Origin of the sequence: Marinobacter oulmenensis (assembly GCF_014201735.1) — a bacterium.
Taxonomy (GTDB): domain Bacteria; phylum Pseudomonadota; class Gammaproteobacteria; order Pseudomonadales; family Oleiphilaceae; genus Marinobacter; species Marinobacter oulmenensis.
Genome location: NZ_JACHFE010000001.1, coordinates 457272 through 514071, shown reverse-complemented (window position 1 = coordinate 514071; position 56800 = coordinate 457272). Strand labels below are relative to the sequence as shown.

At 60.1% G+C, this 56800-nt stretch carries 57 protein-coding genes and 1 tRNA gene (1 of these 58 running past the window's edge); 31 read left to right on the top strand and 27 right to left on the bottom strand.

Going from position 1 to position 56800, the window contains the following annotated elements:
• From HNR38_RS02370 to fabB, 3 genes are all read left to right on the top strand, one after another.
• Positions 1-721: the 3' portion of an NnrS family protein gene (locus HNR38_RS02370; protein ID WP_183699371.1), read on the top strand. Its footprint begins 464 nt before the window's first position; 721 of the gene's 1185 nt are visible here — the last part of the coding sequence; its start codon lies beyond the left edge, outside the window; it ends in the stop codon at positions 719-721.
• A gap of 114 nt (positions 722-835) precedes the next feature.
• Positions 836-1345 carry a bifunctional 3-hydroxydecanoyl-ACP dehydratase/trans-2-decenoyl-ACP isomerase gene (gene fabA / locus HNR38_RS02365; RefSeq protein ID WP_183699369.1) on the top strand — a complete coding sequence of 170 codons (510 nt, stop codon included), beginning with the start codon at positions 836-838 and terminating at the stop codon, positions 1343-1345.
• 11 nt (positions 1346-1356) lie between these two features.
• The gene (fabB, locus tag HNR38_RS02360; protein ID WP_183699367.1) at positions 1357-2568 is read left to right on the top strand and encodes a beta-ketoacyl-ACP synthase I; all 1212 of its coding nucleotides are present in this window, start codon (positions 1357-1359) and stop codon (positions 2566-2568) included.
• Here fabB and HNR38_RS02355 read toward each other — a convergent pair.
• The gene (locus HNR38_RS02355; RefSeq protein ID WP_183699365.1) at positions 2555-2911 is read right to left on the bottom strand and encodes a helix-turn-helix transcriptional regulator; all 357 of its coding nucleotides are present in this window, start codon (positions 2909-2911) and stop codon (positions 2555-2557) included. The genes fabB and HNR38_RS02355 overlap by 14 nt on opposite strands.
• 195 nt (positions 2912-3106) lie before the next feature.
• Here HNR38_RS02355 and trhP point away from each other — a divergent pair, with 195 nt between their 5' ends.
• The 8 genes from trhP (at position 3107) to HNR38_RS02315 (ending at position 11070) form a co-directional block, all read left to right on the top strand.
• Positions 3107-4426, top strand: coding sequence for a prephenate-dependent tRNA uridine(34) hydroxylase TrhP (gene trhP / locus HNR38_RS02350; protein ID WP_183699362.1), 1320 nt, complete (start codon positions 3107-3109; stop codon positions 4424-4426).
• 361 nt (positions 4427-4787) lie between these two features.
• Complete coding sequence (gene sufB / locus HNR38_RS02345; RefSeq protein WP_183699360.1) at positions 4788-6236, top strand: Fe-S cluster assembly protein SufB; 1449 nt, start codon at positions 4788-4790, stop codon at positions 6234-6236.
• Between the two features lie 66 nt (positions 6237-6302).
• Positions 6303-7064 (top strand): Fe-S cluster assembly ATPase SufC, encoded by a 762-nt coding sequence (gene sufC, locus HNR38_RS02340; protein WP_183699358.1) that lies wholly within the window; start codon positions 6303-6305, stop codon positions 7062-7064.
• A 15-nt stretch (positions 7065-7079) separates the two neighbouring features.
• The gene (sufD, locus tag HNR38_RS02335; protein ID WP_183699356.1) at positions 7080-8369 is read left to right on the top strand and encodes a Fe-S cluster assembly protein SufD; all 1290 of its coding nucleotides are present in this window, start codon (positions 7080-7082) and stop codon (positions 8367-8369) included.
• A 5-nt stretch (positions 8370-8374) separates the two neighbouring features.
• The gene (locus HNR38_RS02330; RefSeq protein WP_183699354.1) at positions 8375-9628 is read left to right on the top strand and encodes an aminotransferase class V-fold PLP-dependent enzyme; all 1254 of its coding nucleotides are present in this window, start codon (positions 8375-8377) and stop codon (positions 9626-9628) included.
• 12 nt (positions 9629-9640) lie between these two features.
• Positions 9641-9997: a HesB/IscA family protein gene (locus HNR38_RS02325; protein WP_183699352.1), complete on the top strand. Its 357-nt coding sequence runs from the start codon at positions 9641-9643 to the stop codon at positions 9995-9997.
• A gap of 27 nt (positions 9998-10024) precedes the next feature.
• The gene (gene sufT / locus HNR38_RS02320) at positions 10025-10567 is read left to right on the top strand and encodes a putative Fe-S cluster assembly protein SufT (protein WP_183699722.1); all 543 of its coding nucleotides are present in this window, start codon (positions 10025-10027) and stop codon (positions 10565-10567) included.
• A 44-nt stretch (positions 10568-10611) separates the two neighbouring features.
• A complete protein-coding gene (locus HNR38_RS02315; RefSeq protein ID WP_183699350.1) occupies positions 10612-11070 on the top strand; it encodes a SufE family protein in 459 nt (152 codons plus the stop codon).
• On the opposite strand, the gene HNR38_RS02310 is transcribed toward HNR38_RS02315, so the two are convergent.
• On the bottom strand, positions 11071-12264 hold the full coding sequence (locus tag HNR38_RS02310; RefSeq protein WP_183699348.1) for a flagellar assembly protein T N-terminal domain-containing protein: 1194 nt from the start codon (positions 12262-12264) through the stop codon (positions 11071-11073). It abuts the gene before it with no gap.
• A gap of 34 nt (positions 12265-12298) precedes the next feature.
• A complete protein-coding gene (locus HNR38_RS02305; protein ID WP_183699346.1) occupies positions 12299-12838 on the bottom strand; it encodes an LPP20 family lipoprotein in 540 nt (179 codons plus the stop codon).
• 230 nt (positions 12839-13068) lie between these two features.
• Between HNR38_RS02305 and HNR38_RS02300 the strand changes: the two genes are divergently transcribed.
• The 4 genes from HNR38_RS02300 to trmL all read left to right on the top strand — a co-directional run bounded on the left by HNR38_RS02300 (position 13069) and on the right by trmL (position 16687).
• On the top strand, positions 13069-14181 hold the full coding sequence (locus HNR38_RS02300; protein WP_183699344.1) for a tRNA nucleotidyltransferase/poly(A) polymerase-related protein: 1113 nt from the start codon (positions 13069-13071) through the stop codon (positions 14179-14181).
• 17 nt (positions 14182-14198) lie between these two features.
• Complete coding sequence (locus tag HNR38_RS02295) at positions 14199-14939, top strand: pteridine reductase (protein WP_183699342.1); 741 nt, start codon at positions 14199-14201, stop codon at positions 14937-14939.
• Positions 14940-15038: 99 nt separating this feature from the next.
• Positions 15039-16217 (top strand): acetyl-CoA C-acetyltransferase, encoded by a 1179-nt coding sequence (locus tag HNR38_RS02290; RefSeq protein ID WP_183699340.1) that lies wholly within the window; start codon positions 15039-15041, stop codon positions 16215-16217.
• A 5-nt stretch (positions 16218-16222) separates the two neighbouring features.
• Positions 16223-16687: a tRNA (uridine(34)/cytosine(34)/5-carboxymethylaminomethyluridine(34)-2'-O)-methyltransferase TrmL gene (gene trmL, locus HNR38_RS02285; protein ID WP_183699338.1), complete on the top strand. Its 465-nt coding sequence runs from the start codon at positions 16223-16225 to the stop codon at positions 16685-16687.
• A gap of 67 nt (positions 16688-16754) precedes the next feature.
• On the opposite strand, the gene secB is transcribed toward trmL, so the two are convergent.
• Both secB and HNR38_RS02275 read right to left on the bottom strand, forming a co-directional pair.
• On the bottom strand, positions 16755-17252 hold the full coding sequence (secB, locus tag HNR38_RS02280; RefSeq protein ID WP_183699336.1) for a protein-export chaperone SecB: 498 nt from the start codon (positions 17250-17252) through the stop codon (positions 16755-16757).
• Positions 17253-17383: 131 nt separating this feature from the next.
• The gene (locus tag HNR38_RS02275; protein WP_183699334.1) at positions 17384-17800 is read right to left on the bottom strand and encodes a rhodanese-like domain-containing protein; all 417 of its coding nucleotides are present in this window, start codon (positions 17798-17800) and stop codon (positions 17384-17386) included.
• Positions 17801-17975: 175 nt separating this feature from the next.
• Between HNR38_RS02275 and gpmI the strand changes: the two genes are divergently transcribed.
• The 4 genes from gpmI (at position 17976) to HNR38_RS02255 (ending at position 23052) form a co-directional block, all read left to right on the top strand.
• The gene (gpmI, locus tag HNR38_RS02270) at positions 17976-19523 is read left to right on the top strand and encodes a 2,3-bisphosphoglycerate-independent phosphoglycerate mutase (protein ID WP_221275616.1); all 1548 of its coding nucleotides are present in this window, start codon (positions 17976-17978) and stop codon (positions 19521-19523) included.
• 17 nt (positions 19524-19540) lie between these two features.
• On the top strand, positions 19541-20683 hold the full coding sequence (locus HNR38_RS02265) for a murein hydrolase activator EnvC family protein (protein ID WP_183699720.1): 1143 nt from the start codon (positions 19541-19543) through the stop codon (positions 20681-20683).
• Positions 20684-20818: 135 nt separating this feature from the next.
• Positions 20819-22219, top strand: a complete 1401-nt coding sequence (locus HNR38_RS02260; protein WP_183699332.1) for a S41 family peptidase — start codon at positions 20819-20821, stop codon at positions 22217-22219.
• Entirely contained in the window at positions 22216-23052 is an 837-nt protein-coding gene (locus HNR38_RS02255; protein WP_183699330.1) for a divergent polysaccharide deacetylase family protein, read from the top strand. Before HNR38_RS02260 ends, HNR38_RS02255 begins: the two co-directional genes overlap by 4 nt.
• Before the next feature lie 11 nt (positions 23053-23063).
• Here HNR38_RS02255 and hisF read toward each other — a convergent pair whose 3' ends face one another.
• From hisF to HNR38_RS02230, 5 genes are all read right to left on the bottom strand, one after another.
• Positions 23064-23837: an imidazole glycerol phosphate synthase subunit HisF gene (hisF, locus tag HNR38_RS02250; RefSeq protein WP_183699327.1), complete on the bottom strand. Its 774-nt coding sequence runs from the start codon at positions 23835-23837 to the stop codon at positions 23064-23066.
• Between the two features lie 9 nt (positions 23838-23846).
• On the bottom strand, positions 23847-24584 hold the full coding sequence (hisA, locus tag HNR38_RS02245) for a 1-(5-phosphoribosyl)-5-[(5-phosphoribosylamino)methylideneamino]imidazole-4-carboxamide isomerase (protein ID WP_183699325.1): 738 nt from the start codon (positions 24582-24584) through the stop codon (positions 23847-23849).
• A gap of 209 nt (positions 24585-24793) precedes the next feature.
• Positions 24794-25435, bottom strand: coding sequence for an imidazole glycerol phosphate synthase subunit HisH (gene hisH / locus HNR38_RS02240; protein ID WP_183699323.1), 642 nt, complete (start codon positions 25433-25435; stop codon positions 24794-24796).
• A gap of 30 nt (positions 25436-25465) precedes the next feature.
• A complete protein-coding gene (gene hisB / locus HNR38_RS02235) occupies positions 25466-26059 on the bottom strand; it encodes an imidazoleglycerol-phosphate dehydratase HisB (protein ID WP_183699321.1) in 594 nt (197 codons plus the stop codon).
• 102 nt (positions 26060-26161) lie between these two features.
• Positions 26162-26623: an SRPBCC family protein gene (locus HNR38_RS02230; protein ID WP_183699319.1), complete on the bottom strand. Its 462-nt coding sequence runs from the start codon at positions 26621-26623 to the stop codon at positions 26162-26164.
• 191 nt (positions 26624-26814) lie between these two features.
• On the opposite strand from HNR38_RS02230, the gene HNR38_RS02225 reads away from it, so the two are divergent.
• From HNR38_RS02225 to HNR38_RS02200, 6 genes are all read left to right on the top strand, one after another.
• On the top strand, positions 26815-28995 hold the full coding sequence (locus tag HNR38_RS02225; RefSeq protein WP_183699317.1) for an AsmA family protein: 2181 nt from the start codon (positions 26815-26817) through the stop codon (positions 28993-28995).
• Positions 28995-30059, top strand: a complete 1065-nt coding sequence (mutY, locus tag HNR38_RS02220; RefSeq protein ID WP_183699315.1) for an A/G-specific adenine glycosylase — start codon at positions 28995-28997, stop codon at positions 30057-30059. The genes HNR38_RS02225 and mutY overlap by 1 nt, the downstream gene beginning before the upstream one ends.
• A 63-nt stretch (positions 30060-30122) precedes the next feature.
• On the top strand, positions 30123-30395 hold the full coding sequence (locus HNR38_RS02215) for an oxidative damage protection protein (protein WP_183699313.1): 273 nt from the start codon (positions 30123-30125) through the stop codon (positions 30393-30395).
• Between the two features lie 119 nt (positions 30396-30514).
• Positions 30515-30590: transfer RNA gene (locus HNR38_RS02210), tRNA-Phe, on the top strand.
• A gap of 611 nt (positions 30591-31201) precedes the next feature.
• The gene (locus HNR38_RS02205) at positions 31202-31519 is read left to right on the top strand and encodes a hypothetical protein (protein WP_183699312.1); all 318 of its coding nucleotides are present in this window, start codon (positions 31202-31204) and stop codon (positions 31517-31519) included.
• Between the two features lie 49 nt (positions 31520-31568).
• Positions 31569-32942, top strand: a complete 1374-nt coding sequence (locus HNR38_RS02200; RefSeq protein WP_183699310.1) for a hypothetical protein — start codon at positions 31569-31571, stop codon at positions 32940-32942.
• Between the two features lie 237 nt (positions 32943-33179).
• Here the strand turns inward: HNR38_RS02200 and HNR38_RS02195 are convergent, their stop codons facing one another.
• From HNR38_RS02195 to dctP, 9 genes are all read right to left on the bottom strand, one after another.
• A complete protein-coding gene (locus HNR38_RS02195; protein ID WP_183699308.1) occupies positions 33180-33785 on the bottom strand; it encodes a DUF2726 domain-containing protein in 606 nt (201 codons plus the stop codon).
• 692 nt (positions 33786-34477) lie between these two features.
• Positions 34478-34738: a hypothetical protein gene (locus HNR38_RS02190; RefSeq protein WP_183699306.1), complete on the bottom strand. Its 261-nt coding sequence runs from the start codon at positions 34736-34738 to the stop codon at positions 34478-34480.
• Positions 34739-34996: 258 nt separating this feature from the next.
• Entirely contained in the window at positions 34997-35203 is a 207-nt protein-coding gene (locus tag HNR38_RS02185; RefSeq protein WP_183699304.1) for a cold-shock protein, read from the bottom strand.
• A gap of 231 nt (positions 35204-35434) precedes the next feature.
• Entirely contained in the window at positions 35435-36340 is a 906-nt protein-coding gene (locus tag HNR38_RS02180) for a hydroxymethylglutaryl-CoA lyase (RefSeq protein ID WP_183699302.1), read from the bottom strand.
• A 40-nt stretch (positions 36341-36380) separates the two neighbouring features.
• The gene (locus tag HNR38_RS02175; protein WP_246362276.1) at positions 36381-37400 is read right to left on the bottom strand and encodes an SMP-30/gluconolactonase/LRE family protein; all 1020 of its coding nucleotides are present in this window, start codon (positions 37398-37400) and stop codon (positions 36381-36383) included.
• A gap of 68 nt (positions 37401-37468) precedes the next feature.
• Positions 37469-38737, bottom strand: coding sequence for a hydroxymethylglutaryl-CoA reductase, degradative (locus HNR38_RS02170; protein WP_183699300.1), 1269 nt, complete (start codon positions 38735-38737; stop codon positions 37469-37471).
• 19 nt (positions 38738-38756) lie between these two features.
• The gene (locus HNR38_RS02165) at positions 38757-40079 is read right to left on the bottom strand and encodes a TRAP transporter large permease (protein ID WP_183699298.1); all 1323 of its coding nucleotides are present in this window, start codon (positions 40077-40079) and stop codon (positions 38757-38759) included.
• Positions 40076-40588, bottom strand: a complete 513-nt coding sequence (locus tag HNR38_RS02160) for a TRAP transporter small permease subunit (protein WP_183699296.1) — start codon at positions 40586-40588, stop codon at positions 40076-40078. Before HNR38_RS02160 ends, HNR38_RS02165 begins: the two co-directional genes overlap by 4 nt.
• 70 nt (positions 40589-40658) lie before the next feature.
• Positions 40659-41717 (bottom strand): TRAP transporter substrate-binding protein DctP, encoded by a 1059-nt coding sequence (gene dctP, locus HNR38_RS02155; RefSeq protein ID WP_183699294.1) that lies wholly within the window; start codon positions 41715-41717, stop codon positions 40659-40661.
• A 280-nt stretch (positions 41718-41997) separates the two neighbouring features.
• Here dctP and HNR38_RS02150 point away from each other — a divergent pair, with 280 nt between their 5' ends.
• The gene (locus HNR38_RS02150) at positions 41998-43380 is read left to right on the top strand and encodes an aminotransferase-like domain-containing protein (protein WP_183699292.1); all 1383 of its coding nucleotides are present in this window, start codon (positions 41998-42000) and stop codon (positions 43378-43380) included.
• Here the strand turns inward: HNR38_RS02150 and cfa are convergent.
• Positions 43377-44546: a cyclopropane fatty acyl phospholipid synthase gene (cfa, locus tag HNR38_RS02145; protein ID WP_221275614.1), complete on the bottom strand. Its 1170-nt coding sequence runs from the start codon at positions 44544-44546 to the stop codon at positions 43377-43379. The genes HNR38_RS02150 and cfa overlap by 4 nt on opposite strands.
• 175 nt (positions 44547-44721) lie before the next feature.
• The gene (locus HNR38_RS02140; RefSeq protein ID WP_183699291.1) at positions 44722-45465 is read right to left on the bottom strand and encodes a ParA family protein; all 744 of its coding nucleotides are present in this window, start codon (positions 45463-45465) and stop codon (positions 44722-44724) included.
• Positions 45466-45646: 181 nt separating this feature from the next.
• On the opposite strand from HNR38_RS02140, the gene rhtB reads away from it, so the two are divergent.
• Entirely contained in the window at positions 45647-46267 is a 621-nt protein-coding gene (gene rhtB, locus HNR38_RS02135; RefSeq protein WP_183699288.1) for a homoserine/homoserine lactone efflux protein, read from the top strand.
• Positions 46268-46270: 3 nt separating this feature from the next.
• Here the strand turns inward: rhtB and HNR38_RS02130 are convergent, their stop codons facing one another.
• The 4 genes from HNR38_RS02130 to HNR38_RS02115 form a co-directional block, all read right to left on the bottom strand.
• Complete coding sequence (locus HNR38_RS02130) at positions 46271-47122, bottom strand: Nmad3 family putative nucleotide modification protein (RefSeq protein ID WP_183699286.1); 852 nt, start codon at positions 47120-47122, stop codon at positions 46271-46273.
• 9 nt (positions 47123-47131) lie between these two features.
• The gene (locus HNR38_RS02125) at positions 47132-47986 is read right to left on the bottom strand and encodes an ABC transporter substrate-binding protein (protein WP_183699284.1); all 855 of its coding nucleotides are present in this window, start codon (positions 47984-47986) and stop codon (positions 47132-47134) included.
• Between the two features lie 15 nt (positions 47987-48001).
• On the bottom strand, positions 48002-50068 hold the full coding sequence (locus tag HNR38_RS02120; RefSeq protein WP_183699282.1) for a TonB-dependent receptor domain-containing protein: 2067 nt from the start codon (positions 50066-50068) through the stop codon (positions 48002-48004).
• Positions 50069-50204: 136 nt separating this feature from the next.
• On the bottom strand, positions 50205-51131 hold the full coding sequence (locus HNR38_RS02115) for a LysR family transcriptional regulator (protein ID WP_183699280.1): 927 nt from the start codon (positions 51129-51131) through the stop codon (positions 50205-50207).
• Between the two features lie 117 nt (positions 51132-51248).
• On the opposite strand from HNR38_RS02115, the gene HNR38_RS02110 reads away from it, so the two are divergent.
• From HNR38_RS02110 to HNR38_RS02095, 4 genes are read left to right on the top strand one after another with little or no spacing between them, the layout of a single operon-like run.
• Entirely contained in the window at positions 51249-52208 is a 960-nt protein-coding gene (locus HNR38_RS02110) for an ABC transporter substrate-binding protein (RefSeq protein WP_183699278.1), read from the top strand.
• 35 nt (positions 52209-52243) lie between these two features.
• Complete coding sequence (locus HNR38_RS02105) at positions 52244-53242, top strand: iron chelate uptake ABC transporter family permease subunit (protein ID WP_183699276.1); 999 nt, start codon at positions 52244-52246, stop codon at positions 53240-53242.
• A 16-nt stretch (positions 53243-53258) separates the two neighbouring features.
• Positions 53259-54254, top strand: coding sequence for a FecCD family ABC transporter permease (locus HNR38_RS02100; RefSeq protein WP_183699274.1), 996 nt, complete (start codon positions 53259-53261; stop codon positions 54252-54254).
• The gene (locus HNR38_RS02095) at positions 54251-55054 is read left to right on the top strand and encodes an ABC transporter ATP-binding protein (RefSeq protein ID WP_183699272.1); all 804 of its coding nucleotides are present in this window, start codon (positions 54251-54253) and stop codon (positions 55052-55054) included. Before HNR38_RS02100 ends, HNR38_RS02095 begins: the two co-directional genes overlap by 4 nt.
• 5 nt (positions 55055-55059) lie before the next feature.
• On the opposite strand, the gene HNR38_RS02090 is transcribed toward HNR38_RS02095, so the two are convergent.
• Both HNR38_RS02090 and HNR38_RS02085 read right to left on the bottom strand, forming a co-directional pair.
• Positions 55060-56262 carry a multidrug effflux MFS transporter gene (locus HNR38_RS02090; RefSeq protein ID WP_343068207.1) on the bottom strand — a complete coding sequence of 401 codons (1203 nt, stop codon included), beginning with the start codon at positions 56260-56262 and terminating at the stop codon, positions 55060-55062.
• 90 nt (positions 56263-56352) lie between these two features.
• On the bottom strand, positions 56353-56793 hold the full coding sequence (locus HNR38_RS02085; RefSeq protein WP_183699270.1) for a DUF4124 domain-containing protein: 441 nt from the start codon (positions 56791-56793) through the stop codon (positions 56353-56355).
• Positions 56794-56800 lie beyond the last annotated feature (7 nt).

The following is a 56800-nucleotide window of genomic DNA, read 5'->3' as shown; positions in this document are numbered from 1 at the left end:
TGGCCTGCTCTGGGCCATGCAAATCGGCTTCATTACCCGGCTGGACATGGCGTTCAGCCATGGCGCCCTGATCATGGCCATGGCCCTGATCAGCATCATTGGCGGGCGCATCACCCCGGCTTTCACCTCCGGCTGGCTGAAGCGTCAGGGCATCAACAGTCCGGCGGTACGCATGATCCCGGCCCTGGATCTCACCACCCTGTTAAGCCTGATTCTGGTACTCGCTGGCATGCTCGCCGGCATGCCCCGGACAACCGCCATCCTGTCCCTGATTGCCGCAGTGCTCATGCTGACACGCCTGTTCCACTGGAAGGGCTGGCTAACCCGACGGGAGCCTTTGCTCTGGGTACTGCATCTGTCCATTCTCTGGGTACCGGTGGCCCTGGCTCTGCTTGCCGGCTCCCTCCTGGCGGGCTGGCCCGCCAATGCCTGGAGCCACGCGGCTGGTGCCGGCGCCATCGGCGGCCTGATTCTTGGCGTGATTGCCCGGGTGTCCCTGGGCCACACCGGCCGGCCACTGGTGCTACCCCGTGGCATGGTCACCGCCTTTATTGCCATCCAGATCGCGGCGTTGCTGAGAGTGCTGACTGCGTTCGAATTCATTCCCTGGCATGCCGGCATTGGCACGGCCAGCCTGCTCTGGGTCCTCGCCTACGGGCTGTTCCTGATCCGGTACACCGGTGTCCTTGCCCGCCCCCGGGCCGATGGCCAGGACGGGTGACACACCCAACGGCACACTCATGCATTCTGCAATCATCCACTAAAGGTCAATAGTCTCTGGCGCGGAACGCGTTAAAGTATCGGGAAATCATTTTGCAACAGAGAAACCGGCAACATGTATCCCGATCACTTTGACAAAGAAGACCTGATCCGGTGCGGCCATGGCGAACTCTTCCCCGGAGCCATGCGCCTGCCCATCGACGAAATGCTGATGGTGGACCGTATTACCCACATCGCCGCCGATGACGGCCTGTATGGCAAGGGCAGCCTGGTGGCTGAACTCGACATCGACCCGGAACAGTGGTTTTTCAAGGTGCACTTTCAGGGTGACCCGGTGATGCCGGGCTGCCTGGGTCTGGATGCCATGTGGCAGCTGGTCGGTTTCTTCCTCGCCTGGAGTGGCGGTGAAGGCAAGGGCCGCGCCCTGGGCGCCGGCGAAGTGAAGTTTTTCGGGCAGGTTCTGCCGGAAAACAAGAAGGTCACCTATTACCTGGACATCAAACGGCTCATCCGCCGCAAGCTCACCATGGCCATCGCGGATGCCCGCATGGAAGTAGACGGCCGGGAGATCTATACCGCCAAAGATCTGCGGGTTGGCCTGTTCACGTCTACCGATGACTTTTAGGAGTTAGCAAGATGCGTCGCGTTGTAGTTACCGGCATGGGGATTGTCTCCAGCCTCGGCAGCAATCAGAAAGAAGTGGCCCAGTCACTGCGGGATTCCCGCTCCGGCATCGCGTTCAGCGAGGAAGCCAAGGAAAACGGACTGCGCAGCCACGTTGCAGGCCACATCGGCCTTAACCTTCCGGACCTGATCGATCGCAAGATCTATCGCTTCATGTGCCCGGCCGCAGGTTACACCTACCTGGCCATGCAGGAAGCCATTGAACAGGCCGGCCTGACCGATGAGCAGGTTCGCGCCAACACCACCGGCGTGGTCTGTGGTACCGGCGGTGCCTCCACCGTTGAACTGATCGATGCCATCGACACCCAGCGGGCCAAAGGCATCCGCCGGGTTGGCCCGTATCGCGTGCCGCGCACCATGGGCAGCGCCATCAACGCTTCCCTGGCAACCGCGTTCGGCATCACCGGCATCAACTACGGCATCACCTCTGCGTGTGCCACCAGTGCCCACTGCATCGGCCATGCCGCCGATCAGATCGCCCTGGGCCGCCAGGATGTCATGTTCGCCGGCGGTGGTGAGGACATTCACTGGACCCTGAGCCTGATGTTTGACGCCATGGGCGCCCTGTCGACCAAGTACAACGACACGCCGGAGCTGGCTTCACGTACTTACGACGCCAACCGCGACGGCTTTGTCATTTCCGGTGGTGGCGGGATTCTCGCCCTGGAAGCGCTGGAACACGCCGAAGCACGTGGCGCCAACATTCTGGCCGAGATCGTCGGTTTCGGCGCAACGTCCGATGGCGCGGACATGGTCGCTCCGAGTGGTGAGGGCGCCGTGCGCTGCATGAAGCAGGCCATGGCCAATGTCGATGGTGAGATCAGCTATATCAACACCCACGGCACGTCCACACCGGCCGGCGACATCACCGAACTGAAGGCCCTGAAGGAAACCTTTGGCGACAACATTCCGCCACTGAGCTCCACCAAGCCCCTGTGTGGCCATGCCCTGGGCGCGGCGGGCGTGCACGAAGCCATCTACTCGCTGATCATGCAGCGCGAAGGCTTCCTGGCACCGTCCGCCAACATCCAGGATCTGGACGAAGGCGCCGAAGGCTACCCGATCGTGCGCGAACGCCAGGACAACCAGAATCTGGACCTGGTGATGAGCAACAGCTTCGGGTTCGGCGGCACCAACGCCACCCTGGTGTTCAAGAAAGTCTGACGGAGCGGTATTCAGCCGGGGAAGTGCCCATCCAGCGCTTGAAAGCCCGGCTGAATGCGCTCAGTTCCGAAAAACCAAGCTGCTCGGCAATTTCCACCAGCGGCTTGGTTTTATCCCGCATATAGGTGAGCGCCCGCTCACGACGCACCTGCTCCAGCAAAGAAGCAAAGGTAACGCCTTCCTGACGCAGCTTCTTGTGCAGCGTGTACCGGCTCATATTCAACTGGCCGGCGACGGTTTCCACACCCACTTTGCCACGCTCCAGCTGAACCAGGATCAGCGAGCTGACCCGCGCACCCAGCGGACGCTTTGATGATTCAGGCTTCAGAGGGTCTGATGCCATGCGTATTCCTCCCACATCAATAACAATGGCAACTTATCATTCTGGCAATCAGCGTACACATGTTCGCCGAAAATAATCAATAGGACTTTTGAAGACCGCCATTCGGTTATGACGACTTCCCTCGGCACTTGAAGTTTTCCATAATGCCCGGATCTTTATGACCCTTCGATTAACTCCGACCTTTCTGGAGAGACCATGAACACCCCGGAACTGCTGGCGCCAGCCGGAACACCCGACCACCTGGAAACCGCCTTTGCCTATGGCGCCGATGCCGTTTACGCCGGTCAGCCCCGCTATTCACTGCGCGTGCGCAACAACAGCTTCAAAGACATCGAAGCGCTGGCTGGCGGCATTAACCGGGCCCACGAACTCGGCAAGCAGTTCTATCTGGTCTCCAACATTGCCCCGCACAACAACAAGGTGCGCAGTTACCTGCGGGACCTGGAACCGATTATCGAACTGGGCCCGGACGCACTGATCATGTCCGACCCCGGCCTGATCATGCTGGTCAGGGAACGCTGGCCGGACCAGCCCATCCACCTGTCCGTCCAGGCCAATGCTGTGAACTGGGCCACGGTCGAGTTCTGGCGGCGCCAGGGCATCAGCCGGGTCATCCTGTCCCGCGAACTGGCCCTGGATGAAATCCGCCAGATCCGGGACAAAGTGCCGGAGATGGAACTGGAGGTCTTTGTCCATGGCGCCTTGTGCATGGCCTATTCCGGCCGCTGCCTGCTGTCCGGCTACATGAACCACCGGGACGCGAATCAGGGCGCCTGTACCAACGCCTGCCGCTGGAACTACAAGGAAGTGGCCCACAGCCACGACCAGACCGGCGACCTGATTGCCTCCTCCGCCGACGCACCGGTCGGACAGGTGGAACCCAGGGAAATCCTGCTGGAAGAGCCCAACCGCCCGGGCGGTTTTATTCCGGCCTATGAGGATGAGCACGGCACCTACATCATGAACTCCAAGGACCTGCGCGCCGTCCAGCACGTGGCGGAACTGGTCAAAATGGGGGTTCACTCCCTGAAAATCGAAGGGCGCACCAAGAGCACCTATTACGTGGCCCGCACCACCCAGGTCTACCGCCAGGCGATTGACGATGCCGTCGCCGGAAAACCCTTCGACATGGGCATGATGGATGAGCTCGAAGCCCTGTCGAACCGTGGCTACACCGAAGGCTTCCTGCGTCGCCATGTGCCCCAGGAATACCAGACCTACGAGCAGGGCTCTTCCTACCTTGGCACCCAGCAGGTGGTTGGTACCGTGGCCGAACAGGACGGCCAGTGGCTGACCATTGAGGTGAAAAATCGCTTCGCACCGGGCGACACCCTGGAACTGATCACTCCGGAGGGCAACCTGCGCTTTTCCGCCAACATCATGGAGAACCGCAAGGGTGAACCCATGGAATACGCACCGGGCAGCGGTCATGTGGTGCGCATCCCCCGGCCGGAGGGCCTGCCAGCGTCCCTGGACCGCAGCTACCTGACCCGGATTCTGCCGGAAAACAACTGACAGCCCGGGACGCGAGCGGGGAGGTCTTTCCAAAACACGCTGTAAATACATCCCTGTAGCGCTCGGGCTCCGCCATCCCTGGCTCCGCACGGTTTTGGAAAGACCTCCCCGCTCACTCCCTGAGACGCTGTGCAAGATGGGGCTATAACCGCTATTAAGGTATACTTTCCCCGGGATCAATTTAATACCTGACTATTTTACTCTGGTATTGTATAATCACTCGCCAGAAGCAACGGGGCAGCCCTTCAGGCCCGGCCCCGTTCATCCATAAAGCGATTGCAGGGCGTAACCTGAAACAGGACGGGCCGCTGCAGCACCAGGGCCCGAAGCCCTCGATGAGAGAATTGACGGAGCGACGATCATGGCGACCACCGACACAGAGGTGAAAGAGCTGATCAAACGGGAATACGAACACGGTTTCGTGACTGAAATCGAAGCCGACACGTTCGAACCCGGTCTCAACGAAGACGTTATCCGCCGCCTGTCCAAGGTGAAGCAGGAGCCGGAATTCATGCTGGAGTGGCGTCTGAAAGCCTATCGTCGCTGGCTGGAGATGGACGACCCCACTTGGGCCCACGTGGACTACCCGGAGATCGACTACAACGCCATCTCCTACTATTCGGCGCCCAAGAAACAGGAAGACATGCCCCAGAGCCTGGACGAAGTGGATCCGGAGCTGCTGCGCACCTACGAGAAACTGGGCATTCCCCTGCACGAGCGCGAGAAGCTCGCAGGCGTGGCCGTGGATGCGGTGTTCGATTCGGTATCGGTAGCGACCACGTTCAAGGAGCAACTGGCCGAGGCCGGCGTGATCTTCTGCCCGATTTCCGAGGCCGTCCAGAAATACCCGGAACTGGTGGAAAAATACCTGGGCTCGGTGGTGCCCGCCGGCGACAATTTCTTCGCCGCCCTGAACTCCGCGGTCTTCTCCGACGGCTCGTTCGTCTACATACCCAAAGGCGTTCGCTGCCCGCTGGAGCTGTCCACCTATTTCCGGATCAACGCAGCCAACACCGGCCAGTTCGAGCGAACGCTGATCGTCGCCGACGAAGGCAGTTACGTCAGCTACCTGGAAGGCTGCACCGCCCCCATGCGCGACGAAAACCAGCTACACGCCGCTGTCGTGGAACTGGTGGCCCTGGGCGATGCCCAGATCAAGTACTCCACCGTCCAGAACTGGTACCCGGGTGATGAGCACGGCAAGGGCGGCATCTACAACTTCGTGACCAAGCGCGGCGCCTGCCTGGGCAAGAATTCCAAGATTTCCTGGACCCAGGTGGAAACCGGTTCCGCCGTCACCTGGAAGTACCCGAGCTGCATTCTCAAGGGTGAGAACAGTGTTGGCGAATTCTACTCCGTGGCACTGACCCACAACTACCAGCAGGCGGACACCGGCACCAAGATGATTCACCTGGGCAAAAACACCCGGAGCACGATCATCTCCAAGGGTATCTCCGCCGGCCGCAGCTCCAATGCCTACCGCGGACTGGTGAAATTCCAGCCCGGCGCGGAAGGGGCGCGCAACTACACCCAGTGTGACTCGCTGCTGATTGGCGACCGCTGTGGCGCGCACACCTTCCCGTACATTGAGAGCAAAAACAAATCCGCCATCGTCGAGCACGAGGCTACCACCTCCAAGGTGAGTGACGAGCAGATGTTCCTGTGCCGCCAGCGCGGCATCGACCCTGAGCAGGCCGTTTCCATGATCGTGAACGGCTTCTGCAAGGAAGTGTTCAAGGAACTGCCCATGGAATTTGCCGTGGAAGCAGGCAAACTGCTGGAAGTCAGCCTCGAAGGGTCCGTCGGTTAACCGTGACGCGGCACCGGCAAGAGTTTACATTCAAACAGAATTGCAGATGACAGAGAGACGCCATTCATGCTGAGCATCAAAAACCTGCACGCATCCGTTGAGGGTGAGGAAATCCTCAAGGGCATCAACCTGGAGATCAAGGCCGGCGAGGTACACGCCATCATGGGCCCGAACGGCTCCGGCAAGAGCACGCTGTCACAGGTTCTCGCGGGCAACGAAACCTTTGAGGTGACCGAAGGCGAGGTCACCCTCAATGGTGAAAACCTGCTCGAACAGGAAACCGAAGAGCGGGCCCGCGAAGGCGTCTTCCTGGCATTCCAGTACCCGGTGGAAATTCCCGGTGTCAGCAACCTGCAGTTCCTGCGCACTGCCGTTAACGCCAAGCGCAAGCATCGTGGCGAGGAAGAACTGAACGCAGCCGAGTTCATGAAGCTGGCCAAAGACGTTTCCCGCCAGGTGGACCTGGACCCGTCCTTCCTGAAACGGGGCGTCAACGAAGGCTTCTCCGGCGGCGAGAAAAAACGCAACGAGATCCTGCAGGCACTGCTGCTGGAACCGAAACTGGCGATCCTGGACGAAACCGACTCTGGGCTCGACATCGACGCCCTGAAGGTGGTGTCTGACGGCGTCAACGCCCTGCGCTCTGAAGACCGGGCCATCCTGATGGTGACCCACTACCAGCGCCTGCTGAACCACATCGTGCCCGACTATGTGCACGTGCTGGCCGGCGGTCGGATCATCAAGTCCGGCGGACGTGAACTGGCCCTGGAACTGGAAGAGAAAGGTTACGGCTGGCTGGGCGTGAAAGACGACGACGCCAGCAACTGATCGGGAGGTCGCGGAATGAAAACAGCACCCATGCTATCCAGCGCCTTCCTGCATCCGGCGGGCCAGACGCTGCCGGAACCGTTACTGGCGCTGCGCAGGGAGCGGGCCGGCAGGCTCGTGGACATGCCCCTGCCCACCCGCAAAACCGAGAACTGGAAATACTCCAGCCGGCACCTGAAACTGGCCGACGACATGGCCATTTCCCTGCCGGTCGGCGGCAAAACCGGTCACAGCCTGGCGGTGCCCGGGTACAAGGTCGTGTTTGTCAACGGCGTGATGATTCCGGAAGCCAGCGAGTTCCCGGACTTTGACGGCCTGAGCATCCGCAGTTTCAATGACCTGCCGGAAGAAGACGCCGGCAAACTCGCGGACCGGCTCGGCAGCACCCTGGATCCCAAACAGGTGCAGTTCGCCCATCTCAATGGTGCCCGTTTTGAAGATGGCCTGCTGATCCAGCTCAAACCCGGCGCGGTCCTGGATCAGCCATTGTTCGTGATTCACGAGACCGTCGGCGACGCCAGTGGCTCCGCCTACCCGCGGGTGTTTGTCGACGCCGGCGCCAACAGCCAGATGACCCTGGTGGAAGAGTACATTTCCGACGGCGATGCGCCGGTACTGGTGGATACCGTAACCGAGTTCAACCTGGCCGACGGCGCCAACCTGACCAGCATCCGCCTGAACATGGAAGGCGAGAATGTTCAGCACATCGGCGCCACCGGCGTGGTCCAGCAACGCAACTCCCGCTTTGAAAGCCACTGCGTGGGCTTTGGCGGCCCCTTGCGCCGGCACGACCTGCAGGTGCGACTGGAAGGCGAAGGCGCGGAAACCAAGCTCAATGGCGTAGTGGTCACTCAGGGCAAGCAGCACTATGACAACCACACCTCTATTGACCACGTAGCCGCGCACTGCAACAGCGAGGAAACCTATCGCAACATTGCAGCGGATGAGTCCCATGCCGTGTTCAATGGCCGCATCCATATCCATCAGGATGCCCAGCAGTCGAATGCGGACATGAACAACAAGAATCTGCTGCTCTCCAGCAAGGCGGAAATCGACACCAAGCCGGAACTGGAAATCTACGCCGACGACGTCAAGTGTGCCCACGGTGCCACCATCGGCCAACTGGACCGCATTGCACTGTTCTATCTGGTATCCCGGGGTATCGGCCGGCGCCAGGCCAACGTCCTGCTGACCATGGCCTTCATCAACGAACTGGTCGAGCAGATTCCGGTGGAAGCCGTCCGGGAAACCGCCCAGACACGGCTGAACGAATTCTTTGAGCAGACTTTTATCGAGGAGAACTGAGGGCGATGAGCGACCTGTCCACGGCTAACCCCAGCAGGGCCAAAGGCTTTGATGTCCAGGCCATCCGCCGGGACTTCCCGATCCTGTCCCAGGAGGTCAACGGCAAGCCCCTGGTGTATCTGGACAACGGAGCCTCCGCCCAGAAGCCACAGGCTGTTCTGGACGCCATGGACCGCTATTACCGGGAAATGCACTCGAACGTGCACCGGGGAGCCCACACACTGGGTGATCGCGCAACCACGGCATTTGAGGGCGCACGTGAGACGGTTCGTCGCTTCCTCAACGCCGGCAGCACCCGGGAAATCATCTGGACCCGGGGCACCACCGAAGCCATCAATGTGGTGGCCAACGGCCTGGCACCGCGCCTGAAAGAAGGCGACGAAATCCTCGTCAGCCACATGGAGCACCACGCCAACATTGTGCCCTGGCAGATGATTGCCGAACGCACCGGCGCCAAGGTGATCCCCATTCAGGTGACCCCCGAAGGCGAGCTGGACCTGGATTCGTTCAACAGCCTGCTCAACGAGCGCACCCGGATCCTGGCTCTTGCCCACGTGTCTAACGTGCTGGGCACGGTGAACCCGGTGGCGCCGCTGATCGAGCAGGCCAAGAAATTCGGTGTCCTGACCCTGCTGGACGCAGCCCAGGCGGTCCCTCACTTCCAGCCGAACATGCAGGAACTGGGCTGTGACTTCTATACCTTCTCGTCACACAAACTGTTCGGGCCCACCGGCATTGGTGTGCTCTACGGCCGCGCCGAGCTGCTGGAAGAGATGCCGCCTTACCAGGGCGGCGGCGAGATGATTGAGCGGGTGTCCTTTGAGCGTACCACCTGGAATGTCCTGCCCTACAAATTCGAGGCGGGCACGCCGGCCATCGCCGAAGCCGTCGGGCTGGGTGCGGCCATCGACTATCTGAATGCCCTGGATCGCCCGGCCATGGAAGCGGCGGAAATGGCCCTTCTGGAGCGCGCCAACGAGCTGGTACCCAGTGTGCCGGGGCTGAAAATCCTCGGTAATGCGGCCCGTAAAGTCCCGGTTCTGTCGTTCACACTCGAAGGCCTGCACCCCAGCGATCTGGGCACCCTGCTGGACCAACAGGGCATCGCCATCCGCACCGGGCATCACTGTGCCATGCCGCTGATGGATTTCTACGGAGTTCCCGGCACAGCCAGGGCCTCGTTCGCGTTCTATAATACGCTGGATGAGGTCGATCAATTGTTCGCAGGCCTGCAGAAAATCCAGCGTCTGTTTACCTGAGGAGGTGGAAACATGACAGCCGAAGTCTTCACCCCGAATGAAGTGACCGTGACCATGACCCCGAGCGCGGTCAAACACGTTCGCAAGCAACTGGACAAGAAGCCGGATGCCAAGGGTATTCGCCTGGCCATCAAGAAAAGCGGCTGCTCCGGTTTCAAGTACGAGACCCAGTGGGTCGAGACGCCCGCGACGGATGATCGTATTTTTGCCATCGACGGCGTGGATGTGTACGTGAAGGAAGAACACCTGCCGCTGGTCAACGGCATTGAAATCGATTTTGTCACCGAGGGCGTGAACTCCCTGTTCCGCTTCAACAACCCCAACGCCACGGCGGAGTGTGGTTGCGGCGAAAGCTTCACGGTGGCATGAAACGCTCAGAATGAGGGCTGATTGAGTATGCAAGAACGGGAAGTTGTCCTGACCAAGCGCGAAGTCGAGGCACGTCTGGTACCCTCCGGAACCGAGATCATGATTCCGTCGGATACCTTCGTGACCATCACCCAGTCACTCGGTGGCACCTTCACCGTGGCGGTGAACGGTAACCTCGCGCGCGTGGAAGGCCACGACGCGGACGCGCTGGGCAAGCAGCCCCTGGAAAGCAGCTTTGAAACGCCGGAAGACGGCACCGTCAACGAAAACCAGGTATGGGAAGCCCTGCGTAACTGCTATGACCCGGAAATCCCGGTCAACGTGGTGGATCTGGGCCTGATTTACGAGTGCAACATTGAAAACGGCGGCGAGGAAGGCAATCACATCTACATCCGCATGACCCTCACCGCCGCCGGCTGCGGCATGGGTCCGGTGATCACCGACGACGTCAAACGCAAGGTGGAGCACGTGCCCAATGTCGACAAGGTCACCGTAGAGCTCACGTTTGACCCGCCCTGGAGCAACGACATGCTCACCGATGAAGCAAAACTCGAACTCGGGATGCTTTAACCAGCGCCCGGGCCGCTGAAACACACTGACTGACACAGACAGCCATGACCGCCAGCAAAGAACAGTTTCTGAACAACCCCCTGGGGCAGAAAACGACACTGGAAGACGTTCTGGACGACTTCGATTTTCTCGATGACTGGGAAGAGCGTTACGCCTACATCATCGACCTGGGCAAGCAGTTGCCCGAGTTCCCCGAGGACGAGCGCGTCGAGAAGAATTACGTGCATGGCTGCCAGAGCCAGGTCTGGCTGATTCACCACCAGGATCCGGAAACCGGCAGGCTCTATCTGCTGATCGACTCCGACGCCATGATTGTACGCGGGCTGGCCGCGATCATCCTGGTGGCCCTGAATGCCAAGACACCCCGGGACCTGCTGGCCACAGATATCGACGAACTGTTCGAACGGCTGGACCTGTTCCGACACATTTCCCCGACCCGGGGCAACGGCCTGCGCGCCATGGTCGGCAAGATCCGGGACATCGCGGCCGCCGAAGCGGCCTGATCACCAGATAATGGCGATATCATCACGCTGAATGTTCACCTGCCCGGAATGCCGGGGCATCTGCCCTGTGCTGAAATCCGGGTGAACGTTATTCAGCGTGATGGCCACCCCCGCATCGGTCAGTTCCGGTGTGCCATTCAGCGAATCAAAATAACGGCGGGTCCGGTAAACATCCATCTCCACACCCGGCCGTAGACCGGCGGTTGCCCCCGATTCCAGAGTGACACGATCACCGTCCACCCGGGTAATCCGCGTCATGAATGGCTGGCAGGCCAGGCTTTCATTCACGGTGCCGACCATCCGGTCAATCACACCGGATACCGCCCTGCCCCATTGGGAGCTTTCAAAGCCCGAGGCGGAAATCCCGTCACTGCCCTGCGGGTCCCACTGGGCCGAGGTTTCAAAACGCTTGCGATAGACCGGCGAGCCTGAGAAGCCGTCGAACACCATCAACTCCACCTCAAACCGCCGGGTGGTATCGACCACGCCAATGCTCCGCTGCATCTTGTCGACGATGGAGGAGCCCCAGGCGTTGGGATCAGACAATCCCATATCCCGGATCACCCCGGATACCACAAACTGGGCCCCCAGTTCGCGGGCCAGTTGAACCACGTTGGTCAGGTGATTGGCGGCAATATTGCCCCGGGAGGTGGGTGCATCCGCCAGGTTGCCAAACAGTTGCAGGGAGGTATTGCCCAGCACCTGCAGGTTGCCTTCACGCTGGAGCCGGGCCACCAGGGCCTGGGGCAGGCGTTCGCCGGCATTATCCAGTACCTGGTTGCCACCCTGCTCAGGGGAGACAATGGGAAAACCGGTCACCGCCACCCGCTTGCGCAGCTCCCGGGCTGCACCGGCCTTACATTCATCGCCATTACCGGAAACCACATCACCACGGACAATCACCCGCAGCAGGTTGCCATTACGGAATTCATCCACCACCTCGGCATCCCGCACCGTGGCAGTGCTGGAAACCCGGGTACTGGACTGCACCAGCTCCCCGTTTTCCACCGTGTCACTGGAACTGATTCTGGCCTCGTATTGAAGCGCCAGATCACGCATGGCGGCCTGGCGGGCCTCGGCACGGGCCTGCTCGACATCGCCGTCATGGATGGTGGCGTGGCCAACGCCCTCAAGCATGGCCGCCGCCCCAAGGGCGGGCCAGAGCATCAACCAGAACAGGACTATACGCTTCATAACACTCCCGATATTCGCCGGCCGGTTTGCCGGATCAATCCAGATAATAGAGAGACTCAGCCTTGTCACCACTGCTTTGCTCATTCACCCGTTCATTGGCACGGGGGATGGGCACGCTGCACTTGTCGTGCACCGCCTCATCCGCGTACTGGGCGGCGCAGGCAATAAACGCCGATTCCAGCTTGAGCTGCATTACGGTTTCAATCACACCATCGCTGTGCTCATTGACCGCCACCACCCGGGCTCCGCGGACATAGCTGTCGACATAGGCCCGGAAACTGTCATCCTGAAGGACGAAATCATTGACGGTGGAGCGGCCAAAAATCACCGTCCCGTAGACCCGTTCCGCCAGGTTCCGGTAGGCATCCAGACGGGAGGCCCGGCGGGCCTTCAGGCGCTTGCCGGTATCCGTGCGGTCCTGATCCACGTTTTCGTAGGTGCCATAACCGCTGACCCGTACGGTAACCGGGTCAATCAACTGCTGACCAACATCTTCACGCTGACTGTCGCCAGTCGAGGCGCAGCCAGCCAGGGCAATGGCCAACGCGGGCACGAGCATCCATCGCGGCATCATAGGGTCCTGTCTCCGGAAAAAGCATTTTGGCACAACCATGAAAAAATCACGCCACATACAGCAAGCAACTGATTTACAGCGATTAAAGCCTGAACGGCGCCTGCCCGAAGGGGCCGGGCGGCAAAAAACTGCCTGTCAGACATCAACACCCGCCGGTACCCGGTTTGCCTCCGGCCACGCCGGGCCGGATAATCAATGGCTTTCACCCTGAACAGAGGATACACCGATCCATGCAATGCTATCTGGTGGGCGGCGCCGTCCGGGACAGACTACTGGGCCTGGAGGTCAAGGATCGGGACTGGGTCGTGGTTGGCGCCACCCCGGAAGACATGCTGGAGCGGGGCTTCAAGCAGGTGGGGGCTGATTTTCCGGTCTTCCTGCACCCGCAATCCCGCGAGGAATACGCGCTGGCCCGCACGGAGCGCAAGCAGGGACAGGGCTACCATGGCTTCACCGTCTACAGTGCTCCGGACGTCACCCTGGAGCAGGATCTCCTGCGCCGGGACCTGACCATCAATGCCATGGCCGAAACCGAAGACGGCGAACTGGTTGATCCCTTCAACGGCCACGACGACCTGCACTCGCGCATCCTCCGCCACGTGTCCCCGGCCTTCGCCGAGGATCCGCTGCGCATCCTGCGCACCGCGCGCTTTGCTGCCCGGTTCGAGCCTCTTGGTTTCCGGGTTGGCGAGGAGACACTGGCACTGATGCGCGACATGGTGCAGCAGGGAGAGCTGGACCACCTGGTGCCGGAACGGGTCTGGCAGGAGGTTCAGCGGGCGCTCAACGAACAGGCCCCCTGGGTATTCTGGGAGGTGCTTGAGCAGGTGGGCGCACTGCCCTCCCTGGTCCCCGAACTGGCCGGCCCGGAAACGCTGCCCTCAGCCATCAGAGCCCTGCATTGCATCCACAACCGGGACGGCGCCACCGCCCAGCGGTTCGCAGCCATGCTGTTCCCGCTGGAGGAAGACCAGGTGGTCAAACGTGCAAATGCAATGAAAGCCCCCAACGAATGCCGGGACCTCGCCGGACTGGTCTGCCGCTTCAGCCACCGGCTGCACCAACCCGACACCGGCGACATGGCGGCAGCGGATTGGCTGGCGCTGCTGGAACACGCCGATGTCTGGCGCCGCCCTGAACGGTTCGACGCCCTGCTGGAAACCCTCGGCTGCACCCTCGACGAAGATCGAAGCCCGCTGCTGAAGCGACTCCAGACCATGGCTGACCGTACCCGCGACATTTCTCCAAGGGAACTGATGGCCCAGGGTTTCAAGGGCCGGGAGTTGGGTCAGGCCATCCACCGGGAGCGTCTGGCACGTATCAATGCCCAACTGGAATCCTGACACCAGAGGAGCAAAGCATGAGCACACCTGTCGCACTGATTACCGGCGCCGCCCACCGGCTGGGCGCCGAAACCGCGAAAGCACTGCACAAACGGGGCTGGAACCTGGTGATTCACTATCGCAGCCGGGCCGAGCAGGCACGGGCTCTGGTGGAAGAGCTGAACCGGGCCCGGTCCGATTCCGCCACCTGCGTTGCCGGCGAGCTGACCAATCCCGATGACGTCGCCCGGGTGGCAGACGTTGCGGTTAAACACTGGGGCCGGCTGGACGGGCTGATCAACAATGCCTCGGTGTTCTACCCCACCCCCACCGGGACCGCCAGTGAAGACGACTGGAACCTGATTCTCAACACCAACCTGAAGGCGCCGTTCTTCCTGCTGCAGCATTGTCTGCCGGCGCTCAAAAAGGCTTCGGGCGCTGTCGTCAACATGATTGATATCTACAGCGAACGCCCGCTGCCGGACCACCCGCTTTACTGTGCCAGCAAGGCCGGGCTGGCCGCCCTCACCCGTTTCTGGGCCCGGGAACTGGCGCCGCAGATCCGGGTCAACGGTGTCTCGCCAGGGGCCATTCTCTGGCCGGAAGGAAACGACCCTATGGACGAGTCTCACCAGCAGGCCATACTCGACAAGACTGCCCTCGCCCGCACCGGCAACCCGGAAGATATTGCCGGTGCCATCACCTATCTGATCTGTGATGCGCCGTTCGTGACCGGGCAGATCCTGCCCGTGGACGGTGGCCGCAGCCTGAACATGTAGCGGCCGGTTTGGGCCACTTCCGGCTTTCCGGCTACAATGCCGCCTTTACTATAAAAATGGGTTGGAACGCCCGACCCAGCCATTAAACGGAGAAATACCATGCGTGATGTCGTTATTGTTGCCGCCAGGCGAACCGCCGTTGGCAGTTTTGGCGGGGGGCTGTCCAGCCTGCGCGCTGACCAGCTCGGCTCTGCGGTGATCGAGGCCATACTGGCGGAAACCGGCGTGGCCGGCGAACAGGTCAACGAAGTCATTCTTGGTCAGGTGCTGACGGCCGGTTGTGGCCAGAACCCGGCCCGTCAGGCAGCGGTGAATGCAGGACTGCCGGCGTCCACGCCCGCCATGACCATCAACAAGGTCTGTGGTTCCGGCCTGAAGGCCGTCCACATGGCGGTACAGGCCATCCAGTGCGGCGATGCCGAGCTGATGATTGCCGGCGGCCAGGAAAGCATGAGCCAGGCGCCCCACGTGCTGCCCAACAGCCGTAACGGCCAGCGAATGGGTAACTGGACCATGATCGACACCATGGTCAATGACGGTCTGTGGGATGCCTTCAATGACTACCACATGGGCGTAACCGCCGAGAACATCGTCGACAAGTACGGTATCAGCCGGGAAGAGCAGGACGCCTTCGCCGCCGCATCCCAGCAGAAAGCTGTGGCGGCACAGAAAGCCGGTTATTTCGACGACCAGATTGTTCCCATCACCATCCCCCAGCGCAAGGGCGAGCCGCTGGTCATCAGCCAGGACGAGTGCCCACGGGACGGCGTCACCGGTGAAAGCCTTGGCAAGCTGCGCCCCGCCTTCAACAAGGATGGCACTGTCACCGCCGGTAACGCCTCCTCCCTGAACGATGGCGCCGCGGCCGTGATGGTCTGCAGTGCCGACAAGGCCCGGGAACTGGGCCTGACACCGCTGGTCACCCTCAAGGCCCACGCCAACGCGGGCGTTGATCCGGCCATCATGGGCACCGGTCCCATTCCCGCCAGCCAGCGTTGTCTGCAGCGTGCCGGCTGGAGTGTGGACGACCTGGACCTGGTGGAAGCCAATGAAGCCTTTGCCGCCCAGGCCATCTCGGTCAACCGCGATCTGGGTTGGGACACCAACAAGGTCAACGTCAACGGCGGCGCCATTGCCCTGGGCCACCCGATTGGCGCCTCCGGCTGCCGGATCCTGGTTACCCTGCTGCATGAAATGAAACGCCGGGACGCCCACAAAGGTCTGGCGACCCTCTGCATTGGCGGTGGTATGGGCGTGGCGCTGGCCGTCGAGCGCTGAAACCGGTGCTGAACATTGTGCTCTACGAGCCGGAGATACCGCCCAACACGGGCAATATCATCCGGCTCTGCGCCAACACCGGCTGCCGACTGCACCTGATCGAACCCCTCGGCTTCTCCCTGGAAGACAAACAGATGCGCCGGGCCGGCCTGGATTACAGTGAATACGCCAGGGTCAATGTGCACGCCAGCTATCAGGCCTTTCTGGATTCCGAACAGCCAGGGCGGCTGTTCGGGCTAACCACACACGGCTCCCATCCCTATCACCAGACCCGCTTCCGCGAGGATGACTACCTGATGTTCGGACCAGAGACCCGCGGCCTGCCTCCGGCGGTTCGGGATGCCCTGGCCAACGGCCATCGCCTGCGTATTCCCATGCGCCCGGAAAGCCGCAGCCTCAACCTGTCCAACGCGGTGGCGCTGGTCACCTACGAAGCCTGGCGCCAGCTGGGCTTTGACGGCGCTGTCTGACGCCCGATCAGGCATAAAAAAACCGGCCACCCGGGCCGGTTTTGTTTTTCGGCAGAACTGAAATCAATCAGTGCGCCTTGTCTTCCGCCGACTCACCGTTGGCTTCTTCCTGCTTGCGCTTGAGCGCCTGGGCGTAGATGGCATCAAAGTTCACCGGCGCCAGCATCAGTGCCGGGAAGCTGCCCTTGTTGACGATACCGTCGATGGCCTCGCGGGCATAGGGGAACAGTACCGTGGGGCAGTAGGAACCGAGCATGTGGCCGAGCTGGTTGCTCTCGATACCGGATACCATGAACACACCAGCCTGCTGGATTTCCACAATGTAGGCGGTCTTCTCGCCCAGCTTGGCAGTCACGGTCATCGACAGTACCACTTCGTACTGGTTCTCGCTGACCTGGTTGTGAGAGGTATTCAGATCCAGGCTCACTTGCGGCTTCCACTGCTCCTGGAAAACCGTCGGGGAGTTCGGGGATTCAAACGACAGGTCCTTCACGTAGATACGCTGAAGGGCGAACTGGGGTTGGCTCTGGTTTTCGTTGCCTGCGGCTTGCTGGTTCTCAGCCATGATCAATCCTTTCGTTAATACGGAGCGGGACAAGCCCGTTGTTAAAGTCACTGGGCCGGAAGGGCGTTGGCGGTTCCGGCGAAATCACAGGATGAAACAGTGCGGCAGATCCGGGCCCGGATCAAGCCCTGTTACTTTTTGACCAGCGGCAGGTTGGCGCCTTTCCAGTCTGCGATACCACCGTTCAGGCGGGCCACATTGTTCAGGCCGTGGGCATTCAGTTGCTTGACCGCCATGGCCGAGTGCTGGCCCATCTTGTCCACCACCACAATCTGCTTGTCCTTGAACTTGTCGAGTTCACTGGCCCGGCTTTTGATGCCGCTCAGCGGAATATGGACGGCCCCGGTAATGTGTCCCTCACCGAAGTCCTTGCGATCGCGGATATCAACCACCACCGCCTCGTCCTTGTTCATCATGCCCACCAGCGCCTGGGACGACACCTTGGCACCGCCGCGCCGCGTCTCCAGAAACAGGATGGCGAGGAGAAACGCCACAAACAATGACGCCAGAATGTAGTGATTCACAACGAATTCAAACAAGCGATCCATGAAACTGCCCTGACAAAATTTGGTTTGGCCGGATTATACACAGCCGGGCCGGGTCAAAGAAGGAGGGGAAGGCAAGCCATCCGCCCCGGGCGCCGCACCGTCTATCGTCCATGGCTTGTGAGAATGAAAACGGTTAGAATCTGCACTCCCTGTCGACAACCAACCGGACGAAGTGATGACCGAGATGCGCAAGCCTACTGCACTGATCATTCTGGACGGCTGGGGCCATCGTGACCCGGCCGAAGACAACGCCATCTCCAGAGCCAATACCCCTTTCTGGGACAAGATCTGGCAGCAGCAGCCCAAGACACTGATCAACACCTCAGGCATGTTTGTCGGCCTGCCACAGGGCCAGATGGGTAACTCCGAGGTTGGCCACATGAATCTCGGCGCCGGCCGGGTGGTTTACCAGAGCCTGACCCGCATAGACAAAGACCTGGAAGACGGCGTTTTTCAGAGCAACAAGGCCCTGTGCAAGGCCATCGACAAAGCCGTCAACAATGGCCGGGCCGTACACCTGATGGGCCTGCTCTCCCCGGGTGGCGTACACAGTCACGAAGACCACATTCTGGCCGCTGCCGAAATGGCAGCCAGTCGCGGCGCCACGGAAGTCTATATTCACGCCTTCCTGGATGGCCGGGACATGCCTCCGCGCAGCGCCCGCCCGTCACTGGAAAAAGCGGCCGCCAAGATGAAAAGCCTGGGCGTCGGCCGGGTCGCCACTATTGTTGGCCGTTACTTCGCCATGGACCGGGACAACCGATGGGACCGTGTTGAACAGGCTTACAACGCCATAACCCTGGGTGAAGCCGAATATACCTTCGAGGATCCGGTCAGCGCCCTTGAGCAGGCATACGAACGCGGTGAAAACGACGAATTCGTCAAAGCCACCCGTATTCACAGGGAAGGCGAGCCGGCGGGTACGGTCAATGACGGCGATGCCGTGCTGTTCATGAATTTCCGCGCTGACCGGGCCCGGGAGATGACCCGGACGTTCGTGGAAGACGATTTCGACGGCTTTACCCGCCGCAAGCACCCGTCACTGGCCGACTTCGTCATGCTGACCGAGTACGCAGCCGACATCCGGACCAGTTGCGCCTACCCGCCGGAGAAACTGGTGAACGGGCTGGGCGAATACATTGCCAAACAGGGCAAGACCCAACTGCGCATTGCCGAAACCGAGAAATACGCGCACGTCACCTTCTTCTTCAACGGTGGTCTGGAAACCCCGTTTGAGGGGGAGGACCGCATCCTGGTGCCCTCGCCCAAGGTGGCCACCTATGACCTCAAACCGGAAATGAGCGCACCGGAGGTCACCGACAAACTGGTCGAAGCGATCCACAGCGGCAAATACGACCTGATCGTCTGCAACTACGCCAACGGCGACATGGTGGGCCATACCGGCAGCCTGGATGCAGCCGTAAAGGCGGCGGAGTGCCTGGATCAGTGCGTCCAGCGGGTGGTCGAAGCCCTTGACGAAGTGGGCGGCGAATCGCTGATCACCGCCGATCACGGCAACTGCGAGCAAATGACCGACCCCAATTCCGGGCAGTTGCACACCTCCCATACCGTTGGTCCCGTGCCGCTGGTCTATACCGGCCCGCGCAGGATCCATCTGAAAAACGATGGCAGCCTGAGTGACATCGCCCCCTCGCTGCTTTCACTGATGGATACCCCGCAGCCGAAGGAAATGACCGGGCACAGCCTGGTTCAGTTCGACTGATCCGGAACACAGGCGGCATCTTGAGCTCTCTTCGAACACTGGCCCTGGCCCTGGTACTGACCGGGGCCCAGGCCGCCAGCGCACAACAGGAAGTGACGCCCGAGCAGGTGGAGGAACTCAAGGAGCAGATTGCTGACATCGACGAGTGGCTGGCCGATGCCGAGGAGGACCGCTCCAGCCTGGAACAGCAACTGGCGAAGAGCGAACGCCGGATCAGCGACCTGACCCGGGAACGCCGGGAACTGCGCCAGAAAGCCAGCGAGCAGGAAAACCGGCTGGCCGAACTGCGTCAGAAAGAGCAGGAACTCACCAGCACACTGAAGCAGCAGCGAAAGGGCCTGGAAAAACAGATACGTGCCGCCTGGATGGAAGGTGATGCGCCTTCGTTACGGGTGCTGCTGAATGAAATCGAACCGGGCAAAATCGCCCGGACCATGACCTACTACGAATACCTCGGCCGCGACACTGTGAAAAGGCTGGAGGCCTTCCGCCAGAGCCTGGCTGACCTCAGGGCCACCCAGGCCGATGTCCAGGCCACCCGAACCCGCCTGGCCCGAACCGAGTCCGACCTTGAGCAACGCCAGAAATCCCTTCAGGAAAGCCGTGCCGAGCGCGAACAGACACTTGCAGCCCTGAACCAGGACATCCGTAGCCGCCAGGACGAACGCAAGGATCTGGAAGCCGACCGCAAACGCCTCGAGCAGTTGCTGGAAGAGGTGCAGCAGGCCATTGCCAGCATTCCCGCCCCCAATGAGAGCCGCCCCTTCAAATCGCTTCGCGACAAGCTGCCCTGGCCAGCCTCGGGCCGGGTGGTCAGCAATTTTGGCGCGAGCTACGCCGAAGGCAAGCTGCGCCGGACCGGCATTCTGATGAACACCAAGGAAGAGGCGGACGTAAAAGCCGTACACTACGGCCGAGTGGTGTTCGCCAACTGGCTCCGGGGCTTCGGCCTGATGACCATCATTGATCACGGCGACGGCTATCTGACCCTCTACGGGCACAGCAGCAGCCTGTTTACTTCGCCGGGCGACTGGGTCCGGGCCGGCGAAACCATCGCACTGGCCGGGCGTACCGGCGGCACGGAGGACCCGGCCGTGTATTTCGAGGTCCGCCGCCAGGGCAAACCGATCAACCCGCTGCGCTGGCTGGGTAAGCCTTAAGGGCAGGCCCTGTCAGCAAATCCGTCACACGGACAGCCCCCTGGCTGCCAAAGGGCTGACAAACCAGGCAGTGAGCGCCATACTGTGACAATCGCAGCCGCGCGCCAACTGTCGGAAAGCAAACAGGATATGTGAATGAAACTGGCCACAAACACTCTCGGGTTCCCGCCACTACGCCGCATCGCACTGGCAGTCGGCATCTTCACTCTCTCTGTTTCGGCACTGGCCCAGGACCGCGAACTCGACAGTGAGCAGATACTTCAGGACATGGACGGCGCGAAACAGATGGAAACGCCAGCGCCTGCCCCCCGTGAGCAACTGCCCCTGGATGATCTGCGCAAGTTCACCGAGGTGTTCAGCCGGATCAAGGATGCCTACGTGGAAGACGTCTCCGACCAGCAACTGCTGGAAAGCGCCATCAAGGGCATGCTTTCAAACCTGGACCCCCATTCCGCCTACCTGGCCCCCAAGGATTACGAGGAACTGGAGGAAAGCACCTCCGGTGAATTCGGTGGCCTGGGCATCGAAGTGGGCATGGAAAACGGCTTCGTCAAAGTCATCTCCCCCATCGACGACACACCCGCCCAGCGCGCCGGCGTGCAGGCCGGTGATCTGATCATCAAGCTCGACGACAAGCCGGTTAAGGGCATGTCGCTGGAGGAAGCGGTCAAGCTGATGCGAGGCAAACCAGGCACGGTACTGACCCTGACCATCATGCGCGAGAGCCAGAATGCCCCCATCGAAATCGATGTTACCCGGGACGTCATCAAGGTCACCAGCATCAAGTCCCGGATGATCGACAACGGCTACGGCTACGTGCGGATCACCCAGTTCCAGGCCGACACCGGCCGCCAGTTCCTGGAAACCCTGGACGACATGGAAGCCGAGTACGGCAATGACCTCGACGGCCTGATCATTGACCTTCGCAACAACCCCGGCGGCGTATTGCAGGCCGCTGTGGATACCGCTGATGCCCTGCTGGACGATGGCCTGATTGTCTATACCGAGGGCCGCATCCAGAGCTCACGGCTGCGTTTTTCCGCCAAGCCCGGTGACGCCATGGCCGGCACACCGATTGTAGTCCTGATCAATGGCGGCTCGGCCTCCGCTTCGGAAATCCTGGCCGGCGCCCTGCAGGATCATGAGCGGGCGGTCGTCATGGGTACCCAGTCCTTCGGCAAGGGCAGCGTGCAGACCGTAATCCCGCTGGATGAAACCCACGCGGTCAAACTCACCACGGCCCGTTACTTCACCCCGGACGGTCGCTCCATCCAGGCCACCGGCATCGAACCGGACATTGAGGTCCGCCCGGCGGAGGTCAACGAGCTGGACAGCCAGCCGTTCTTCACCGAAGCCGACCTGCAGGGGCACCTGAAAGGCGAAAACGAAGAGCAAAACCCGCAGGGAGCGGAACAGGGCGAAGGCGAATCCGCTTCGGCCGCCAGCCGTGATTACCAGTTGCGCTCTGCCCTGAACCTCCTGAAAGGGCTGCATATCCTGAACCGCAGGGATACCGGCCAGGACGACGGGCAATGAAACTGAGTAAAGTCCTGGCGTGGCTGCTGCTCGCCATCGCACCACTGTCAGCCCAGGCGGACGGCCCGGCCGAAAGCCAGCAGCCGACCATTGCGATCATCATCGATGACATGGGGTACAACGTCACCGAGGGCCGTCGACTGGCGCAGATGGACCAACCCCTGACCCTGTCCTTCTTGCCGTTTCGCCGGCACACGGTGCAACTGGCCGAGCTGGCCCATGATCACCGCAAGGAAATCATGCTGCACGCCCCGATGGCCAACACCCGCCACATTGGTCTGGGCGCCGGCGGCCTGACGCCGGATATGGACGCCCGGGCCCTGGCCACCACACTCCGGCGGTCCCTGCAGTCCATCCCCCATGTTCAGGGCATGAACAATCACATGGGCAGCCTGCTTACCCAGCAGCTGGTCCCCATGGACAGCATCATGCAGGAGTTGAACCGGTACCCGGTGTACTTTGTCGACAGCCGGACCATTGCCAGCTCCATCGCCGGAGAAGTGGCCAAGGTTTACCGGATTCCCAGCATGACCCGGGACGTCTTCCTGGATCATCAGCAAACCGAGGAATTTGTTGACCAGCAGTTCAAGGAGTTGATCCGCATTGCCCGCAAAAGAGGCACAGCCATTGGCATCGGCCACCCCCATAAGGTGACCGTGGACTACTTGGAGAAGCATCTGCCCATGCTGGACAAGGAAGGGATCGCGGTTGCCACCGTCAGTGGCCTGTGGGCCATTCGCAATGGCAACCGGCAGATGTTTGCAAAGGGAGAAAAACAGCCGGTAAAGCCGGCCTACGCCCACAAGCTCCGGAGCCTGACCGGCGCTGACTGAGTCCGGGCCAGTCAGTCCCGGACTTCAATACCCCGTGCTTTCATGAAGGCTTTGGCCTCGGGAATACTGTGCTGGCCAAAGTGGAAGATGGAGGCGGCCAGAACAGCATCCGCTCCGCCTTCGGTCACACCGTCCGCCAGATGCTCAAGCTCCCCCACTCCGCCAGAGGCAATCACCGGAACCGCCACAGCATCACTGATGGCGCGGGTCAGCTCCAGATCAAAGCCGACCTTGGTGCCGTCCCGGTCCATACTGGTGAGCAGCAGTTCCCCTGCCCCCAGCTGCACCATTTTCCTCGCCCACTCGATGGCATCCAGAGCAGTGGGCTTGCGGCCGCCATGGGTGAAAATCTCCCAGCGCGGTGCTTCGCCCTCGGCGCTGACCCGTTTGGCGTCGATGGCGACCACAATGCACTGGCGGCCAAAGCGGTCTGCCGCCTCTTTGACGAATTCCGGGTTAAACACCGCCGCGGTGTTGATAGAGACCTTGTCCGCGCCGGCGTTCAACAGCTTGCGGATGTCCTCCACGGTGCGGACGCCGCCGCCCACGGTCAGCGGAATAAAGACTTCCGCCGCCATACGCTCGACGGTTTCATAGGTGGTGTCGCGGCTTTCGTGACTGGCGGTAATATCGAGGAAGGTGATCTCATCCGCGCCCTGTTCGTTGTACCGGCGGGCCACTTCCACGGGATCACCAGCATCCCGGATATCCACGAAGTTGACGCCTTTTACAACCCGGCCCTTGTCCACGTCCAGGCAGGGGATGATGCGTTTTGCCAATGCCATGATACGCCCTCAGCTTCCCAGACTGTCGCAGTAGGCCTGGGCCTCACTGACGTCCAGGCTGCCCTCGTAGATGGCCCGGCCGGTAATGGCGCCAATCACGCCCTTGTCGGCAACGGTGGCCAGATGCTTGAGGTCGTCCATATTGGTCACGCCGCCGGACGCAATGACGGGGATACCGCCGTCCTGTGCCAGCTTGGCAGTGGCTTCCACATTAACGCCCTGCATCATGCCGTCACGGCTGATGTCTGTGTAGACGATGGCTTCAACGCCATCGTTGGCAAAGCGCTTGGCCAGATCCACCGCCTGAACCTCGGACACTTCCGCCCAGCCATCGGTGGCGACCCGGCCGTCCTTGGCATCCAGGCCAACAATAATGTGGCCGGGGAACTGTTTGCACATATCGGTGACGAAGTCCGGATCCTTGACCGCCTTGGTGCCGATAATCACCCACTGCACGCCGGCCCGCAGATAGGCTTCGATGGTCTCGGCGGAGCGGATGCCACCACCGATCTGGATCGGCAGGTTCGGATACTTCACGGCAATGGCCTCAACAATCTCGCCATTGACCGGCTCTCCGGCAAAGGCGCCGTTCAGGTCAACCAAGTGCAGTCGACGGGCGCCGGCGTTTACCCATTTGGTGGCCATTTCCACCGGGTCGTCGCCGAACACCGTGGAGTCGTCCATCCGGCCCTGGCGCAGTCTGACGCACTTGCCGTCTTTGAGATCGATTGCTGGGATAATGAGCATAGTGTTCCTCGGGCTTTTCTGCCCCGGAAATCGCTGACCGCCCACTGCTACGGGTGGCCCCTCCGGGACACGCTGTTAATACATCCCTGTACGCTTGACTGCAGCATCCATGCTGCAGACAGTCCCGGAGGGGCCACCCGCATCAGCGGGCTACTCTGTTGCTGCCCGCACACAGGTCATGAGCAGGCAGACGCTAACAGAAGCTCCTCTCAGCTTTTTCCAGTCCAGTTCGTGAAATTTTCCAGCAGTTGCAGACCTGCCCGGGCGCTTTTCTCCGGGTGGAACTGAGCCGCAAAGATGTTGTCGCGGGCGACGGCCGCCGCCACGTCCACACCGTAATGGGTACGGCCGGCCATATCGGCGTTGCCCTCGGCCTCGGCGTAGTAGCTGTGAACAAAGTAGAAACGGTCGCCGTCGGGAATGCCGTGCCAGAGAGGGTGATCCATGGTCTGCCAGACCTGGTTCCAGCCCATGTGCGGCACTTTCAGGCGCTCGCCATTTTCCGACAGGTCATCCCCGAAGTAGCGGACTTCCGACGGAAACTCACCAATGCATTCCACGCCGCCGTTTTCCTCGCTGCGGGCCATCAGGGCCTGCATGCCCACACAGATGCCGAGGAACGGACGGTCACGGGACACTTCCCGCACCAGTTCCACCACACCCAGGCGGTGCATTTCCGCCATGCAGTCGCGGATGGCGCCCACGCCGGGGAGGATCACCCGGTCCGCCTCACGAATGCGGGCGGCGTTGTCAGTGACCAGTACGGTACAGTCCGGAGCCACGTGCTCCACGGCCTTGCGGGCAGAATGAAGGTTGCCCATGCCATAGTCGATGATGGCGACGGTATTCATGTCGGTACAGATGTCCTTTGAATGCGCGGGTTACAGGGCGCCCTTGGTAGACGGGGTGACACCCGCCATGCGCTCGTCCATTTCGACAGCCACTCGCAGGGCGCGGCCGAAGGCCTTGAACACGGTTTCGATCTGGTGGTGCGTGTTCTTGCCCTTCAGGTTGTCGATGTGCAGGGTCACCATGGAGTGGTTAACGAAGCCGTGGAAGAATTCCTCGAACAGGTCCACGTCGAAACCGCCCACGCTGGCGCGGGTGTAGGGCACGTCCATGCTCAGGCCGGGGCGGCCGGAAAGGTCGAGAACCACACGGGACAGAGCCTCATCCAGCGGTACGTAGGCATGGCCATAGCGGCGGATGCCCTTCTTGTCACCAACCGCCTGTTTGAAGGCCTGGCCTAGGGTGATGCCGATGTCTTCCACCGTGTGGTGGTCATCGATGTGCAGGTCGCCCTTGCAGTTGACGGTCAGATCCACCAGGCCGTGGCGGGCAATCTGGTCCATCATGTGTTCCAGGAAAGGCACACCGGTGTCGAAGCTGGATTTGCCGGTGCCGTCGAGATTGATCTCGACGCTGATCTGGGTTTCAAGGGTATCGCGTTCTACCCGAGCCTTGCGTTCGGCCATGGTGACTCCGTGATGAATACTGGCGGTTACCAAAACTGTGAGCGCGAATTATACCTGTTAAGAGCGGCGGAGTCCCGCAAAGGCATCAATCGGGGCAATAGTTCAGAAGGCTTCCCGCAGGTTGTTCACGTAGGTATCAACCAGGGAGTTGAACTCGTGCTTGATCACCGGGCTGATTGCCAGCTTGAGCAGGCTGGGCATGGCAACGGTCAGCTCACCGCTGGTCTGAAAGCGCACGGACGTGGTCTTGCTGTCCTTGCGGGTCAGTGTCCAGGAACCACTAAACAGGGCGTTACCCTCGTCTTCGATAGGCTCCCAGGTGATTTTCCCGGCAGAGCGGTCGGTGTGGTAGCGGCAGGCGTACACGGTCTGGATGGTGTGCTTGTCCACACCCACTTCTTTCATTTCCCAGCGGTACACGCTGTCGCCCAGATCAATCAGCCGGGCGACCTTCGGGAAGTGGCTGGCCGCCTTGGGCACATCCGCCAGTAGATCGAAAACTTCATCGTAGCCTGCTGGAATATCCAGCTCCCGACTTACTTCAATCGATACATTGATGGCCACAGCCGACTCCTTCTTATGATTATGGGCACAGACAGTACGAATACCCCTGCATTCTGTCCGGACGTATTTTAACCAAGATCAGGACATTGTCATATTCCGTCACTGTCAATTTGCCAACCTTGCGTTATCCTTCGGAATATTATCCCCACTAGGGCCGGTATACGGCCGCAAGGCAGAAAAAGGACCGGGTCATGAAAGCAGTTCGATATCTAGTCTACGCCGTTCTCGCACTGATTGCGCTGGCAGTGATTGCCGTTGGCGTGGCGGTCGCCGTCATCAACCCCAACGACTACAAGCCCCAGATCGAAGCCGCCGTGGAGAAACAGACCAACCTGGATCTGGTGCTGGCCGGCGATATCAGCTGGTCGTTTATCCCCCTTGGCCTCGAACTCAATCAGGTAGAGGCCAAGCTGGAAGACAAGCGGTTCGTTGCACTGGAACAGCTCATCGCCGAACTGGACTTCTGGTCCCTGGTGAGCATGACCCCGCAGGTCAACACCTTCCTGCTCAACGGCCTGGAAGTCAATCTGGAGGCCAATGAACAGGGTGAAGGCAACTGGACCCGGATCATGAAAGAGGGCCAGACCGACACCCAGAATACCGGCCAACCCGGCGCCAGCGATCCCGGGCAGGATACAGGGGCTGGCACAGCCGGTGGCGATCCGCTGAACTTCAATGTGGAGAGCGTGGAAATCAGCAACGCCAACGTTCACTACACAGACCGTAGCACCGGCCAGTCCGTCACTCTTGAGAACTTCGGCGCCAGCGCGAGCAACATCACCCTGGGTTCGGAGTTCCCGCTCAGCATCCGTTTCCGGGTAGAGACCGCACAGCCGGCCATGACCGTCGACGGCACCATTGATGCCCGCCTGAGCGCGAACGAAGCCTTGAACGAATTTGCGGTGTCCGGCCTTGAGGCAGTCTTCGACCTCGCTGGCGAACCGTTTGGCGACAAGTCCCCCCGTGCCGAACTGACAGGTTCCCTCAACGCCAACCTGGAGCAGGAAACCGCCGACCTAAAGGGCTTCAGCGCCAGCCTCGCCAACCTCAATGCCAATGCCGACCTGAGCGTGAAAGGCTTTGGCGACAGCCCCTCTATCAGCGGCAAGCTGGAAATACCCGAATTTTCCCTGAAAGCCCTGCTGGATAATCTCGGACAACCTGCCATCGAAACCGATGACCCGGATGTTCTCGAAGCCATCTCGTTCAACGCCAACCTCGGCGGAGACCCTGGCGTGGTGGCCCTCTCCGGCCTGACCATCGGCCTGGATGATACCACCTTCAATGGCGAGGGCAGCTACACCCTGGCCAACGGCGGGCTGGTGTTTGATCTGCAGGGCGACAACCTGAATGCGGACCGCTATCTGCCTCCAGCGCCGGAAAACGGCGACACCAGCTCAGGTGACAGCGCCCCCGAGACCGCCGGCAACGGCCAGCAACCGGAAACCGACCTGCTGCCGCTGGAGACGGTACGTGGCCTGGTGCTGGATGTAGACTTCGGCCTTGGCCAGCTCATTGTCAGCAACCTGACCATTAACGAAGTCACCGCCAGCGTGGTAGCCGAAAACGGCGTACTCAAGCTGGATGAATTCAGCGGCAAACTCTATGACGGTGGTTTTGGTGCCGCCGCCACACTCGACGCCCGCAGCGACAACCCAAAATGGCGTATGAACGCCGACGTCACCAACGTGCAGACCCTTCCGCTGCTGACCGATCTGGCGGAAGTGGACATGCTCGGGGGTGGCGCCAACCTGAAAATGAACGTGACCTCCAGCGGCAACCGGATATCTGCTCTCCGCAACAATGCCGACGGCCAGATCACCTTCAACCTGGCCGAAGGCGAATTCCGGCGCATGAACCTGACCCGCATGGCCTGCCAGGGCATTGCCCTTGCCAACCAGGAACAACTCACCACCTCCGATTGGGGCACCACCACCCCATTCAACGACATGAGCGGCACCCTGGACATCAACGGCAACATTCTGAACAACCGGAATCTCACCGCCGCCCTTGCCGGCATGCGGCTTGAAGGCGAAGGCGAGGTAGACCTCCAGAAATCCACCGTGGATTACGAAGTCGGCCTGCGCATCGTCGGCGAGATCCACCGGGACGAGGCCTGCCGCGTGACGGAATATGTGGAGAATGTAGTGATCCCGGTGGAGTGCCGGGGCAACTTCGCCGAAGAGCCGGGCAAACTCTGCTCCTTTGACGGCTCCCGCTTCCGCGACACCCTCAAAGACATCGCCACCAATGCAGCCAAAGCCAAGGTGAAACGCGAAGCCGAAGACAAGGTCAAAGAAAAACTGCAGGAAAAACTGGGCGACGAAGCCGGCAAGAAGGTACAGGACGCCCTCAAGGGGCTGTTCAAGTAATGCCGGACCGCTTCGCCCAGAAACTGCTCACCTGGTACGACCAGCACGGCAGGCACGACCTGCCGTGGCACCACAACCAGAACGCCTACCGGGTCTGGGTATCGGAGATCATGCTCCAGCAGACCCAGGTGGCGACAGTGATCCCCTACTTCGAGGCCTTCATGGCCCGCTTCCCGGATGTCCAGGCACTGGCATCGGCTCCCGTGGATGATGTACTCAGCCACTGGTCCGGGCTGGGGTATTACGCCCGGGCACGCAACATCCACAAGGCTGCCCGGCAAGTGGTCGAAGAATTCGGGGGCGAGTTTCCGGAAGACCAGGAACAACTGGAATCACTGACCGGCATTGGCCGCTCCACGGCCGCCGCCATCATCGCCCAGGCCTTCGGCAAGCGGGCCGCCATACTCGATGGCAACGTCAAAAGAGTGCTGGCCCGTTACCACGCCATCCCCGGCTGGCCGGGGCAAACCAAAGTGCTCAAACAACTCTGGCAGCACGCCGAGGAACATACCCCCGATGAACGGGTGCGGGACTACACCCAGGCCATTATGGACCTGGGAGCCATGGTCTGCACCCGCAGCCGGCCGGACTGCCAGGCCTGCCCGGTTCAACCGGGCTGCACTGCCTATGCGGCGGGGGAAACCGGACTTTACCCAGGCTCGAAGCCCAAGAAGGAAAAACCGGAGAAAACCACCTGGATGCTGATCCTGGAAGACCGGGAAGGACGCATCCTGCTGGAACGGCGGCCACCCAGTGGCATCTGGGGCGGCCTCTGGAGCCTGCCGGAACTGGACCCGGCCTACGGAACCGAGGAACTGCAGGAAGCCTGCCAGCAAAAACTGGGGCTGGACTGTGCCGAACCGGAGCTGATTGCCGGCTTCCGCCACACCTTCAGCCACTATCACCTGCACATCCAGCCGGCCCGTTTGACCGTCACCGGACAGAGTTCCGTGGCGGATAGTGACAACCAGCGCTGGCTGCACCGGGACCAGGCCCTCACCGCCGGCCTGCCCGCGCCCATCCGCACACTGCTGACCCAACCCGAACAGAACGCCCTGCTGTGAAGCCTCACACCCGGCAGGGTGTCTGTTATCATGCGCCGATAAAGAACCCGTACAGGAGTCAACATGAGCCGCACCGTATTCTGCCGCAAATACCAGAAGGAAATGGAAGGTCTGGATTTCCCGCCTATGCCCGGCGCCAGGGGACAGGACCTTTTTGACAATATCTCCAAGCAAGCCTGGGAAGAATGGCAGAACCAGCAGACCATGCTGATCAACGAAAAGCACCTGAGCCTGATGGACCCGAACAACCGCAAATACCTGCAGGCGCAGATGGAACACTTCTTCAATAACGAGCCGTTCGACAAGGCCGAGGGCTACGTACCGCCGGAGAAATAACCGGGATTGTTCAAGGCCTGATCAACGCTGAAAAGATTCGGAAATTTTTACCGACCGGCCTTGACTCACCACCTCTAAACCGGTTTAATAGCGCCCCGTTGCAGCGCAGACCGCAACACGCCCGGATAGCTCAGTCGGTAGAGCAGGGGATTGAAAATCCCCGTGTCGGTGGTTCGATTCCGCCTCCGGGCACCACGAATTCAATAACAAAGCCCGCCTTGTGCGGGCTTTGTTGTTTCTGGTGTCCACCAAACGCCCACGCATAAGGCGCCATCGTTTACTGCGCCTCGCAGAAGTAAGCCGCTCCTACTCCCCACAACACTCGTCTCTTGCCTCAACCCATCGCTTCCGCGCTTCAGGATCACTTGGGCCCGTCTATCACGACCGGGGCTCCAAGAGAATAACTTGTTTATGCTCGTCCACTGTTTTGGACCCTGATACACTGATTTTCGCAACTTAAAACCAGTGGCCTTGATTTTAAGGACGCCGTCATTTTAGGTATACCTTAGATTGGGTGCGTGTTACGCGGCATTGCGAAGAAGACGCAAGAAGCATCGAACAAACGAAGGGTTTCTAAAGGAGACCTACTCGAAAGCGTCTGTCACTGTCAGAAGCGGCTCAAATACACCTTGTGGCTAATGACAGGAAGGGCCGACCCAGAATGCGGACAGGTAGATACGGATGCGGAGAAAGCTAGAAGAGCAAACAGCCTGAAAGCAGGGTAGGTTTCAGCTAGGCCGCCCGGATCGTGATGGCCTGGTATGGCAACCAGGAAAGGGAATCACAAGAACGATAGGGAGTGTCGTATGGCTACTAAGACAATCAAAGGACTGATCACCGCATCCATTCTCATATTCTGTACACCCTCTCTCTCCCATGCAGAGAAAGGCCCTATCCAGGAAGGTATCGAGACCCTGAACCGGTTAAAGCAACGGATGATACTTGAGCAGATGGCGGGCGATGGTGAGACTAAACTTCAGAGAGCGCTGCAAAGGAAGCTAGACGGAGAGAGTCAAAGCCAGGACTCGGGCAACAGCACAATGAATCAACAGCTTTGCGAGTTTTGGAAGCAGCAGAATGAGAGCGAAAGGCGCACCCAAAAAATAGAAAGCTACTGTAGCTAAGTGTATCGATGCCACCAAACCAAAACACAACACTAGCATAGGGGAACTAATGTCTAATTACGATGAAGTAGAAGATGCCATTCAAGATGCTCGTGATACCCTTGAGTCAGCCCCCAATGTAGTTGCACTACCTTTATCGTTTATATCCGGAAGCCAAAAATTAAAAGAACTCATCGGAACAAAAAGCGCACCTCCCACAAAATTCAGGAAAAGCGACTCAAGTATAACTATAGACAACACTTTTCTGCTAAGAAATATACAAATAGAAACAACTAGCCCGATAAAACAATTTTCTTCCGAATTCGAAATAACAATAAAAGGAATTGAGGGCTCATCGGAAACAATAAAGCCTGACAGAAAAACAAACGATGGCAAGATTTTCATTTTCGTAAACAAGGTAGTAACAGAGCTGACAATCTCTGCAAAAGGGAAAGCAAAGCTCAAGAATAGGCCGGAAATCTCAGGAATTGAAATATACGGATATACAGAATCTGATTTTGAGAGCATCGCAGATTATGCAAGTCAGCTATTAACCCAAAGAACATCAATCGTTGATTTCGGCAAAGAAACACAAGAAGAAATCGAGAGAACAGAAAATGAAATACAAGACAACGAACTTCGAAAACAGGAGATAGAGCAAGAAATAGCCGTACTATCGGACCAAAAGAAGTCATCTGACTTAATATTAGAAGAACTAAACACCAAGATTTCAGAAATAACTCAAACAGTAGCGGAAAAAGAAGAAAGTCTATTAACTGCGAGCAACAAACTAACCAACATAGAAAACTCCATTGAGGTAAAGTCTGACGAACGCTCAAAACTAATATCAGAAACGAATGACCTTAAGTCCGATCTACAAAGACTTATTGAGGATAAAAACACATTCTCTTCAGAACTTTCAGACTACATCAGCGAAGGGGAGAAAAACATAAAAAAATATTATGCCCTAGCAAGCATCCCTGTAGTTATTATGGCCACTCTGACCATAATCTTGATATCAAACTCTATAGACCTTCTACACACCGAAACCTCATTAAATGGAGTCATATCAACGGTGATATCCCGACTCCCATTCACACTAGTCACAATAGGTCTGATCACGGCGTCTTTTAAAATATGCAAGTTTTTCATCTCGGAAATGACAAGAATTTATGATGAACGCCTAGCAATGACAAAGCTCTCGATAATAGCGAAAGAAGTATCAAATTCTGTATTTGATGACGTAAATGACCCAGAAATCAAATACGCACTGAGAGCTCAACTAAAAATGGACCTATTAAAACAATACATGAAAAATGAAATAGGTGGCGATTTCCAGCTATCTCGCATTAAAGAAACCGGAGAAGATTATAAAACATCAGGCGAAGACGAAGACGGTGATCTAAGCACAGCAACATCACGGCAAGCTAAAGATATATCCTAATAGCAGAACTCTCCCTGTAGTCACACCACTATGCAGGTGTCGCGCTCGCCTTGGCATCCATGCCGGCACTGAGTCTATCCAATCCCGGGATAAGCGACTCACGGCTCAGGTTAGCGCGCTGGCCGGGAATCGGCAGAGGCAATTTCTCCACCTAGCGTGAGAGATTGCCTACAGTCGCCACGACATGTCAGTTGCGCATGCACTCTTTCGCCCAGGAGCTGTATCACACAGTCAGGACTATGAGGTACTCAGGGGCACCATGCGGCGACATTTCGGGTATCGAGAGCAGACCTTCACCTGTACTGTTTTTCCTCCCGCTCCCTTGATGTTGCGTATCTTCATTGGCGCATAGCACCTTGAGCAGTTACCCGGCTCGGGGACAGCCGCTGGGGCTGGCTCTGTAACCGGCTCTGGTTCCTCACTTGGAGCTTGAACGCCTAGTGCTATTGGCTCAGGCGTTTTATCCGGGGTATCAGAAAGGCCGAGCGTGGATAGAATGAACTCCCGGCTATAACCCCGTTTTGCCGGAAACCGGATCAGCGGCAAACCGGCCGCCTCAAAAGCTCGATCCAGAAACTCGTCCCGCTCCTGTCGATCTTTGGCCCGATGGCTCTTATCGTCCAGCTCAATGGCCCACACCGGCACAAACGTTTTGCTATCCACCACAACAATATCAACATGCCTGCTGCGGATGCGGTTTCGGGCGGACTGCCGCCCTTCCCTGGAAAGGCCGGACTTCACCACAATCAGGTCCTCAACCCGGACCTTGCCAAACAGCCGGTATTGATCCGCTGGCAGCGCCGTTTCCAGGACCTGGAAGAACGAACCTTCAGCATGACTCATGAGCCGATTCCGGCGCGTGTAAGGGACCGGGATCCTGGGCTTAGCAGGCGGAGTGATAGGAGATGAAGGGCGGGGAAATAATGGCTCGACGGGATCGGGCCTTCGGGCGTCACGCTTCGCAAGCGGCGAGTGTGGCGAGAGGACCAGAAAGCCAACGGCACACGCAATGAACAGGAATAGAAGGAACTCAAACATCGGGCAGCAAACCTTAGAAACCTATCGAGGAGACTACCCAAAGTGTCAACAAAGTGTCCACGGGGATGCGGTTTTCAGTGGTTTTGTGTGGGACCCCGAAAGTCTCAAGACTCTGTTTTTAAAAGAATAGTGCAATACTTTGGCTTACTGTGAGCCGACCGAATAGGATTGAGAATCCCCGTGTCGGTGGTTCGATTCCGCCTCCGGGCACCACGAATTCAATAACTGCTCTCTCAAGTACTCCAGCAACCACTCATGAGCTCGCCCAGCACTTCTACCGAAGGGCTTGAACCGATTTTCTGTTTTCGGGCATTAATTTGAGCCAGCAAGAAAAGATGTCACAGCTCCGGTCGAAGAATATGAGCGCAGGAGCAAGAAAGGGACAAAAGAGGCATGAAAAGACCGGGAGCAAAGCTCCCGGCTAAAAGGAGAGCACCTCAAACCATGGAAGCCACTCTATAGCCGGGAGATGACAGGAAGATGGCAACGACCGCCGTCTATCGCAGAGACTGGAAACCGTCCTGCAGTACCTTCCAGTTCTGGATGTTGCCCTGCTCATCAAACTGGACATAGCCGGTATAGCCATCGGCTTCCTGCCAGGTTCTGACATACCCGGCAATCTCACCTTCTTCGGTAAGCATGACAAACGCGGCTCGGGTGTCATCGGGCGTTCGCGCTCCATCGGGTTCAGGCTGGAGCTGGCGAAGCAGACAATCCGGGGTTCCGTGGCGGGCGATATCGAGAAGGCTCGGGTTCATGGTGAGATACCTCTGTCGGAGCTGTACAAAGAACAACCACCTGTAGCGTATCCCCAGTATATGAACAATTCGGGTCAGAAAATTGACGTGCCTCAAGGGATTTCTTAACCCACTAGCTCCATGCGTCAAATTACCGCAGTCCACGGAGGGCCAACAGCTCATTACCGGTTGGCGCCAGAGAGCCATGCCGCGTATGCAGTACCCCAAAAACAAAAAAGGCAGCCGAAGCTGCCTTTTCTAGCGTGTTGGCCTGTTTATTTACAGGGCAACAACATTCTCCGCCTGGTCGCCTTTCTGGCCCTGGGTGACGGTGAAGTTCACTTCCTGGCCTTCAGCCAGTGTCTTGAAACCACTGCCCTGGATCGCGCTGTAATGAACGAACACGTCAGATCCGCCTTCACGAGTGATAAAGCCAAAGCCTTTTGCTTCGTTGAAGAACTTAACGGTACCGGTAACTGTAGACATAATAATCTATCCTGAATTCAATCTTTTAGAGTGCCCTCGCGATCAATGGCGTCACGGAAGGCGGTATGCGGGAAACAAGAAGGGGCTAAATCAAAAACAGGACGTTGCACAACTTGGAGACAGGAAGCGTCTTATTGATGAATGCTTTGCTAAATCTTTCCAACGGCACTCACTGTACACCTATTCATTGAAGATGCAAACTTTTTGCATAGGTAATAACCCTCCAGGGCATCAGCAGTTGGACGACCAGGCCAGCCCGACCTTTGAACCGTTGGCACGGTTTAATCGCGCCGAGATCCAGTGCCCCCTGGCCACCAACTTCTCCAGATCCACACCGGTTTCGATCCCCAGGCCATTGAGCATGTAAAGCACATCCTCCGTCGCAACGTTGCCGGAGGCACCTTTGGCGTAGGGGCAGCCGCCAAGGCCGGCGACGGACGCATCGATCACACTGACGCCCTCCTCGAGTACCGCATAGAGATTGGCCAGCGCCTGGCCGTAGGTGTCGTGGAAATGCGCCGCCAGTTGCGGCATCGGGATACGGGCCGCAACCGCTTCGAGCATACGCTTGGCTTTTAGCGGCGTCCCCACGCCGATGGTGTCGCCCAGGGAAATCTCATAGCAGCCCATGTCGTAAAGCGCTTCGGCCACGGCCGCCACCTGTTCCGGAGCAATGTCCCCCTCGTAGGGACAGCCCAGGACGGTGGAGACGTAGCCACGCACGGGGATACCGTGCTGGCCGGCCGCCTCCAGAACCGGGGCAAAGCGCTCCAGGCTTTCGGCAATGGAACAGTTGATGTTCTTCCGGGTGAAAGACTCCGAGGCGGCACCAAAGACCGCCACCTCATTCACGCCGGCCGCCAGAGCATTCTCAAACCCTTTGAGATTAGGGGTGAGGGCGGAATAACGCACATCCGGACGACGCCGAATGCTCGCCATCACCTCTGCGGCATCCGCCATTTGCGGCACCCATTTGGGCGACACAAAACTGGCCGCCTCAATATGGGCCAGACCGCATTCGGCCAGGCGGTCGATCAGCCCGGCCTTGATGGCCGTGGCCACCACAGGGCCGGGCTCATTCTGCAACCCGTCCCGCGGACTCATCTCAACCAGTCTTACTGCCTTGGGAAATGCCATGCTACGTCCTACCCTCACCCGGCGTTATTTAACCTCTGTGTTACGGCTGATTTGCGTACAGCGCTGTTCCTTCAGCGAAGCCCTCAGCCCGGAAGATCTGGGAACCTTCGCCCTTGTCCCAGTCATTGGTGAATATCAACAATTCGTTGGTCCCGGGGCGGAAAGCCATGCTGGTTGAACGCAGGTTGTGCCCCTTTTCCCGTCCTGGCAGAAGGATCTGGCCAATAGGCATGCCGTTACCGTTAAAGGCCAGGATGCGGCCCTGTCCATACATGGCCACGTAGACATTGCCGTCCTGATCCGTGCGAATGGAGTCAGGTGCCGGGCCCGTAAACTGGTAGGTAACCGAAGTACCGAAAGGCGCGATCGTGGTGGCATCACTCATGCCAACCCGGTGTAACCGGCCGGCACTGAATTCCGTCGTCCAGAGGAACTTACCCTTGGGCCCCAATGCCACGCCGTTGGCTATGGCCATGTTGGGCAGAATCGGCGTGACCTCCGATTGATCGGGCGATACGTAGTAAACCCCCCCGGTCTTTTCCGTCGAGGTTCCGCGGAAGTCGGTAAAATAGAATCCTCCCTGGTCATCAAACACCAGGTCGTCCGGCAGGTACCCCTGCTCCGGGCCGACAACAGTCTGCATATCTGTTCCGTCAGGCCGGATGGAGACGACACTGCCGGTATCCTGGAAATTCCCAAGGCCAGCAATGTATAGCCGGCCGTCCTGGTGTATCGCCAGCCCCGCCGGCGCCAGGTCGTTTTCACCAAGAATCGTGGTCAGTTCCTTGTCCGGTGTAAGCTTGAAAATGCGGCCACCAAACACCTCGACGAAATACAGGTTGCCGTTTGAATCAAAGGCAGGCCCTTCCAACTGGAGCCCGTCATCAGAGACTTTGAACCAGGGCTCAGCCGTCACACTCTGAAGTGACTGTTCGCTTGGAGGGATAGGGGCCGGCCCCTCAATACCGGACTGGTAGGAAAGCGAAGGGGGCGCACCATTAGCAAAACCCGCTGAACTGACCAACAAAGCTGAAAGCAGGGTGTGTCGAAACATACGCATTGTGTTTTCCTCTTTATTGTTTTCGTTGGTGTTACACCTGTATATCCCCGGCCAGGTTCAGGAAGAACCTAGCCCCGCAGGGATTTGAGAATGTCTTCGGCCACGTCCATACGCACCTTGCCTTTGGCCACTAGCTCCTGGGCAACTTTGTCGATCTCATCGCCAACGGCACCAACCATGACGGCGATGTTCTTGGCGTGCAGGGCCATGTGGCCTTTCTGGATGCCGGTGGTGGCCAGCGCCTTGAGCGCGGCAAAATTCTGAGCCAGGCCCACTGCCGCGATGATGCCGGCAAGCCGGTCGGCGGTTTCGACACCCAGAATGTCCAGGGCGATGCGGGCGGTTGGATGGGAGCGCGTAGCACCACCAATCAGCCCGACGGCCAGCGGCATTTCAATGGAACCGGTCAGATTGCCGTCGGCATCGATCTCCCACTGGGTCAGTGAGCCGTACTGGCCGGACCTGGCTGCGTAGGCATGGGCGCCGGCTTCCACGGCCCGGGTGTCATTGCCGGTGGCCAGCACCACCGCACTGACCCCGTTCATCACGCCCTTGTTGTGGGTAGCCGCCCGGTAGGGGTCAATGTCGGCAAAATCAAAGGCAGCCAGGATGCCGTCACGCACCTCGGCGCCACCTATGTCCTCCAGCGACCAGGTTGCCCGGGCCCGGGCCAGCCGGCGATCCGCCAGGTTGGAGAGAATCCGCAGGTAGGTGCGCCCGCCGGTCCATTCGGCGATGCGTGGCGCCACCGCCTCGGCCATGGAATTCACTGCGTTGGCGCCCATGGCGTCGCGGGTATCCACGACCAGGTGGGTCACCACCATGGGGCCGGTTCGGCCTTCCAGAATGCGTACTTCGATGTCCCGGAAACCGCCGCCGTGTTTGACCAGCACCGGATCGGTTTCATCACAGATCGCCTGGATGTCCGCCTTGTGCTCGAGAATCTGCAGACGCGCGAACTCCGGATTGCTGACGCCCACCAACTGAACCTGGGCAATCATCAGCGAACCGGACATGGCCGTGGTGAAGCCACCGGTGCTGCGGCACTGGCGGGCCGCGTTGCACACAGCAGCGACGACCGAGGATTCCTCGGTGGCCATGGGAATCAGCACCTCTTCACCATCAATCACCATGTTGGTGGCAATGCCCAGCGGGATATTCAGGGTGCCGATGACGTTTTCGATCATCGAGTCGGCGGTGGCCGCTTCCAGATTGCCGGTGTTGCCCAGATGGCTGAGCACACCGTCACCCAGGCCGGCGGCCTCAGCGACTTTTTGCAGACGTTCCTGGGGCGAGAGTTTGTGGAGTCCCGGAATGCGGGAAGTTTTTGTGGTCATGGTCTGTTATCTCCTGTACTCAAGAATGGGCCGGCTTGGCAATCTGGTCAGGCAGCCAGGTCACCAGGTCGGGGAATAGAATGAACAGCGTCAGCGCAATCAACTGCAGAATCAGGAAAGGCACGATGGCCCGGTACACGGTTTCCATGCCGATGCCGTCAGGCAACACACCCTTGATGTAGAACAGCGTGTAACCGAAGGGCGGCGTGATGTAGGCCATCTGGGCGGTGATCAGGAACAGCACACCGAACCACAGCGGATCAAAACCGAAGGCATCGATGATCGGCAGGAAGACCGGCACACACAGCAGGATGATGCCAATCTCATCCAGGAACAGGCCGAGGAAGACCAGCACCAGCATCATCGCCAGCAGCACCAGCCAGCGGTTAACCTCCAGGTCCTCGATAAACAGCAGCAGCGAATCCGCACCGCCAGTGCCGGTGAAGATCGACACGAAGATCTTGGCGCCGATGGTGATCCACATGATCATGGTGGTGACCCTCAGGGTATCCATGGCGGCAGCCCGGAGGTTGGTCAACTTGAGCTCCCGCTGGAAACCGGCGGAGATCAGCGCGCCCACCACGCCTACAGCGGCGGCTTCGGTGGGTGTGGCAATACCAGCATAGATACTGCCAAGTACCGATATCACAATCAGCGTGGGCAGGATCAGGGACTTCAGCGAGGCGAACATTTCACGCAGGTTTACCTCGCCATCCATCTGCCGGGGGGCCTTTTCCGGCTGGATGATCGCCCGAATAACGATGTAGGCCACATACAGGCCTGCCAGCACCAGCCCGGGCACAATGCCAGCGGCAAACATCTTGCCCACCGAGATCTGGGCAGTGGCGGCGTAAACGATAGTGATGATGGAGGGTGGAATCAGGATACCGAGAGTACCGCCGGCACAAATGGTGCCCAGCGCCAGGCGCTGGTCATAGCCGCGCTGGAGCATGGAAGGCAGCGCCAGTATGCCCATGGCCGCCACCGCCGCCCCGACAATACCGGTCATGGCGGCCATCACGGTACAGATGGCAATCGTGCCAACCGCAAGACCACCAGGCAGACGCCGGAACCAGAGCTCCATCGCCCGGTACAGCGCTTCGATAATACCGGAACGCTGCAGCACGCTGGCCATCAGCACATACAGCGGAATCGCCAGCAGGATATCGGAAGTCATGGCATCAAAGGTCTGGAGCACGGTCAGCACCAGCGCATCCACACCCCAGAGAGTGATGGTAAACAGTACGGCCAGGGAAGTGAGCACAAAGGCCAGGGGCATACCACTGAGCAACAGCATCAGCAGGCCGACAAACATCATGGCCAGAACCAGGGTGGAACTCATACCGACACCTCCCCGGTCAGGGCACGGCGGGCCGCCTCGATGGACTCAGCCAGGGCCTGCAGGAGCAGCATGAAGAAAGCCACAGGAATCAATACTTTCACCGGCCAGATCGCCGGGTTCCAGGCGGTAAACGACGTCTCACCACTGTTGTAGGCATTCATCGCAACCGGCAGGCTCTGGTAGATAAACACGGCGGACACCACCACGATCAGGCCATAGGTCAGGCAATCCAGCCCACTGGCCGTCCGCTTCGGCAGCCGGCTATGGAGAATATCGACATTCACATGCCCGGCGGTGTGCAGCAGGTACGGCCCGGCCAGCAGGAAATACGGGCCAAACAGCAGCGTGGACAGCTCCATCGCCCAAACGGTGGGCGCATCGAAAAAGTAACGGGCCACCACCTCATAACTGATGACGGCAACCATCACAAAGACGAGCACAGAGACCGCGCCGGCCAGCCAGCGGTTAACCGCCGTGATCAGCCGGCAGTAGCCAAGAAGTACAGCCATAGTGAACCTCGGTGGGAATGGCAGCCCGGCCGGATGACCGGGCTGCGGTCTTACAGTCAGTGGATGGAGATCACTCCATCAGGCCAAGCTCTTTCATAAAGGCAACCTGGCTGTCGAGAACCTCATTGGCCAGCTCATCGTCACCGGCCGCCTTTTCCCAGGCCTTCATGGCCGTGAGGCGACCTTCCGCGATGATGGAGGAATCCAGGTGAATAACCTCAACGCCCTGCTCTTCAAACTTCTGAAGCGCTACCGCGTCCTGGGCCATAATATGCTGGCGCAGTGAAGATGAGACCTCCCGGGCTGCGACTTCCAGGGCTGCCTTATAGGACTCCGGCAGTTGGTTGTACGCGTTCTGGTTGGCCACATAGCTGGTTGCCGTGGTGGGCTGATGGAACCCGGGCACAATCACATAGCCCGCCACTTCACCCAGGCCGGCTTCAAGGTTGGCTGTCAGGTCGCCCCGGTCGGCCAGGTCAATCACACCTTTTTCCAGGGCCTGGTAGACCTCGGCCGTCGGCAGGCCGGTTGTGGCCACACCAAACTCGCCCATCACGGTACTGGCCAGCCCGACAAAGCGGCCTTTCTTGCCTTTCAGGTCATCCAGGGATTCCAATGGGAACTTGGCGTGAATGGGCTCCTGGCCATAAACCGTCGGAGCGATGTAGAACAGGCCGGCCTTGGCGTAGGCTTCCCGGGCCAGCTCCAGCCCACCCTTCTCATAGAACCAGGCTTCGTACTGGTCCGGCTCCGGAAAGCCGAAAGGCACGGTACTGGTGAAGGCAAAAGCAGGAATGGAGCCGGCCTCATAACCGTCAAAGGTTTTCATCATCTGGAAGGCGCCGGCGCGTACCGCTTCAAATGCCTGAGCAGACGGTGCCAGTTGGCCTCCGGCAAACAGCCGGATCTGGAACTGACCGTCGGTCAGCTCGGCCACCCGTTCAACAAACTTCTTCTCGTATTCATAAGGCGTGGTACCTGCATCCCACAGCGCCTGCATCCGCCAGTTCACACTCGGGTTGTCCTGTGCGGCGGCAAGCGAGGGTACAGAAGCGACGGCCGTGAGCGTCACGGCAGCGGCCAGGGATTTGAAAAAACCACGGCGATTGTTGTTGGTCTTGGATGTCATAACCTTCTCCATTGTGAGTGGCCGCAGGGTTCTGATGGGAAATCCGCTACGCCACAATTTCTTGTTAGAAGTCGTTCCTGCCGGAAGCGTCCGATGCCGTGAGGCAAAGTACTCAATCTGCTCACGGACGCTCCCCGAATAGTTCAAGGCCACTGGTTTTTGTTCAGAGCCTGGAACAAACTTAGGACAATGCCCTAAACTGAACAAGGTACAATTAAGACAATTGATCCATATACTGTACCCATAAAAATGTAGGCACAATTTAAGGAAGCCATGAATCATGCAGACTGCACGAGCCCAGCAGATCGCAGACAGAATCATCGGCCAGATTGAACAGGGAGACCTGGCAGCAGGGTCCCGACTGCCCTCCATTCGCAGCGCCGCCGAGAGCTTCGGGGTATCGAAGAATACGATTATCGATGCCTACGACCGGCTGGTCGCCACCGGTTATGTTCGCCCCAGACGGGGCTCCGGTTTCTATGTGGAAGCGGCCAGGCCAGCACGCCCGGACATCAAGCCGGAACACTTTACCGAGGCGGTGGACCTGGTATCGCTGCTCAGAGAACAGCTGAACCAGCATTACGAAGTACGAGCCGGTGACGGGCGCCTGCCGGCAAGCTGGATGGAAAACGCAGACATCCGTCGTCAGTTCAAACGGATTGGCACAGGCAATGACAGTGACGGATTTGAATACGGCAACCCACAGGGACTCATGGGGCTGCGGGAGGATATCTCACGCACGCTGCTGGACCGGGCCATCAACGCCCATCCAGACCAGATCCTGCTCACCTTTGGCGCCAATCACGCACTGGACCTGATTGTCCGACACTTTGTGGATACTGGGGATCCGGTACTGGTGGAAACCCCGGGCTATTACCCAATGTTCGGCAAACTCCGGCTACAACGGGCCAGGACCATCGGTGTTCCCCGGGGCCCGGAGGGGCTGGATATCGAGCAACTGGAGCAGGCCATCCGGACCTACCGGCCACGACTGCTGTTTGTCCAGCCCATGGCCCACAACCCCACCGGCACGTCCATGTCGTTGCAGAATATGCATGCGGTGCTGCGGATTGCAGAACAGCACGATCTCACCATCATCGAGGACGACCCGTTCGGCGATATCCTGCCCCGCGCAACCCCCCATCTGGCATCACTGGACGCACTCAACCGTGTGATCTACGTGGGCACTTTCTCCAAAACCCTGTCTGCCAGCCTCCGCTGTGGCTATATTGCCGCCAGCCGGAAACTGATTCACTCTCTGACTGACATCAAGATGCTGACGGTGGTGAACGGCTCCAGCGCGATCGAGGGCATGATCCACGAGATGATTATCCGGGGCCGCTACCGACGCCACATGACCCGGCTTCGGGACCGGGTTGCAAAAGCCGGGGCCGAAGCCGTGACAGCCCTGGGCAGCATCGGCCTCAACCAGGTACACCCGCCAACCGGCGGCTACTATGTCTGGTGTCCGTTGCCCGGGCATGTGGATACAGTCGAGCTGGCACACCGGGCCTCCGCCCAGGGTATTTTCCTGGCTCCCGGGCACCTGTTCACCCTGGCGAACGATGAAAGCGGCCAGGCGCTGAGGATCAACATCGCCCATGCCCGCAACCCGCGCTTGCTGGAGTTTCTCCGCAAAGAAGTCGTGGAACCGGGCGGCTAGCTTACCCGGTCATAACCGCCTTCCAGGCCATCCCGGGACAGCACCCACTGCCATAGGTGAATCTCCCGGGAACGGAAGGCGCCAGCGCAGGCCATGAGGTAGTAGGTCCACATGCGACAGAAACGGTCGCCGAGCTGCTCCCGGAACTCCGGCCAGGCGGCGCGGAAATTGTCGTACCAGGCCATCAGCGTGCGGTCGTAATCAGGGCCGAAATTGTGCAGGTCCTCAACATCAAACAGGCCCCGCGTAGCACTGCTGATCTGGCTCAGGGTGGGCAGCTCGCCATTGGGGAAGATGTAGCGGTCCATCCAGGGATCAGAACCGGCGGCATCTTCCCGGGTACCGATGGTATGCAGCAGGAACAGCCCATCCTCCGCCAGGCAGCGATGCGCCACTGCCATGAAGGCCCGGTAGTTTTTCCGCCCCACGTGCTCGAACATCCCTACGCTGACAATACGATCAAACTGTCCCTGCACCTCCCGGTAATCCTGCAGGCGGAATTCCAGCGGGAGATGGGGGTATTGCTGCTGGGCCCAGGCGGTCTGTTCCCGGGAGACCGTCACCCCAACGCACTCAACCCCGTAATGCTCGGCGGCGTAGCTCATGAAACTGCCCCACCCGCAACCGATGTCGAGCACCCGCATACCGGGCTCCAGCTTCAGTTTGCGACAAATAAGGTCAAGCTTGGCCTCCTGTGCCTGCTCCAGGGTCCGGGCGTCTTTCCAGTAGCCGCAGGTGTAGGTCATCCGGGAATCCAGCATGGACCGGTAAAAGGCATTGCCCAGGTCGTAGTGGTGCTCCCCGACCTGCCAGGCCCGGCGGCTGTTCTGGCGATTAAGCAGTCGCGCCCGGAGGATGTGGAACAGTGCGCGCGACGGCCGCACCTGATGATGCAAACGGGCTTTGAGCAGGCGATGGAAGAACTGATCCAGACGGTCACAATCCCATTCACCGGCCATGTAGCTTTCCCCCAGCCCGAGGCTGCCCCGGGCAAGAATCTGCTCGGCAGCATTGGGGTCATTCAGACGCAGGTCCCAGCTATGGTGGCCATTGATTTCAATATCTGCCTGCTTGAGCAGCTCACGCAGGTACTGCTCGGACGAGGACCGGCGTAGCCCCCATCGATGACTGTCATGGCCGGGCCCATTCGAGGTGATCGTAGACAAAACGCTTCCCCCCCTCTGTCAGAAAAGACGTGAGAGAAACCTCTTAATCACTCCAAGCGGCAGCCTGGAGTGATTAAGAGGTTCCCTTCGCTAAATCTAGGACAAATTCGGGGAATCTGGGGTTAAATCTGTTAATCGAGGCAATAGCTTGCTTGCTAATGGAGGGCCGCAGCCCTCACCAGAGATCCTTCTGGATAGTCTGCCAAAGCTTGCGGTAGGCGGCCGCTGCCGGCGTGTTGGGTGCCAGTTTTTCCAGGGGCAGTCCTTCCTCTCCCATGCGTTCCACCACGCTGGCGTAGGGCACCGCCACATTGGTGCAGTTGGCCATCAATTCCGGGCCACGCTCGACCAGTTCCCGGTGCAGGTTCTTGCGACGATCGACCATGGAGAAAAAGGGCCTCAGCTTCTTGGCACCGAGTTTCTTGTCCTTGGCAAAGTCATACAACTGGTTCCAGCTGTTCATCGACAGCCAGGTGGGCACCAGGGGTACGTACACCTTATCAGCGGCATTCAGCACCTGCTCGGTCAGGCGGGACAGTGTCGGCGGGCAGTCCAGAACCACCAGGCTGGTTTCCTCAGAAAGTGGCGCCAGCAGTTTCTTGAGCTGGTTATCACCGGACTCCTGCTCAAGCTTGATGTCGAAATTCCGGAAGCTGCTGTGCGCGGGGATAAAATCCAGCCCCGGATAGACGTCGTCATGAATGAACTTGGCCATCGGAGACTTGCCTTCCAACAGCTTCGAGAGCTTGCGACCTTTAACCGGCTCGGCACCGGCCAGATAGAAACTGGAGGCACCCTGGGGATCCAGGTCCCACAGAAGGGTCTGGCAATTATTCTGGCTGGCCAGGTAGGCAATGTTGACCGCCGCCGCCGTTTTACCAACACCGCCCTTCGGACTGTAGAACGCAATTATCCTCATGCTGCCTCACTCCTGCCGTGGTCATTCCGTTATAAAAACACTACAGGATAACAGTTGGATCGTCGTGCCCTGTTACGGTTTTATGACGCCGCTCCTCTGGGTCCCGGGCGCCGGGTCGGGCGGCAGGCAAAGCGGTTTGGTGCTAGAATGGTCGCCTGCTATTCAACGAGGACACTGCGCCATGACACTCACCCTCTGGCTTACCTTTCTGATCGCCGCCGTCCTGATCAGCCTGTCGCCGGGCGCCGGAGCGGTGAATACCATGAGCAACGGCGTTCGCTTTGGCGTCAAACGGTCCCTGCCGGCCATTCTGGGCCTGCAGTTGGGGTATGGTGCGCAGATTGTGCTGGTGGGTGCGGGCCTGGGCGCACTGGTCGCGTCGTCAGCCACCCTGCTGACCGTCATCAAATGGATCGGTGTGGCCTACCTGATCTGGCTGGGCATACAGAAGTGGCGTGAGCCGGTACTGGCGGTCGATGAAAACGAAGAACCGGACATCAGCCCCCGCCGCCAGTTCTGGGATGCGGCCCTGGTCAACGTCACCAACCCAAAGGCCACCGTTTTTCTGATTGCGCTCTTTCCCCAGTTCCTGGTGGCGGAGGCACCCCATGGCCCGCAACTGGTGACCATGGGTACCACGCTGATTCTGGTGGACTGTCTGGTGATGCTGGGTTACGCCCTGCTGGCCAGCCAACTGTTGCGATTCATGACCACACCCCGCCGCCAGCGCCAGATGAACCGGCTGTTCGGCGGGCTCTTTGTCACCGCTGCCGTGGCCCTTGCCAGCTTCAAGCGAGCCTGAGCATCAGCCCAGCAGTCCGGGACTGGCCAGCCAGTCAATCACCGCCGGATAGTCGTCCAGGTCCAGAACAAACTCCTGGCCCCGGGCTGCGCTGCGCAGCCGACACCAGCCATCGTGTGTTTCAGACCAGCGCTCGGGTTTGTGGTGGTAACTCAGCGGCACACGGCCGGTACCGGGCAGGAACGCGGCAGGCAGTCGCCAGTCCGTGACGCGGGTCGCTCCGGGCTCGGTCAGCCGATGCGCCCCGGTCAGGGTGGACAGGATGCCGGCACCGGGAAGGTTGGTCTGACGTCCCGGCAATGCCAGGCGATCCCGGCCCACATACAGGCAGTTGTGCCGGGAGCGATCACCGTGAAGGTGGGGATGGTAGGCGGCCCAGGCCGGCACCGATCGGGTTCCGTCCAGCGGCCAGACCTCCGCCACCTGAAGCCAGCCCCAGAGGCTGTGGAATGCCTGGCTGCCCGGCACAAAGCGCCAGCGGCCCCGGAACGGTTCCACCGGCTGGAACAGGGCGAAGAAAAGAAACAGGTCGCCCTCGGCCACCCCATGGTTGGCCAGGTGCGCCTGGGCGGAACTGTGCTGTCCCAGCAGTGGCCGCCAGCCGGCTTGCCGGGGCAACGCGTCGGCCAGGAGGTCCGGATCCAGGTGGGCACCACGGCGGGAAAACGCCGGCTGGCCGGTCAGTTGCGCCACCAGCCGGCCAAGACTGGCGCCCTGGTGACGGATCTGGCTGTAACGGATCGGGGATTGCGGGTCGGGAATGGGCAGGGCCAGACAGCGGCCATCCGGAAACACCGGGTTCGGGCATCCTCCGGAGGCGCTGTCAAAGCCTTTACGGCTGAGGATCAGTTTCATGGGGCCATTTTACTGGACCGCGTTCACCACTTCACCTACCTGCAGACGCACACTCATCAGGCCACCACCCGACAGGTACCAGAGCCCCGGGTCCAGAACCACCATGCGGGTGCCATCCGGCAGGGCGTCACGCAGCCAGCCCGCATCCAGTGGCTCGGCACCGATGGCAGCGCTCCGGTCCACCACCAGCAGAACATCGGGCGCCATACCGGCCAGGGTATCCAGATCGACCGGGTAGAAGATTCGGGTGCCCCGGTGAATCGGCTCCACCGTGTCAGGTACCGGCGCCGGCGTCAGCGCCAGCAGATCGTAGACCACGGCCTCGTCACGGAGGGAGAAATGGCCGTCGTTGTGGGTCACAACCGTGATCGTGCCGGCATCCGCCAGACGGTTTTTCTGACGATCCACGTATTGCCATAGTGACGCCAGCGCCTCACCGGCCCGGTCCTGAACGCCATAGAGTCCGGCCAGGTCCTGCACGCGTTCGGTGATCGCCTCGCGGTAATCGCCCTCCGGCGTGGCCAGTTCTTTAACCCGGGTCATCGCCCTTACATCATCAATGGCCTCGCCCTGGCGTCCGGTCATGATCACCAGGTCCGGGTCAAGCCGGGCCAGCGTATCCAGGTCCGGTTCCTTGAGGCTGCCGGCATCCGGGAGCCTGCCGGCCAGGTCCGACAGATAATCCGGCAGTCCCTGCTGGGGAACGGCAAGAACGCGATCGCCCACGCCCAGTTCCAGCAGCGTATCCAGGGCCCCGTGGTCGTAACTTACCACGCTCGGCCCGGAGGTCTCCGGTGTTGCGGCACAGCCGGCCAGGGTCAGCGCCGCCAGCGCGCCGGCCATCAGTGTTTTCAGTGAAGTCATTCAGGGTTCCTCCGGTCAGAAATCGACGGTCAGGCCGACGTTGAGCATGCGGCCGTCCAGGACCACTTCGTAGTCGTCGTTGGTCACTTCGTCATTGGCCAGGTTATAGATGCCGGCTTTCATACGGGCGCTGCTGCTCAGGTTGTAGACCAGGCCCACATCCACAAAGCCGTAATCCGGCGTGCCGTCGCCCATGCTGGTGCGGCTGAGGTAATCGCTGGTCTTGCCCCGGTAATTGCCCTGGGCCCAAAGGCTCAGGTCCGTAGTGGCCTGCCAGTCAACCGACACATTGGCCATGTGTTTGGGAACCCGGTTCAGCGGCTCGCCGGCGAACTCTCCGGTTTTCTGCTCGGATTCGGTGTAGGTGTAACTGGAGCTCAGGCGAACATCGCGGGTGATGTCGTAATCCATGGTCAGTTCCACCCCCTGCATTTCCGCCTCGGAAATGTTGCTGCGGGTGCCGACAAACTGGTAAGTCACGCCCTGATAGCTGCAGTCCCAGGTGGACGGGTCGTAGCGGTCCGGGTTCGCGGTTTCGCACAGACGGTCCTCGGCGATCTTGTCGTCGAACTGGGTGAAGAACAGCATGGCACTGGTGTTCAGTGTCCGGGCGGGGTTCTGGTAGACAAACCCGAACTCGTAGTTGGTGCTGGTTTCCGGATCCAGATCCTCATTACCGATGATCAGCGCCCGCGGGTTATTCCGGTTGGGGATGTTACGCCAGTCACCGCCGCCGGTGCCGCGGCCAAAGCCTTCGGTGGCATCAGACAGTCCCGGCTGGCGATAACCGGTGGAAATCCCGCCCTTAAGGGTCCATTGCGGTGTGGCATGGTAGTTCGCATAGACCCGCGGAGACAGGTGCCCCCCAAACAGCTCATCGTCGTCGTAACGCACACCGGTGGTCAGGTTGAGCTTGTCGGTCAGGCGCCACTCCATTTCCGCATAGAGCGAGGCGAGCCAGCGATCAACACTGCGGACCGCCCCGGGAACATTGGCGCTCAGCAGCCCGTTGCTTTCATCAACCAGCTCCTCCTCCTTGTACTGGCCGCCCATGGTGAGCACGTGCTCACCCCAGAAGTAGGTAGCCTGGGTGTTGAACGTGGTCAGGTCCTCTTTCTTTTCGTCTTCCTGGATACGTTCGGACACGTCGTGCTGCAGGTAGGTGTCCGTCATCAGGTTGCCGTAGTTGCCCTTGTGACCGACGGTGTACACATCCTTGTCGTAACGGGTGGTGCTGACTTCGTTGGGTGTGTTGCCACCCCGGCCACCCATCAGCGGAATGCTGGCACCGGGGCGGTGGGTGTATTCCTTGGTGGAGGAGGTATAGCCCAGGGTGAATTCGTTTTCCTCATCCGGCGTCAGATAGAGCTCGACGCCGCCCTGGCGGGTATCCGTTTCCGGGGTACTCTCCGCGTTATCATCGCCACCGATGTAGTCGGCTTCCTCCAGCCCCAGCCAGCTACCATGCACCTGGGCACCCAGCAGTCCCTTGATGATCGGCGCGGACGTGGAGAAGCTTACCTGTTGCCCATCGTTGTTGATGTCATTCAGGGAATGGTTGTATTCCGTGGTAATGGACCCGGAAAACTCATCGGTCGGCTTCTTGGTGATGATGTTGATCACACCGCCCATGGCACTGGAGCCATACAGCGATGACATGGGGCCACGGATTACTTCCACCCGCTCAATCATGGAGACCGGCGGCAGGCCAATCTGTTTGCCGCCATCGGTGCCGTTGGTGTTGACCGAACGCCCGTCGGATATGGGCCGGCCATCGATCAGATACAGAGTGTAGCTGCTGTCCATGCCCCGGATGCTGATGTCCTGGGAGGCGCCGCCACCGGTGACGAATACCCCAGGAATGTTATTCACCGCGTCTACGATGCTGCTGTAGGACTTTTTTTCCAGCTCGTCACCGGAAATGGTGGAAATACTGGCCGGTGCGTCAGAAATGTTCTGTTCAAAGCCGGCAGCGGTCACCACGATCTCGCCAAGTTCCATGGGTTCGGACTGGGCAAACGCCGGGGAACCGGCAGTCGCCATGGCGATGGCTGACGCCAGCAGGGAAATACGACGGGGCATGAATCACTCCTTGTGTTCAATGTTGCGCTCACCGCAACTGCAGGATTTAATTATCACTGGCAGATGCGAATCATTATCAGTGCGGCGAACATTAACACACGGAAAGCTGATTGATGCCGGAATGATCCGTTCCGGTTTACGGAACGTTCTCGCCTTCGACAGACACTGACTGCCCCCAGGCAGCGGGGACGGCGGCCCGGATATTAGCCAAAAAGGCTCTGACGCGGCGCGGGAGATGGCCATGGGGATACAGCATGGTCACCGGCAGCGCCGGCCCCTGCCATTCAGTCAGGCAGGGCTCGAGTGTGCCGGGATGGGCCTGCAACCGCTTTTCCACCAGCCAGTGAGGCATCAGCCCAAGCCCCCGTCCACTGGCAATGGCATCGCCCTGGACACTCAACTGGTCCACCGTCAGCCCTCTGTCAGGTACTGTCAGCGGGTAGACGCCCAACCGCGAGTGCCGGAGTACCACACCCTCGGCGCTATCACCGAGCAGGTCCACCCAGCGATGATCGTCCAGATCGCCCGGGGTCTGCGGCGAGCCATGCTCTCTGAAGTAGTCCGGGCTGCCATAGACCCCCTGGGTCAGGTTGCCCAGGTTTTCCTGACGCAGGGCCGTGTCACCCACCGGACCCAGCCAGATGCAGACATCACTGTCCAGGCTCTCGGGCACGGCTCGCTGGGTACCGATCGCCACACGCAGGTCCGGATGCGATTCCATGAACGACTCAACCAGCTTGGAAAACCAGCCCCGAACAAAACTTTCGTGACAGCGCAGCGACAGCCTGCCGCTGACTTCCTCACGCAATTCGTCCAGGGCTTCACGGCCCTGGGAGGCCAGTTCGAGCATGTCATTGCTGTAGCGGTAAAACACCCGCCCCGCCTCATTGGGAAGGATCCGGCGGGACTGGCGTAATAGCAGGGGCTGGCCAACCGCCTCTTCCAGTTGCCGGATCCTCCGGCTGAGCGTGGACTTTGGCAGCCCAAGATCCCGGGTGCTGGCGGTCAGGCTCCCGGTCCGGACCACCGACACAAAGGCTTCAAGTTCCTGAAAATCATACATGGCAACCATCCCGGAATATGAAACTGAGTGTTCCAAGATAGCACTTTAAAAAAGCAATGAGAACAATTATCATTATTTGATCCTGGATCGCCACGCATAGTCTGGAGCCTTTACCGAATGAGTCGTTCGCACCACCCCCTAAAAGCCATCCTTACCAAGACCCTGGCCGCCCTGGTCCTGCCACTGGCTGCGTTGTCACCGGCTCAGGCCGCCGAGCATACGGTTGATACCGCCTTCGGACCGGTCACCATTGAGGGGCAGCCGGAGCGGGTGGTCACGCTCTACGAAGGCGCCCTGGATGCAACCCTTGCGGTGGACGCCAACGCAGTCGGCGCAGTGATTACCCGTGGCGGAACCGACGTGGCGGACTACATCAAATCCGAGGCCGGCGACATCCGCATTGTCGGCACGCCGGGCGAAACCAACATTGAAGCAGTCGTCGCCGCCCGGCCGGACCTGATTCTCACCAGTAGCCGCACCAGCAAAGAACAGTTCGAGCTGCTCTCCCGGGTGGCGCCCGTGGTGGTGTCCGACGTGCCACTGTTCCAGCCCGACAGCTGGATCCGGGAGACGCGCCTGTATGCCAGCGCACTGGGCCGGGAAGGAGCCGGCGAGTCGGTGATTGACCGGGTTCGGAACCGCATCGCCGAGGTGGCCGACCTGGTGAATGAGACGATCCCTGCCGATCAGCGCGACGCCACGCTGGTGCGCTGGATGCCCCAGGGGCCTCTGGTCATGGCCGAGGGTCTGTTTTCCGCTTCCATCCTCCAGGCTGTTGGCTTTGACGTAACCGACAATGGTCTGGTGAAAGAGGGTCGCCCACACAGCGAACCCCTGAGCCTCGAGAACCTCTCTAGCATGGATCAGACCTGGGTGTTCCTTGCGACCCTGAATGAGGATGGCCAGAAAGCGCTCGACTCCGCTCGCAAATCCCCGGCATTTGCGCGCCTTGAGGCTGTCGAGGCCGGCCGCGTGGCCTCCGTCAGCGGTCAGCTCTGGACCAGCGCTTCCGGCCCTCTGGCCGTGCTTGCCATCCTTGATGACATTGAGGTTGCTGTTCGTGACATGAATCCCTGAGGTCACGAATCTTGGCAACATCTGCAAGAAAACGCGTGGTTGTGTCTCGCGCCTTCCTTCCGCCGCTCGCTTCGGCGGTTTTTTTACTTCTGCTGGTCGCAATCGGCAGCCTGCTGTATGGCGCCGGCCCGGTATCGCCGGCAGAAGCCCTGGCCGTTCTGGCCGGTGGCGGCACGGATGAAGCACGATTCGTCCTGATGGAACTACGCTTGCCGCGCACCATCATCGGCATGGTGACCGGCCTGGCCCTGGGGCTGGCCGGCGCACTCCTGCAATCAATGACGCGCAACCCTCTGGCGGAACCGGGACTGCTGGGCGTGAGCGCCGGCAGCGGTTTTGCGGTGGCGCTGGCGATCCTGCTGGGGGCAACCACCGCCACCCTCACCACCCTGGTAGCTCAACTGGGGGCGCTGGCCGGCTGCGCCCTGGTGATTGCGGCCACCCGCGTTCAGGGACTGGGGAACGATCCGGTCCGGCTGGTACTGGCCGGCGCCACTCTGAGCGGCCTGCTGATGGCACTGACCTCCATGCTTATGCTCGTCGACCAGCGGGCCGCCGACGAAATCCGTTTCTGGATCACCGGCAGTATCGCAGGCAAGCCCCTGGATATGCTTGGCGCCACCCTGCCCTCGATCATCCTCGCCCTGGTCATGATCGTGATGGTGGCCAGGCCTCTGGCCGCCATGGCCCTGGGTGAGAAAGCAGCGGTAGGCCTGGGACATCATCCCGGCCGTATCCGGTTGCTGATCACCCTGTCCGTCGCGCTGCTGGTGGGTTCCGCCACCGCGCTGGCCGGCCCCCTGATTTTTGTCGGGCTGGTGGTGCCATTTATCGCCCGCGCTCTGGCGGGCCCCGACATTCGCCGGACACTGTGGCTGTGTGCTCCCATCGGGCCGATCATCCTGCTGGCCGCCGACATTGTCTCCCGGCTGATTGCCGCCCCGGCCGAAATGCCCCTGGGCGTTGTCACGGCACTGGTGGGCGCCCCCATCCTGCTGGCCATTGTCAGGGCCGGCCGTATGCCTTCGCTGTAACGGACAAGGACCCGACATGACACTGCCCGACAAGCGAACCACCATCACCAATATCGCCCTGTTCGTGGTCATGCTGGCAGCCATTACGGCATCTCTGGCTATCGGCACGCTGCAACTGACACCAACAGAGGTGGCACTGGCGCTGGCTGGCCAGGCCGACCCCATGACCGATCTTGTGGTAAACCAGTTGCGCCTGGACAGGACCCTAGCCGGGCTGCTGACAGGAGCCGCCCTGGCCATGGCCGGGTGCCTGATGCAGACCCTGGCCCGCAACCGGCTGGCGACTCCCGGCATCATCGGCATTGATAACGCAGCCACAGCCTTTGCCGTGGCTTCTGTGGTGGGTATCGGGGTCTCCCTAGCACCGTCCACCATGGCGCTGACCGGGGCCGCGGTTGCCACCGCCCTGGCCTTCGGGCTGGCGGGCGCAAAAGGCACAAGGGGTTACCGTTTCATCGTCGCAGGCATCGGCATCGGTGCCATTGCCGGTTCGGCCACCCAGGTCCTGCTCAGCCGGGTGGCCATCGACACGGCCAACGCCGCCTACCCGTGGACGGTGGGCAGCCTCAATGCCCGCTCTGACCAGAGCGTCCTGGTGCTGGCTGTCGGGCTGGGCATCGGCTATCTCGCGCTGATGGGCATCAGCCGCGCCCTGAACACCCTGCAGTTCTCTGACCCGGTTGCCATTGCCCTGGGCACGCGCCTGCGCTCTACCCGGGTGCTCGGCCTTGGGCTGTCGGTGCTGCTGACCGGGCTGGCCGTTTCCGTCTGTGGCCCGGTGGGTCTGATTGCCCTGCTGGCGCCGGAACTTGCCCGCACGCTTTGTCGCCCGGGCAAGGTGCCACTGACCGCTTCCGCACTGGCCGGCGCAACCTTCATGGTGACCGCAGACCTGCTTGGAAGAACCCTGTTTTCACCTCTGGAAGTACCGGTAGGGATCATTACCGCCATTATTGGCAGTCCCTATCTTCTGTGGATACTGCTGAGACCTTCCCAACGGAGTCCGACATGAGTCCAACCAAGACGTCGACCCTGGCCGCCGACGCCATTACCCTGGCGCACCGTCGCTTTATCGTGGCCGAGAACCTGAGCGTTGCCCTGCCCCCGGGCCGGGTGACGGCCATCGTTGGCCCCAATGGTTGCGGCAAGTCGACGCTGCTCAATGGCCTGGCCCGTATTCACACTCCGGCACAGGGCTCGGTCCTGCTTGATGGCAAGGATATCCACACACTCCCGTCCCGGGAAGTCGCGCGCAAGCTTGCCCTGCTGCCCCAGGACAATACCGCACCGGAAGGGCTCACGGTCGGGGACCTGGTCCGTTTCGGACGCCAGCCGCATCAGGGATGGATGAAACAGTGGTCCCGTGAGGATCAGCGAGCCTATGACGAGGCCATGACGGCGGCAGACATGGAACAACTGGCGGACAGGGCCCTGGACACCCTGTCCGGCGGCCAGCGCCAGCGGGCATGGATCGCCATGGCCGTGGCCCAGCAGACGCCTCTGCTGCTTCTGGACGAACCCACCTCAGCCCTGGATCTGGGGCACCAGATTGAAGTCTTCGAGCTGATCCGCGAACTCAGTGCCCAGGGCAAGACCATTGCCATGGTGGTTCATGACCTGCCCAGCGCCTGTCGCTACTCGGACCACATGGTGGCCATGAAGGCCGGTGAGATCATCCGGGAAGGGGCTCCGGCCGAGATTGTCTCGCCGGAACTGGTGGAGCAGCTCTACGGAGTACACTGCGAGCTCACCCATGATCCGGCCACGGGCAGCCCACTATTGATCAATGTCCGGCGGGCCAGCGCCCGCTGAAATCCTCAGGCGGCAGCAGCCGCCTGTCTCTCCCGGGCCACTGCACCGGGTGCACCCAGAACCAGCAGGGTCGCCCCGGTCGAGCAGGCCAGCATACTCACCACAATCGGCAACAGGGCGTCGCCGCCAAAGGCCGACGACAGCGCACTGATCCCGCCCGACAGGGTGAACTGGGCCGCCCCCAGCAGGGCCGCCGCCGTGCCGCCGAGATGGGGAAAGAACTCCAGCGCGTTGGCCATGTTGTTGGGCACAATACCGCCCTGGCAGCCAATGGCCGCGATCATGCAGGCCACCACCGCCCAGAACGGGCCGTCCATGGCGACCACGGTCACCAGGGCCAGCAGGGCCACAAACTGCATGATCACCTGCACCCGGAGCAGTTGCACGGATGGTATCCGGCGCAACAGCGGCCGGTTGATCAGGTTCAGCGCCGCCATGAAAACAATATTGGCGGCAAACAGTACCGAAAACATGCTGTTCGACAGGCCGAACCATTCCTGGTAGATAAATGAGGAATGCGTGATGAACAGCAGCATGGTGCTGAAACAGAGTACCTGGATGCCAACAAAGCGCATGGTGGCGCTGTGCCGCAGCACCAGGCCATAGTTGGTCACCAGGGTGCTGACCGGCGTGGTGGCCCTGGGTTTGGGAGCCAGACGAGGAAACAGCGCAGTTTGCAGTACAAAGGCCAGGAAGACGGCATAGACAGCCAGCACTACGAATATCCAGTGCCAGTCACCCAGGCTCAGCGTAAAAGCACCCAGTGACGGCGCCGCTGCCGGTGCGATGAACATGATCAGGCCGATCAGCCCGAACAGGCGCGCCGACTCCTGGCCACTGGTCTGATCCCGCACGATGGCAGGGACCGACACCGCACAGAAAGCCCCGCCAATGCCCTGAATCACCCGCCAGAACACCAGTTCCCCCAGGGTGCCGGACTGGGCAATCATCAGCCCGGCGGCGGCGAACACCGTCAGCCCGCCAAACAGAATCAGTTTACGCCCGTAACGGTCGGACAGGGGCCCGCCAACCAACTGGGCCAGACCAAGCGTAAAGACATAGGCACTGAGGCTTAGGCCGATATCGGCATGGGGCACGGAAAAGCCGTCGGCCATGTCGGGAAATGCCGGCAGATAGGCGTCCAGGGCCAGGGGCCCAAGCGCCACGGTCATGCCAAGCATCAATGCAAGCTGAAAATGCGACAACATCTACCCTCCTGAGAATCAGGTAGATAGCTAACAATAACCGTTATTAAATAGCAATGAGAAGTTTCCGAAGTTGCCGCACTGCAGACGAACTCAGTTCAGTATGCACTCGCGGCTGTACTGATCCCCAACCTCCCGTTTTTGCTCCCTGAGCCGGTTGCCCCGTTCATTGCTGTGACCGCGCCGCAACTGCGCCTGAATCCGCTCAAGCCGCTGGTTCAGCTTCCGGCATCGGGCGGCCCGGGCCTGGGCCTGCTGTTTTTCCTGGCGGTAGCGATCCTCGCCGGACGGGGCCAGCATGCGGCCAACGGCCTTACGACTCTTGCGGACCCGCTCCGCCTGCCCGATGTTATCCGCCATCGGAACCGTCACAGGTTCCCGCAGTTCCACCCTCGCCGGCTGCCCGGTGTCTGGCGGTGTGTCCGAGAAATGCACAGCGCCGCTGGCATCGGTCCACCGATATACCTCGGCGCTCGCGGTTACTGCAAGCCCGCTGCTCAGCAGCAGGGTTAAAGCCCTGATCCCTGGTTTCATGATCACA

Coding starts and splice junctions, on each gene's coding strand:
- fabA (WP_183699369.1), top strand. CDS start 836: ATGTATCCCGATCACTTTGACAAAGAAGACCTGATCCGGTGCGGCCAT.
- fabB (WP_183699367.1), top strand. CDS start 1,357: ATGCGTCGCGTTGTAGTTACCGGCATGGGGATTGTCTCCAGCCTCGGC.
- HNR38_RS02355 (WP_183699365.1), bottom strand. CDS start 2,911: ATGGCATCAGACCCTCTGAAGCCTGAATCATCAAAGCGTCCGCTGGGT.
- trhP (WP_183699362.1), top strand. CDS start 3,107: ATGAACACCCCGGAACTGCTGGCGCCAGCCGGAACACCCGACCACCTG.
- sufB (WP_183699360.1), top strand. CDS start 4,788: ATGGCGACCACCGACACAGAGGTGAAAGAGCTGATCAAACGGGAATAC.
- sufC (WP_183699358.1), top strand. CDS start 6,303: ATGCTGAGCATCAAAAACCTGCACGCATCCGTTGAGGGTGAGGAAATC.
- sufD (WP_183699356.1), top strand. CDS start 7,080: ATGAAAACAGCACCCATGCTATCCAGCGCCTTCCTGCATCCGGCGGGC.
- HNR38_RS02330 (WP_183699354.1), top strand. CDS start 8,375: ATGAGCGACCTGTCCACGGCTAACCCCAGCAGGGCCAAAGGCTTTGAT.
- HNR38_RS02325 (WP_183699352.1), top strand. CDS start 9,641: ATGACAGCCGAAGTCTTCACCCCGAATGAAGTGACCGTGACCATGACC.
- sufT (WP_183699722.1), top strand. CDS start 10,025: ATGCAAGAACGGGAAGTTGTCCTGACCAAGCGCGAAGTCGAGGCACGT.
- HNR38_RS02315 (WP_183699350.1), top strand. CDS start 10,612: ATGACCGCCAGCAAAGAACAGTTTCTGAACAACCCCCTGGGGCAGAAA.
- HNR38_RS02310 (WP_183699348.1), bottom strand. CDS start 12,264: ATGAAGCGTATAGTCCTGTTCTGGTTGATGCTCTGGCCCGCCCTTGGG.
- HNR38_RS02305 (WP_183699346.1), bottom strand. CDS start 12,838: ATGATGCCGCGATGGATGCTCGTGCCCGCGTTGGCCATTGCCCTGGCT.
- HNR38_RS02300 (WP_183699344.1), top strand. CDS start 13,069: ATGCAATGCTATCTGGTGGGCGGCGCCGTCCGGGACAGACTACTGGGC.
- HNR38_RS02295 (WP_183699342.1), top strand. CDS start 14,199: ATGAGCACACCTGTCGCACTGATTACCGGCGCCGCCCACCGGCTGGGC.
- HNR38_RS02290 (WP_183699340.1), top strand. CDS start 15,039: ATGCGTGATGTCGTTATTGTTGCCGCCAGGCGAACCGCCGTTGGCAGT.
- secB (WP_183699336.1), bottom strand. CDS start 17,252: ATGGCTGAGAACCAGCAAGCCGCAGGCAACGAAAACCAGAGCCAACCC.
- HNR38_RS02275 (WP_183699334.1), bottom strand. CDS start 17,800: ATGGATCGCTTGTTTGAATTCGTTGTGAATCACTACATTCTGGCGTCA.
- gpmI (WP_221275616.1), top strand. CDS start 17,976: ATGACCGAGATGCGCAAGCCTACTGCACTGATCATTCTGGACGGCTGG.
- HNR38_RS02260 (WP_183699332.1), top strand. CDS start 20,819: ATGAAACTGGCCACAAACACTCTCGGGTTCCCGCCACTACGCCGCATC.
- HNR38_RS02255 (WP_183699330.1), top strand. CDS start 22,216: ATGAAACTGAGTAAAGTCCTGGCGTGGCTGCTGCTCGCCATCGCACCA.
- hisF (WP_183699327.1), bottom strand. CDS start 23,837: ATGGCATTGGCAAAACGCATCATCCCCTGCCTGGACGTGGACAAGGGC.
- hisA (WP_183699325.1), bottom strand. CDS start 24,584: ATGCTCATTATCCCAGCAATCGATCTCAAAGACGGCAAGTGCGTCAGA.
- hisH (WP_183699323.1), bottom strand. CDS start 25,435: ATGAATACCGTCGCCATCATCGACTATGGCATGGGCAACCTTCATTCT.
- hisB (WP_183699321.1), bottom strand. CDS start 26,059: ATGGCCGAACGCAAGGCTCGGGTAGAACGCGATACCCTTGAAACCCAG.
- HNR38_RS02225 (WP_183699317.1), top strand. CDS start 26,815: ATGAAAGCAGTTCGATATCTAGTCTACGCCGTTCTCGCACTGATTGCG.
- mutY (WP_183699315.1), top strand. CDS start 28,995: ATGCCGGACCGCTTCGCCCAGAAACTGCTCACCTGGTACGACCAGCAC.
- HNR38_RS02215 (WP_183699313.1), top strand. CDS start 30,123: ATGAGCCGCACCGTATTCTGCCGCAAATACCAGAAGGAAATGGAAGGT.
- HNR38_RS02205 (WP_183699312.1), top strand. CDS start 31,202: ATGGCTACTAAGACAATCAAAGGACTGATCACCGCATCCATTCTCATA.
- HNR38_RS02200 (WP_183699310.1), top strand. CDS start 31,569: ATGTCTAATTACGATGAAGTAGAAGATGCCATTCAAGATGCTCGTGAT.
- HNR38_RS02195 (WP_183699308.1), bottom strand. CDS start 33,785: ATGAGTCATGCTGAAGGTTCGTTCTTCCAGGTCCTGGAAACGGCGCTG.
- HNR38_RS02190 (WP_183699306.1), bottom strand. CDS start 34,738: ATGAACCCGAGCCTTCTCGATATCGCCCGCCACGGAACCCCGGATTGT.
- HNR38_RS02185 (WP_183699304.1), bottom strand. CDS start 35,203: ATGTCTACAGTTACCGGTACCGTTAAGTTCTTCAACGAAGCAAAAGGC.
- HNR38_RS02180 (WP_183699302.1), bottom strand. CDS start 36,340: ATGGCATTTCCCAAGGCAGTAAGACTGGTTGAGATGAGTCCGCGGGAC.
- HNR38_RS02175 (WP_246362276.1), bottom strand. CDS start 37,400: ATGCGTATGTTTCGACACACCCTGCTTTCAGCTTTGTTGGTCAGTTCA.
- HNR38_RS02170 (WP_183699300.1), bottom strand. CDS start 38,737: ATGACCACAAAAACTTCCCGCATTCCGGGACTCCACAAACTCTCGCCC.
- HNR38_RS02165 (WP_183699298.1), bottom strand. CDS start 40,079: ATGAGTTCCACCCTGGTTCTGGCCATGATGTTTGTCGGCCTGCTGATG.
- HNR38_RS02160 (WP_183699296.1), bottom strand. CDS start 40,588: ATGGCTGTACTTCTTGGCTACTGCCGGCTGATCACGGCGGTTAACCGC.
- dctP (WP_183699294.1), bottom strand. CDS start 41,717: ATGACATCCAAGACCAACAACAATCGCCGTGGTTTTTTCAAATCCCTG.
- HNR38_RS02150 (WP_183699292.1), top strand. CDS start 41,998: ATGCAGACTGCACGAGCCCAGCAGATCGCAGACAGAATCATCGGCCAG.
- HNR38_RS02140 (WP_183699291.1), bottom strand. CDS start 45,465: ATGAGGATAATTGCGTTCTACAGTCCGAAGGGCGGTGTTGGTAAAACG.
- rhtB (WP_183699288.1), top strand. CDS start 45,647: ATGACACTCACCCTCTGGCTTACCTTTCTGATCGCCGCCGTCCTGATC.
- HNR38_RS02130 (WP_183699286.1), bottom strand. CDS start 47,122: ATGAAACTGATCCTCAGCCGTAAAGGCTTTGACAGCGCCTCCGGAGGA.
- HNR38_RS02125 (WP_183699284.1), bottom strand. CDS start 47,986: ATGACTTCACTGAAAACACTGATGGCCGGCGCGCTGGCGGCGCTGACC.
- HNR38_RS02120 (WP_183699282.1), bottom strand. CDS start 50,068: ATGCCCCGTCGTATTTCCCTGCTGGCGTCAGCCATCGCCATGGCGACT.
- HNR38_RS02115 (WP_183699280.1), bottom strand. CDS start 51,131: ATGTATGATTTTCAGGAACTTGAAGCCTTTGTGTCGGTGGTCCGGACC.
- HNR38_RS02110 (WP_183699278.1), top strand. CDS start 51,249: ATGAGTCGTTCGCACCACCCCCTAAAAGCCATCCTTACCAAGACCCTG.
- HNR38_RS02100 (WP_183699274.1), top strand. CDS start 53,259: ATGACACTGCCCGACAAGCGAACCACCATCACCAATATCGCCCTGTTC.
- HNR38_RS02095 (WP_183699272.1), top strand. CDS start 54,251: ATGAGTCCAACCAAGACGTCGACCCTGGCCGCCGACGCCATTACCCTG.
- HNR38_RS02090 (WP_343068207.1), bottom strand. CDS start 56,262: ATGTTGTCGCATTTTCAGCTTGCATTGATGCTTGGCATGACCGTGGCG.
- HNR38_RS02085 (WP_183699270.1), bottom strand. CDS start 56,793: ATGAAACCAGGGATCAGGGCTTTAACCCTGCTGCTGAGCAGCGGGCTT.